This window comes from Patulibacter sp. NPDC049589 (assembly GCF_040675535.1).
In the GTDB taxonomy this organism is placed as follows: Bacteria; Actinomycetota; Thermoleophilia; order Solirubrobacterales; family Solirubrobacteraceae; genus Patulibacter.
On the sequence record NZ_JBFAPC010000004.1, the window covers coordinates 1 to 55,616 of the forward strand.

56 protein-coding genes and 1 pseudogene (1 of these 57 running past the window's edge) are annotated in these 55,616 nt (G+C 70.8%); 12 read left to right on the forward strand and 45 right to left on the reverse strand.

The window, feature by feature from the left end:
• Together AB0L40_RS01175 and AB0L40_RS01180 are read left to right on the forward strand one after the other, a co-directional pair.
• Positions 1–1,062, forward strand: a 1,062-nt coding sequence (locus tag AB0L40_RS01175; RefSeq protein ID WP_364347921.1) for an adenylate/guanylate cyclase domain-containing protein, incomplete at its 5' end; no start/stop codon positions are given.
• 12 nt (positions 1,063–1,074) lie between these two features.
• On the forward strand, positions 1,075–2,370 hold the full coding sequence (locus AB0L40_RS01180; protein ID WP_364347923.1) for a D-alanyl-D-alanine carboxypeptidase: 1,296 nt from the start codon (positions 1,075–1,077) through the stop codon (positions 2,368–2,370).
• Positions 2,371–2,740: 370 nt separating this feature from the next.
• Here AB0L40_RS01180 and ligA read toward each other — a convergent pair whose 3' ends face one another.
• On the reverse strand, positions 2,741–4,945 hold the full coding sequence (gene ligA / locus AB0L40_RS01185) for an NAD-dependent DNA ligase LigA (RefSeq protein ID WP_364347925.1): 2,205 nt from the start codon (positions 4,943–4,945) through the stop codon (positions 2,741–2,743).
• Positions 4,946–5,016: 71 nt separating this feature from the next.
• Positions 5,017–5,877, reverse strand: a complete 861-nt coding sequence (gene surE / locus AB0L40_RS01190; RefSeq protein ID WP_364347928.1) for a 5'/3'-nucleotidase SurE — start codon at positions 5,875–5,877, stop codon at positions 5,017–5,019.
• 511 nt (positions 5,878–6,388) lie between these two features.
• Between surE and AB0L40_RS01195 the strand changes: the two genes are divergently transcribed.
• Together AB0L40_RS01195 and AB0L40_RS01200 are read left to right on the forward strand one after the other, a co-directional pair.
• Positions 6,389–7,312, forward strand: a complete 924-nt coding sequence (locus AB0L40_RS01195) for a sensor histidine kinase (protein ID WP_364347931.1) — start codon at positions 6,389–6,391, stop codon at positions 7,310–7,312.
• Positions 7,309–7,967, forward strand: a pseudogene (locus AB0L40_RS01200) (response regulator transcription factor). Before AB0L40_RS01195 ends, AB0L40_RS01200 begins: the two are co-directional and overlap by 4 nt.
• Positions 7,968–8,177: 210 nt before the next feature.
• Here AB0L40_RS01200 and AB0L40_RS01205 read toward each other — a convergent pair.
• Positions 8,178–9,095: a LysR family transcriptional regulator gene (locus AB0L40_RS01205; protein ID WP_364347934.1), complete on the reverse strand. Its 918-nt coding sequence runs from the start codon at positions 9,093–9,095 to the stop codon at positions 8,178–8,180.
• A 139-nt stretch (positions 9,096–9,234) separates the two neighbouring features.
• Between AB0L40_RS01205 and AB0L40_RS01210 the strand changes: the two genes are divergently transcribed.
• From AB0L40_RS01210 to AB0L40_RS01225, 4 genes are all read left to right on the forward strand, one after another.
• Positions 9,235–9,759: an HPP family protein gene (locus AB0L40_RS01210; protein WP_364347937.1), complete on the forward strand. Its 525-nt coding sequence runs from the start codon at positions 9,235–9,237 to the stop codon at positions 9,757–9,759.
• An 11-nt stretch (positions 9,760–9,770) separates the two neighbouring features.
• Entirely contained in the window at positions 9,771–10,190 is a 420-nt protein-coding gene (locus AB0L40_RS01215) for a hypothetical protein (protein ID WP_364347940.1), read from the forward strand.
• Positions 10,191–10,367: 177 nt separating this feature from the next.
• On the forward strand, positions 10,368–12,206 hold the full coding sequence (locus AB0L40_RS01220) for a chloride channel protein (protein WP_364347943.1): 1,839 nt from the start codon (positions 10,368–10,370) through the stop codon (positions 12,204–12,206).
• A 19-nt stretch (positions 12,207–12,225) separates the two neighbouring features.
• The gene (locus AB0L40_RS01225) at positions 12,226–12,636 is read left to right on the forward strand and encodes a helix-turn-helix domain-containing protein (protein ID WP_364347946.1); all 411 of its coding nucleotides are present in this window, start codon (positions 12,226–12,228) and stop codon (positions 12,634–12,636) included.
• A gap of 94 nt (positions 12,637–12,730) precedes the next feature.
• On the opposite strand, the gene AB0L40_RS01230 is transcribed toward AB0L40_RS01225, so the two are convergent.
• The gene (locus AB0L40_RS01230; RefSeq protein ID WP_364347949.1) at positions 12,731–13,426 is read right to left on the reverse strand and encodes a helix-turn-helix domain-containing protein; all 696 of its coding nucleotides are present in this window, start codon (positions 13,424–13,426) and stop codon (positions 12,731–12,733) included.
• Between the two features lie 179 nt (positions 13,427–13,605).
• On the opposite strand from AB0L40_RS01230, the gene AB0L40_RS01235 reads away from it, so the two are divergent.
• The 3 genes from AB0L40_RS01235 to AB0L40_RS01245 all read left to right on the forward strand — a co-directional run bounded on the left by AB0L40_RS01235 (position 13,606) and on the right by AB0L40_RS01245 (position 15,931).
• Entirely contained in the window at positions 13,606–14,823 is a 1,218-nt protein-coding gene (locus tag AB0L40_RS01235; RefSeq protein WP_364347952.1) for a globin domain-containing protein, read from the forward strand.
• 162 nt (positions 14,824–14,985) lie between these two features.
• A complete protein-coding gene (locus AB0L40_RS01240) occupies positions 14,986–15,501 on the forward strand; it encodes a cupin domain-containing protein (RefSeq protein ID WP_364347955.1) in 516 nt (171 codons plus the stop codon).
• Between the two features lie 151 nt (positions 15,502–15,652).
• Positions 15,653–15,931 carry a hypothetical protein gene (locus AB0L40_RS01245; RefSeq protein WP_364347958.1) on the forward strand — a complete coding sequence of 93 codons (279 nt, stop codon included), beginning with the start codon at positions 15,653–15,655 and terminating at the stop codon, positions 15,929–15,931.
• A gap of 518 nt (positions 15,932–16,449) precedes the next feature.
• Here the strand turns inward: AB0L40_RS01245 and AB0L40_RS01250 are convergent.
• The 35 genes from AB0L40_RS01250 to rpsL form a co-directional block, all read right to left on the reverse strand.
• Complete coding sequence (locus tag AB0L40_RS01250) at positions 16,450–16,833, reverse strand: group 1 truncated hemoglobin (RefSeq protein ID WP_364347961.1); 384 nt, start codon at positions 16,831–16,833, stop codon at positions 16,450–16,452.
• 509 nt (positions 16,834–17,342) lie between these two features.
• Positions 17,343–18,179 (reverse strand): tRNA pseudouridine(38-40) synthase TruA, encoded by an 837-nt coding sequence (truA, locus tag AB0L40_RS01255; protein ID WP_364347964.1) that lies wholly within the window; start codon positions 18,177–18,179, stop codon positions 17,343–17,345.
• Positions 18,180–18,320: 141 nt separating this feature from the next.
• Positions 18,321–18,674, reverse strand: a complete 354-nt coding sequence (gene rplQ / locus AB0L40_RS01260; RefSeq protein ID WP_364347967.1) for a 50S ribosomal protein L17 — start codon at positions 18,672–18,674, stop codon at positions 18,321–18,323.
• 41 nt (positions 18,675–18,715) lie between these two features.
• Positions 18,716–19,675, reverse strand: a complete 960-nt coding sequence (locus tag AB0L40_RS01265) for a DNA-directed RNA polymerase subunit alpha (RefSeq protein WP_304785774.1) — start codon at positions 19,673–19,675, stop codon at positions 18,716–18,718.
• A 237-nt stretch (positions 19,676–19,912) separates the two neighbouring features.
• On the reverse strand, positions 19,913–20,308 hold the full coding sequence (gene rpsK, locus AB0L40_RS01270; RefSeq protein ID WP_007577092.1) for a 30S ribosomal protein S11: 396 nt from the start codon (positions 20,306–20,308) through the stop codon (positions 19,913–19,915).
• 20 nt (positions 20,309–20,328) lie between these two features.
• Complete coding sequence (rpsM, locus tag AB0L40_RS01275) at positions 20,329–20,712, reverse strand: 30S ribosomal protein S13 (protein ID WP_364347971.1); 384 nt, start codon at positions 20,710–20,712, stop codon at positions 20,329–20,331.
• Between the two features lie 2 nt (positions 20,713–20,714).
• Complete coding sequence (gene rpmJ, locus AB0L40_RS01280; RefSeq protein WP_364347974.1) at positions 20,715–20,828, reverse strand: 50S ribosomal protein L36; 114 nt, start codon at positions 20,826–20,828, stop codon at positions 20,715–20,717.
• Between the two features lie 302 nt (positions 20,829–21,130).
• Positions 21,131–21,904 (reverse strand): type I methionyl aminopeptidase, encoded by a 774-nt coding sequence (map, locus tag AB0L40_RS01285; RefSeq protein WP_364347977.1) that lies wholly within the window; start codon positions 21,902–21,904, stop codon positions 21,131–21,133.
• 31 nt (positions 21,905–21,935) lie between these two features.
• Positions 21,936–22,598 (reverse strand): adenylate kinase, encoded by a 663-nt coding sequence (locus AB0L40_RS01290; protein WP_364348133.1) that lies wholly within the window; start codon positions 22,596–22,598, stop codon positions 21,936–21,938.
• 54 nt (positions 22,599–22,652) lie between these two features.
• Positions 22,653–23,936 carry a preprotein translocase subunit SecY gene (gene secY, locus AB0L40_RS01295; protein ID WP_364347980.1) on the reverse strand — a complete coding sequence of 428 codons (1,284 nt, stop codon included), beginning with the start codon at positions 23,934–23,936 and terminating at the stop codon, positions 22,653–22,655.
• A 173-nt stretch (positions 23,937–24,109) separates the two neighbouring features.
• Positions 24,110–24,607 carry a 50S ribosomal protein L15 gene (gene rplO, locus AB0L40_RS01300; RefSeq protein WP_364347983.1) on the reverse strand — a complete coding sequence of 166 codons (498 nt, stop codon included), beginning with the start codon at positions 24,605–24,607 and terminating at the stop codon, positions 24,110–24,112.
• Positions 24,604–24,789, reverse strand: coding sequence for a 50S ribosomal protein L30 (gene rpmD / locus AB0L40_RS01305; RefSeq protein ID WP_026912962.1), 186 nt, complete (start codon positions 24,787–24,789; stop codon positions 24,604–24,606). Before rpmD ends, rplO begins: the two co-directional genes overlap by 4 nt.
• Positions 24,786–25,358: a 30S ribosomal protein S5 gene (gene rpsE / locus AB0L40_RS01310; protein WP_364347986.1), complete on the reverse strand. Its 573-nt coding sequence runs from the start codon at positions 25,356–25,358 to the stop codon at positions 24,786–24,788. The genes rpmD and rpsE overlap by 4 nt, the downstream gene beginning before the upstream one ends.
• A gap of 14 nt (positions 25,359–25,372) precedes the next feature.
• Positions 25,373–25,738, reverse strand: a complete 366-nt coding sequence (gene rplR / locus AB0L40_RS01315; RefSeq protein ID WP_364347989.1) for a 50S ribosomal protein L18 — start codon at positions 25,736–25,738, stop codon at positions 25,373–25,375.
• A complete protein-coding gene (gene rplF, locus AB0L40_RS01320) occupies positions 25,735–26,268 on the reverse strand; it encodes a 50S ribosomal protein L6 (protein WP_364347992.1) in 534 nt (177 codons plus the stop codon). Before rplF ends, rplR begins: the two co-directional genes overlap by 4 nt.
• Positions 26,269–26,272: 4 nt before the next feature.
• The gene (gene rpsH / locus AB0L40_RS01325; protein ID WP_364347995.1) at positions 26,273–26,677 is read right to left on the reverse strand and encodes a 30S ribosomal protein S8; all 405 of its coding nucleotides are present in this window, start codon (positions 26,675–26,677) and stop codon (positions 26,273–26,275) included.
• Positions 26,678–26,680: 3 nt separating this feature from the next.
• Positions 26,681–26,866 (reverse strand): type Z 30S ribosomal protein S14, encoded by a 186-nt coding sequence (locus AB0L40_RS01330; protein ID WP_364347998.1) that lies wholly within the window; start codon positions 26,864–26,866, stop codon positions 26,681–26,683.
• Positions 26,867–26,869: 3 nt separating this feature from the next.
• Positions 26,870–27,484 carry a 50S ribosomal protein L5 gene (gene rplE / locus AB0L40_RS01335; protein WP_364348001.1) on the reverse strand — a complete coding sequence of 205 codons (615 nt, stop codon included), beginning with the start codon at positions 27,482–27,484 and terminating at the stop codon, positions 26,870–26,872.
• Between the two features lie 10 nt (positions 27,485–27,494).
• Complete coding sequence (rplX, locus tag AB0L40_RS01340; RefSeq protein ID WP_364348004.1) at positions 27,495–27,830, reverse strand: 50S ribosomal protein L24; 336 nt, start codon at positions 27,828–27,830, stop codon at positions 27,495–27,497.
• 1 nt (position 27,831) lies between these two features.
• Positions 27,832–28,200, reverse strand: coding sequence for a 50S ribosomal protein L14 (gene rplN / locus AB0L40_RS01345; RefSeq protein WP_022928235.1), 369 nt, complete (start codon positions 28,198–28,200; stop codon positions 27,832–27,834).
• A complete protein-coding gene (gene rpsQ, locus AB0L40_RS01350) occupies positions 28,197–28,760 on the reverse strand; it encodes a 30S ribosomal protein S17 (protein WP_364348008.1) in 564 nt (187 codons plus the stop codon). The genes rplN and rpsQ overlap by 4 nt, the downstream gene beginning before the upstream one ends.
• Before the next feature lie 5 nt (positions 28,761–28,765).
• The gene (gene rpmC, locus AB0L40_RS01355; protein WP_364348010.1) at positions 28,766–28,969 is read right to left on the reverse strand and encodes a 50S ribosomal protein L29; all 204 of its coding nucleotides are present in this window, start codon (positions 28,967–28,969) and stop codon (positions 28,766–28,768) included.
• Positions 28,969–29,382 carry a 50S ribosomal protein L16 gene (gene rplP, locus AB0L40_RS01360; protein ID WP_364348013.1) on the reverse strand — a complete coding sequence of 138 codons (414 nt, stop codon included), beginning with the start codon at positions 29,380–29,382 and terminating at the stop codon, positions 28,969–28,971. The genes rpmC and rplP overlap by 1 nt, the downstream gene beginning before the upstream one ends.
• Positions 29,382–30,236 carry a 30S ribosomal protein S3 gene (rpsC, locus tag AB0L40_RS01365; protein WP_364348016.1) on the reverse strand — a complete coding sequence of 285 codons (855 nt, stop codon included), beginning with the start codon at positions 30,234–30,236 and terminating at the stop codon, positions 29,382–29,384. The genes rplP and rpsC overlap by 1 nt, the downstream gene beginning before the upstream one ends.
• Complete coding sequence (gene rplV / locus AB0L40_RS01370; protein WP_364348136.1) at positions 30,236–30,550, reverse strand: 50S ribosomal protein L22; 315 nt, start codon at positions 30,548–30,550, stop codon at positions 30,236–30,238. The genes rpsC and rplV overlap by 1 nt, the downstream gene beginning before the upstream one ends.
• A gap of 348 nt (positions 30,551–30,898) precedes the next feature.
• Entirely contained in the window at positions 30,899–31,171 is a 273-nt protein-coding gene (gene rpsS, locus AB0L40_RS01375) for a 30S ribosomal protein S19 (RefSeq protein ID WP_304785789.1), read from the reverse strand.
• Positions 31,172–31,173: 2 nt separating this feature from the next.
• Positions 31,174–32,019: a 50S ribosomal protein L2 gene (gene rplB, locus AB0L40_RS01380; protein WP_364348020.1), complete on the reverse strand. Its 846-nt coding sequence runs from the start codon at positions 32,017–32,019 to the stop codon at positions 31,174–31,176.
• A gap of 3 nt (positions 32,020–32,022) precedes the next feature.
• Positions 32,023–32,322 (reverse strand): 50S ribosomal protein L23, encoded by a 300-nt coding sequence (gene rplW, locus AB0L40_RS01385; RefSeq protein ID WP_364348023.1) that lies wholly within the window; start codon positions 32,320–32,322, stop codon positions 32,023–32,025.
• A 1-nt stretch (position 32,323) separates the two neighbouring features.
• Positions 32,324–32,986: a 50S ribosomal protein L4 gene (rplD, locus tag AB0L40_RS01390; protein ID WP_364348026.1), complete on the reverse strand. Its 663-nt coding sequence runs from the start codon at positions 32,984–32,986 to the stop codon at positions 32,324–32,326.
• On the reverse strand, positions 32,979–33,596 hold the full coding sequence (rplC, locus tag AB0L40_RS01395; RefSeq protein ID WP_364348029.1) for a 50S ribosomal protein L3: 618 nt from the start codon (positions 33,594–33,596) through the stop codon (positions 32,979–32,981). Before rplC ends, rplD begins: the two co-directional genes overlap by 8 nt.
• 5 nt (positions 33,597–33,601) lie before the next feature.
• Positions 33,602–33,928, reverse strand: coding sequence for a 30S ribosomal protein S10 (rpsJ, locus tag AB0L40_RS01400; protein ID WP_026912978.1), 327 nt, complete (start codon positions 33,926–33,928; stop codon positions 33,602–33,604).
• A 209-nt stretch (positions 33,929–34,137) separates the two neighbouring features.
• Entirely contained in the window at positions 34,138–35,322 is a 1,185-nt protein-coding gene (tuf, locus tag AB0L40_RS01405) for an elongation factor Tu (RefSeq protein ID WP_364348032.1), read from the reverse strand.
• A 116-nt stretch (positions 35,323–35,438) separates the two neighbouring features.
• Positions 35,439–37,526 (reverse strand): elongation factor G, encoded by a 2,088-nt coding sequence (gene fusA, locus AB0L40_RS01410; RefSeq protein WP_364348035.1) that lies wholly within the window; start codon positions 37,524–37,526, stop codon positions 35,439–35,441.
• 508 nt (positions 37,527–38,034) lie between these two features.
• Positions 38,035–38,505: a 30S ribosomal protein S7 gene (gene rpsG, locus AB0L40_RS01415; RefSeq protein WP_364348038.1), complete on the reverse strand. Its 471-nt coding sequence runs from the start codon at positions 38,503–38,505 to the stop codon at positions 38,035–38,037.
• Positions 38,506–38,508: 3 nt separating this feature from the next.
• Positions 38,509–38,910 carry a 30S ribosomal protein S12 gene (gene rpsL, locus AB0L40_RS01420; protein ID WP_304788844.1) on the reverse strand — a complete coding sequence of 134 codons (402 nt, stop codon included), beginning with the start codon at positions 38,908–38,910 and terminating at the stop codon, positions 38,509–38,511.
• Between the two features lie 153 nt (positions 38,911–39,063).
• Here rpsL and AB0L40_RS01425 point away from each other — a divergent pair, with 153 nt between their 5' ends.
• Positions 39,064–39,834 (forward strand): alpha/beta fold hydrolase, encoded by a 771-nt coding sequence (locus AB0L40_RS01425; protein ID WP_364348042.1) that lies wholly within the window; start codon positions 39,064–39,066, stop codon positions 39,832–39,834.
• A 102-nt stretch (positions 39,835–39,936) separates the two neighbouring features.
• Here AB0L40_RS01425 and AB0L40_RS01430 read toward each other — a convergent pair whose 3' ends face one another.
• The 6 genes from AB0L40_RS01430 to rplL all read right to left on the reverse strand — a co-directional run.
• A complete protein-coding gene (locus AB0L40_RS01430; RefSeq protein ID WP_364348045.1) occupies positions 39,937–40,821 on the reverse strand; it encodes a DMT family transporter in 885 nt (294 codons plus the stop codon).
• Between the two features lie 334 nt (positions 40,822–41,155).
• On the reverse strand, positions 41,156–45,427 hold the full coding sequence (gene rpoC, locus AB0L40_RS01435; protein WP_364348048.1) for a DNA-directed RNA polymerase subunit beta': 4,272 nt from the start codon (positions 45,425–45,427) through the stop codon (positions 41,156–41,158).
• A 122-nt stretch (positions 45,428–45,549) separates the two neighbouring features.
• Positions 45,550–49,164: a DNA-directed RNA polymerase subunit beta gene (locus AB0L40_RS01440; protein ID WP_364348051.1), complete on the reverse strand. Its 3,615-nt coding sequence runs from the start codon at positions 49,162–49,164 to the stop codon at positions 45,550–45,552.
• Between the two features lie 331 nt (positions 49,165–49,495).
• A complete protein-coding gene (locus AB0L40_RS01445; RefSeq protein WP_364348054.1) occupies positions 49,496–49,774 on the reverse strand; it encodes a hypothetical protein in 279 nt (92 codons plus the stop codon).
• Between the two features lie 334 nt (positions 49,775–50,108).
• The gene (locus tag AB0L40_RS01450; protein WP_364348057.1) at positions 50,109–54,920 is read right to left on the reverse strand and encodes a hypothetical protein; all 4,812 of its coding nucleotides are present in this window, start codon (positions 54,918–54,920) and stop codon (positions 50,109–50,111) included.
• Between the two features lie 331 nt (positions 54,921–55,251).
• On the reverse strand, positions 55,252–55,616 hold the 3' portion of the coding sequence (rplL, locus tag AB0L40_RS01455; protein WP_364348060.1) for a 50S ribosomal protein L7/L12. The gene runs 7 nt beyond the window's last position; 365 of the gene's 372 nt are visible here — the last part of the coding sequence; the start codon falls outside the window, past its right edge; its stop codon occupies positions 55,252–55,254.

Consider the following 55,616-nt stretch of genomic DNA (forward strand, 5'->3'; position numbering starts at 1 on the left):
GCCGCGGCCGCCGCGGCCCGGCGCGCCTTCGAGGCCGAGCTGCGCGCCGACGGCGTGCCCGACGACGCGATCGCCGCCGCCGTCGCCGCCAACCGCCTGGCGCTCGTGCCCGTCGAGCGCGTCCTGCAGGGGACGCCGACGCTGCGCACGACGGACCTCGTCGCCCGCACCGGCGTGGACCCCGAGCTGCTCGAGCGGGTGCTGCAGGCCGCGGGCGTCGCGGTCCCGTCGCACGGCGACGCCGCGTGGGAGGAGCGCGACCTCGCCCTGCCCGCGCTGGTGGCCGCCCTCGCGGGCCTCGGGATCGACGAGGAGGCCGTCGTCGAGCTGGCGCGCACCCTCGGCGAGTCGGCCGCGCGCATCGGCGCCGCGGCGATCATCGGGCTGGGCTCCGGCCTGACGCGGCCCGGCGACACGGAGCAGGAGCTCGGCGCGCGCCTGGCCGCCGCGACCCACCCGGTCAACGCGCACCTCGCCGACGCCGTCGGGCTGCTGATCCGCGCCCAGACCATCGACCAGCTGACCGCCGTGGAGCTCGACGGCGAGCAGATCGCCGACGGCCGGATCGCGGGCGCCACGCCGGTCTCGATCGCGTTCGCCGACGTCGTCGGCTTCACCCGCATGGGCGAGCAGCTCGGGGCCCAGCGCCTGCGCGACGTCGCCGCGCGGCTGGGCGAGCTCGGGGCCGAGGTCTCCACCGACGGCGTGCGCGTCGTCAAGACGATCGGCGACGCCGTGATGCTCGCCGGGCCGCGACCCGGCCCGGTGGTCGCGGCGATGCTCGCGCTGCAGGAGCGGGTCGCCGCCGAGGACTTCCCGCGGATCCGCGCCGGGGTCGCCACCGGCGACGCCGTCCCGCGCGCCGGCGACTGGTTCGGCCCGCCCGTCAACCGCGCCGCCCGCGTCTGCGCGGCCGCGCGCCCGGAGAGCGTGCTGGTCGACGACGGCACCCGCGAGCGGCTGGCCGACGAGGCCGCGCTGGAGTGGACCGGCGTCGGCCGCGTGCACCTGAAGGGCATGGGCCGGGTGCGACTGCACCGCGTCCGGCGGGCCGGGCGGTAGCCTGCGCCCGCGATGCCCGCCCGCCTCACGCGCACCACCGCCGCCGCGCTGTCCACCCTCGCCCTCACGGTCGCCGTCGCCGCCCCCGCCGGTGCCGCGATGCCGTCGACCTCCGGCATCGGCTCCCGTGCCGGCGTCGTCGTCGTCGACCTCGGGACCGGGAAGACCCTCCTCAGCCGCGCCGGCAGCAGCCGCCGGATCCCCGCGTCGGTCACGAAGCTCTTCACGTTCGGGTCGGCCCTGCGGCTGCTCGGCCCCGAGTGGACGCCGCGGACCCGCGTCGTCGCCACCGGTCGGGCGTCGGGCGACACCTGGGTCGGGGACCTCCACCTCGTCGGCGGTGGCGACCCGACGCTCTCGACCGCGGCCTTGCGCGGGCTCGCCGGCCGGACGGTGCAGGCGCTCGGTGTCGAGCGGCTCGACGGACGCCTCCGCGTCGACGCGACGACGTTCGACGACTGGCAGGGCGGGCGGCGGACGGGCCGGTCCGCCGACGGAGACATGGGCGGCCGGATCGGCGCCATCAGCGTCGACCGCGGGGCCCGTACCACCGCGCCCGCCGTCCGCGCCGGGTCGCTCTTCCGCACCGCGCTGAAGACCGCGGGCCTGACGGTCGGCGGCACCGTGGTCCAGGACCGCACCGCGGCGCCGGAGACGGCGGCCACCGTCGCCACGCAGGTCGGGCCGACCCTCGCGCAGCTCGCGGCGGCCACCCTCGGCCCGTCGGACAACTACATCGCCGAGACGATCCTCAAGGACCTGAGCTCCCGCGACGGGCTCGAGGCCGCGTGCCGGGTCCGCGCCTCGCTGCCGCCGATCGCGCCGGAGACCCTCGTCGCCGAGCCGCCCGCCGCCGCGGCCTGCCACACCGAGGCGTTCGCCGCCCCGTCGTCCACGACCGCGACGGGCAGCCGGCTCTTGCGCACGACCCTCCGGGGCCTGCTCGGCTCGACGCCGCACATCGTCGACGGCTCGGGGCTCACGCGTGACAACCGGGTGTCCCCCACCACCGTCGTCCGCCTGCTCCAGAAGCTCGACGAGGACCCGAACATCGGCCCGGTGCTGCGATCGGCGCTGCCGCAGGCCGGGCGCACGGGGACGCTCGCCGGCCGCATGCGCGGCACCGCCGCGGTCGGCCGCTGCGCCGCGAAGACCGGGACGATCAACGGCGTCTCCGGCCTGGCCGGCTACTGCACCACGAAGTCGGGCCGCGACGTCGCGTTCGCGATCCTCCAGAACGGCGGCAACGTCTCCTCGGCGCGCGCGTTCCAGGACCGCTTCGTCGCCCGGTTGGCCCAGGTCGGCTGACCACCGGAGGGGACCCGGCCCCGACCCGAGCGACGCGGAGCCCGAACGCGTCGGTGGCCGACGGGGCTCGGGCCACCCGGAGGGAACCGGGCCCCGATCCGAGCGACGCGGAGCCCGGCGCGTCGATCGTCGACGAGGCTCGGGCCGTGCCGAGGGGCCGGAGAACGACGACGGGCGAGCCTTGCGACTCGCCCGCCACCATCGACTACACCACCCCTACTTACTTACACATCCCAGGACCTCGTGTCGAGCCTGGGCAGACTGACACTCGTGGCCCTCAGGCAGTCCGCCGCAAGCGGCGCGTTACCGAGGTGGGCACCGAAGCCCTCACCACGTAGGCGGTGTGACGACCCATCCACCGTAGCACTCCTCAGGCCTCCTGCGCCTCGGCTGCGGGCTCCTCCGCGTCCTCGTCCTCGGCCGGCGCGATCACGCTGCGCCCCTCCGCCAGCAGCCGCTTCAGCCCGTCCTCGTCGAGGACCGGGACGCCCAGCCGCTCGGCCTTCTCGAGCTTGGTCCCGGCCGCGTCGCCAGCGACGACCACGCCGGTCTTCTTCGACACCGACGACGTCACGCGGGCGCCGACCGCGAGCAGCCGCTGGGTGGCGTCCTCGCGGGTCAGGGTCGGGAGCGTGCCGGTCAGGACGACGGTCAGGCCCTCGAGCAGGTCGGCGTCCTCCGGGTCGTCCTCGCCCTGGGGTACCTCGAGCTGCAGCCCGGCCTCCTGCAGCCGCCGGAAGACCGTCACGACGGCCTCGTCGGCGAGGCGCTCGGCGATGATCCGGGCCATCTTCTCGCCGACGCCGGGGGTCGCCGCCAGCTGCTCCGGCGTCGCGGCCAGCAGCGCGTCGATCGTGCGGAAGCGCGCCGCGAGGTTGCGGCCGGTGATCTCGCCGACCTCCTCGATGCCCACGCCGAAGAGGACCCGGGCGAACGGCCGCTCCTTCGACGCCGCGATCGCCCCGATCACGCGGTTGGCGGAGATCTCGCCGTAGCCCTCGAGCTCGAGCAGCTGCTCGGCGGTCAGCGCGTAGAGGTCGGCCGCGTTGGTCACCAGGCCCTTCTCCAGCAGCTGGCCGACCTGCTTCTCGCCCAGCCCCTCGATGTCCATCGCCTGCCGGCCGACGTAGTGGCGCAGCAGCTGCCACTGCTGGCCCGGGCAGCCGCCACGGTTCGGGCAGCGCGTGAAGACCGAGTCCTCCGGCTTCTCCGTCGGCGTGCCGCAGCGCGGGCACGTCGCCGGCGGCGCGGGCTTCGGCCCGCGGTCGTCGCGCTCGGCCTCGTGCGGCGCCGGGGAGATCACCTGCGGGATCACGTCGCCGGCGCGCAGGACGATCACCCGGTCGCCGGGCCGGACGTCCTTGCGCTCGAGGTCCTCCTCGTTGTGCAGCGTCGCCTGCGAGACCGTCACGCCCGAGACGTTGACGGGCTCGAGCACCGCGTAGGGGTGCAGGTCGCCGAACTTGCCGACGCTCCAGATGACGTCCTTGAGCAGCGTCGTGGCGGTCCGCGGCGGGAACTTCCACGCGATCGCCCAGCGCGGGTCCCGCCCGACGGAGCCCAGGCGGCGCTGGAGCTCGAAGTCGTCGACCTTCAGCACCACGCCGTCGATCTCGAACGCCAGGCGGTCGCGGCGCTCGCCCCACGCCAGGCAGGTCTTCACCGCGTCGTCGACGGTGCCCTGGACGGAGACCTCGTCGTTGACCGGGAACCCGCGGTCCTTGAGCCACTGGAGCGTCGCACGGTGGCCGTCGACGCCGAGGACCTCGCCGACACTGGCCGAGGTGCCGTCGGCCCCGCCGCGGCCGGCGGTCTCCGCCTCGGCCGCGTCCCCCGCCCGGGCGGCCACGACGCCGACGCCGTAGGCCCAGAACGACAACGGCCGCTGCCGCGCCTGCTTGGGATCCAGCTGGCGGATCGCGCCGGCCGCGGAGTTGCGGGGGTTCATGAACGTCGACTCGCCGGCGGCGGCGCGCTTCTCGTTGACCTTGCGGAAGTCCTCGAGCTTGATGTAGATCTCGCCGCGGACCTCGAGGACCGCCGGCGCGTCGGCGATGTGCAGCGGCACGTCGGGGATCGTCCGCACGTTGTGGGTGACGTCCTCGCCGACCTCGCCGTCGCCGCGGGTGGCCGCGCGGACGAGCACGCCGTCCTCGTAGCGGAGGCTCATCGCCAGGCCGTCGACCTTCGGCTCGACCACGTAGCGGAACGCCGGGTCCGTGATGCCCTCGCGCGCCAGGTGCGTGGTCATGCGGTCGACCCAGGCCTGGAGCTCCTCGCCGCTGCGGGCGTTGGCCAGCGACAGCATCGGCTGCTCGTGGCGGACCTTGACGAGCTTCTCCATCGGTGCCCCGCCGACCCGCTGCGTGGGAGAGTCCGGGAGCGCGAGCTCGGGGTGCTCGCGCTCGAGCGTCTCGAGCTCCGTGAACAGCGCGTCGTACTCCTCGTCCCCGATCTCGGGGTCGTCCTGCTCGTAGTAGCGGCGGCGGTGGTGCTCGACCACCTCACGGAGCTCCGCCGCACGGGCGGCGGGGTCCGGGGCGGGCTTCTCGGCGTCTGCGGGCGGGGGCACCATCTCGGGGCGAGGATACCCGCGGCAGGGGGCCCGGACCCGCGACGCACGGGACGGGGCCCGCACGATCTCCCTCAGTCGTCGAGCAGGTCCCCGATGCGGTCCAGCAGGCCCTCGAAGCCGTGGCCCGCCAGCGGGGCGATCGCGGACTCGCGCGTGAGGTCCAGGTGCAGCGGCGTGATCGACACGTGGCCCGCCGCGACCGCCGCCAGGTCGGTGCCGGGCGTGGGCTCGAAGCCGTGGTCGGTGCCGTAGAGCCAGAAGCTGCGGCTGCCGTCGGGGTGGGTCTCCACCGGCTGCAGCTCGTCGCGGTAGTGCCGCTGGCCGAGCCGGGTGACCTCGACGGCCAGGGGCGAGCAGCCGCTGTCGCTCTGCGGCACGTTGACGTTCAGGATCGTGCGGCGCGGGAGCGGCAGCTGGCCGTCGCGACGGCTGACCCGCTCGACCTCGGCGACGATCCGCGCGGCGATCTCGGCGGCCACCCCGAAGTCCCACGTGTGCTCGCGGCGCAGCGACCAGTCGCCGTGGGGCGAGGACATCGAGATCGCGACGCCCGGGATGTCGTGGACGACCGCCTCGAGCGCCGCGGCGACGGTGCCGGAGTAGGTGACGTCCTCCCCCATGTTCGCGCCGTGGTTGATCCCGGACACGACGAGGTCGGGCGTCCAGCCGTCGATCACGCCGTGCGCGGCCAGGCGCACGCAGTCCGTCGGCGTGCCGTCCGTCGCGATCCCCGTGCCGCCGTCCTCGAACGTCTCGTCGTGGACCCGGAGCGGGCGGCGGACGGTGATCGACCGCGCCATCGCCGAGCGGTTGCCGTCGGGCGCCACCACGCGCAGGTCGATGCCCTCGAGCTCCAGCAGCGACCGGCGCAGCGCCAGGAGGCCCTCCGCGTGGATGCCGTCGTCGTTGGTGAGGAGGACGCGCGTGGTCATGCTCCTCCAGCCTAGTCCCGCGGTCGCGAGACGGGACTCGGCGGCGAAGCAGACCCACCCCGCCGGTCTCAAGGATCACGAGAATTCCCCAGTTGCGATCAGGAGGGCCCGGCCGAACCAATCAGGTCGACGAGCTCCCGCGGGCGACGCGTCGGGGTCTGCGCGTTGGTGGTACCCGCCCGTGCGCGGCCGGCGAGATGGGGCAGCGAGCCTTTCAGCGTGCGCAGTGAGGCGTCACGGACGCCGAGCGTCGCGGCGATCCACGGCCTCAGGCGTGCGCATGCTCTGCGTCTCCAACGCGCGGGGAGCGATCATGAGGTCGCAGGCCGCATCGAAGACGCCGTCCACCGGCGGGTGGTGCCGGTCGTGAGTCAGCCACGTGCATACGCTCGCCATCGCCCCAGCGTCCCGCTCCCGGCCTTCAGGGGCCATGGTCGGTCCCTGCCATCTCGTCGGACGATGGGTGCAACCGGCCATGTCCCCGAGCGCCAGGGTCATCGACGCTTCAACGATGGCCCGCCCCACCGATGCGCCCCCGGACGCGCTGTTGATGACCGCCGGTGCTCGGAACGTTTCGCCGGTCGGCGCCGCACTCATCGGCCGCGCGGTCGGCGACGCGGTCGACATCGCACTGCCCGGTGGGCGGAGGCTGCGCCGGCTGCTCGCCCCGCTGCACCGCCTGGCGCACGCGATGGGAACGATCGATCCGCGCTACCCCGACCCGGACCTCCGGGCGCGTATCGCGCCGGATGACCGCGACGTCGAGCAGCTCCTCGAAGCGTTCGAGTCGATGCTCGACCGCTTTCGCGTCGAGCGGCTGGAAAGTGACCGCCGCACCGCCGCCGCCCAGGAAGCGGAACGTCGCAACGTCGCGGGCGAGATCCACGACGAGCTCGGCCAGACCCTCACCGCGCTGGCCCTCCAGCTGGATCGCGCGGAGATGCATCCCCAACACCGTGAGCTCGCGCAACGCACCGTCGCGCGAGCACTCGGCGACATGCACGGCGTCGCACGACGGCTACGCCCTGTGGGGCTGGACGACCTCGGTCTGTTGAACGCCATGATCGCGCTGTGCCTTCGCGTGGAGGAAGAGAGCGGCAACGCCATCCACCGCGACCTGCGACCGCCGATCCCGGCCCTGGACGGCGATGTGGAGCTGGCGATCTACCGGATCGCCCAAGAAGCACTGACCAACGCCATCCGCCACGCGCACGCTGACACGATCACCGTCTCCCTCGGCGTCGACGACGAACACCTCGTGCTGACCGTCGCCGACGACGGCCGAGGGTTCGTGCACCCGCCCGACCCCTACGGCGGCCTCTCCGGGATGCGCGAACGCGCGCGCCTGATCCAGGCCACGTTCACCATGACGTCCGAGACGCGCCTCGGCACGATCGTCCGCTGCTCGATCCCCTTGGAGGACCCGCCGTCATGACCACTCCCCTCTGCACCCGCATCATGCTCGCCGACGACCACGCTCTGGTCCGCAGCGGCATCCGTCTGATCCTCGACAGCGAACCCGACCTCCACGTCGTCGAAGAGGCCGGGGACGGCATCCAGGCCGTGGAGATCGCGCTGCGCGGCACCGTCGATCTCACGATCCTCGACGTCTCGATGCCCGGCCGCACCGGCCTGCAGGTCGCCCGCGAACTCACGCGCCAACGCCCGGAGATTCGATCCTGCTGCTCTCGATGCACGAGAACGAGCAGTACCACTTCGAGGCGCTGAAGGCCGGGGCCGCCGGGTACGTCCTGAAGTCCGCCGCCAACCGGGACCTCGTCGACGCCTGCCGCGGCGCGATGCTCGGTCGGCCGTTCCTCTACCCGAAGGCGCTGCAGGCCCTGACGAAGGAGCTCCTCGACGACGCCCGCGCCGGCGGATCGCTTCCCCGCGACGTCCTGACCGCTCGCGAACAGGAGGTCGCCAAGCAGATCGCTGAAGGCCTCACCACCGACGAGATCGCCATCCGCCTGGTCATCAGCCCCCACACCGTCGAACGCCATCGCTCGAACGCTCTCGAGAAGCTCGGCCTCCGCAACCGCGTCGAACTCGCGCGCTACGCCATCCGCCGAGGACTCGTCGCACCATGACCACCCCCTACAGACTGCAGAACGACTCGCGGCGCTCGCGGCGGCCCGTTCTCCGCAGGCCCCAAGCGACTCGATCACTGAACCACGATCAGTCGAGGACCCGGCCCAGCGCCTCGTTCGCATCCGTCTCAGCAGACTGAACGATGCCACGAACACGGGGAACGAACGATCGAATGGACCGTCTGACGCAGATCGTTGACGACCACCCTGTCATGCCCGGCCGGGCAGGGCCGTCTCGATCAGTGCGTCGACGTCCGTGCCGGCGAGGCTGTCGATCAGCGCACGGACGACGGGCGCCGGCGGCCCGGCGGACGCGACGATCAGCGCGATCGTCGGTTCGATCATCGGGTCCGTTATCGGCCTTGCGCTGGTCCCCGACGGCAGGTGTTCCCCGAGGAGCCACGTATGCCCGATCACCGTCGACCATCCTCGACGAACGAATCCGAGGAGCAATGCGAACGAGTCGGCCTGCACCCGCGGAGAGACAACGACGTCGGCAGCTCGAAGAGCCTCCTCGAGGATCGCGCGATGCTGCATCTCCGGGGTCAGCAGACACAGCGGCCGCGCACCGACCGATCTCCACGACACCTCGGCGGCGCCGCCCTTCTCCTGGTCGGCGGTGCTCACCAACACGAAGCGCTCGCGGTATAGCGGCTGGACGTTGAGGGCCGGATTTCGGACGTCGTCGTACACCAAGGCCGCGTCGAGCTCGTGGCGGAGCACCTCGCCGACGAGGACATCCGAGGGCGCTGTACGGATCGACACGCGAACGCCAGGATGGGCATCCAGCAGCGGGCCCACGAGCGTCGGAGCGGCGGCCACCCCGGTGGGCACCGTTCCCAGTCGCAACGTCGCGTTGAGCTGGCCTCGCAGGCGCGTGGCCTCCGCCGCGATGCCGCCGACGGAGTTGACGGTCTGGCGCGCGCGATCGACCAGGGCCTCGCCCGCATCGGTCAACCCGATCATCCCCCCTCCTCCGCGCTCGATCAGCCGGACCCCCAGCTCCGATTCGAGTTTGCGGATCGCCATCGACAGCGCCGGCTGCGACACGCTGCACGCCGCGGCAGCGCGCCCGAAGTGACGTTCGGTGGACAGCGCCACGAAGAACCTCAGATGCCGCACATTCATCGACCGATCACCTCTGTGTATCGCTTGGTCACTAGTTGATATTGGATTCTTCGCGTGCCCGTCGACAAGCTCCCTCGCCGCGATGCACTGCCTGCCTGTTGCCCCCCGCCTGCTCCCCTACGCCCGAATGGGCGTCGGGGTGTTCTGTAGCGCCATCCTCGTCGCCGCCCTCGGCAAGGCGCTCGACATGCCGTTGCTGATCGCCCCGTTCCTCGCGACCGCGGCGCTCAAGCACAGCGCTCCGCACCTGCCGGGCGTCGCCCCGCGTCGCGTCATCGGGGGGCACTTCGTCGGCGCCTCCACCGGCGTCGTGGTCGGCGCGCTGCTCGGCGGTGGCGGCCTCTCCGTCGCGATCGCCGCATCGGCGGCAGCGGTGGCGATGATGGTCCTCGACGTGCTGCACGCCCCCGCCGTCGCCACGGCCTCGGTGGCGATCCAGAACCACGGAGACCACTGGTTCCCGATCACCGTCGTACTCATCGGCGCGGCGACCCTCGTGGCGACGACCGTCGTGCTCTCGCCGCTGCTTCACGGGCATCGCTATCCCGTGCCTCGCCCCTCTCGAGCCGACGACCGGCTCGTGACCGTCAGCGACGCTGCCATGCTGGGCAGCGATCGCGCAACGCCGATGCGCCGCCTGCTGCGTCGACCGGCCGTCCGATGACGGTCTGGAACGTGGTCCAGACCGCGGGTCCGTGGCTGTGGATGGGCATGGTCTTCGCGATCTCGTTCCTCGAGGCGCCGCTGAAGTTCCAGGCTCCCGGCATCACGGTCGAGCTCGGAGTCGGCATCGGGCGCCTCGTCTTCCGCGCACTCAACCGGATGGAACTCGCGTTCGCCGTCGCGATCGGCGTGGCACTCCTGGCGGGCGGTGAGTCCTCGACGGGCGCCTGGATCGCCTGGGCGTTCGCGGCCGCCGCGCTCGCCACCAAGTGGCTGCTGCGTCGCGCGATGGACCGCCGGACCAGGGTCGTCTCGCATTCGCGTCCCTCGCCGTCCCGCGGCCTCCACGTCCTCTACGCGCTTGCGGAGGTCGTGACCGTCCTAGCCCTCGGGACCTTCGCCGTCCTGAGTCTCAACCTGCTCATTCGGTGACGTGGTTCGCCTCCCACGTCGAGGACGGCACGCTTGACGGGATCGACCACCCCGTCTGATCGACGTCCACACGAGGGTGGCCGAGCGCAGGTCGAGCGCCTGAGACCCCGCTCCGCCAACGCGACCGTGCTCGCCGACGACTTCACATATATCGGGACCCGATACAATCTTCATGGGATGAGATCGCACGATGCACTGCCGCCGGGCCACGGGCCGGACCCCGCGCGGGCCGGCGACTTCTCGATCACTCCGCGAACGATCGGCATCACCGCTCTGGCGGCCGTCGCCGGCGTCCTCGTCGCCCTGGTGGCGCTCGCGTTGGTGCACCTGATCGGCCTGATCACGCACCTCGTCTACACGGGTCACGTGGCGACCACGATCGAGCAGCCCGATACCGCTCCGCTTGGCATGTGGAGTGCACTGGTCCCGGTCGCCGGCGGCCTGGTCGTCGGCGCGATGGCCCGCTTCGGATCCGAACGAATCCGGGGGCACGGGATCCCCGAGGCGATGGAGACGGTCCTCTTGCGGGGGAGCCGCATGGAGCCGCGGATCGCGGTGCTGAAGCCCCTCTCCAGTGCGGTGTCGATCGGAACCGGCGGGCCGTTCGGGGCGGAAGGGCCGATCATCGTCACCGGCGGCGCGATCGGCAGCATCCTCGGACAGTTCCTGCACCTCACCGGCGCCGAGCGTCGCTGCCTCCTGGCGGCCGGCGCCGCGGGCGGGATGACCGCCATCTTCGGCACGCCCGTCGCGGCAGTCCTGCTCGCCGTGGAGCTGTTGCTCTTCGAATGGCGCCCGCGGTCGCTGATCCCGGTGTCGGCGGCAGCGCTGAGCGCCCTGGGACTGCGCGGGATGATGGCCGATCGCGGACTGCTGCCCGTCGCCCCGCTGTTTCCTGCGTCGCTGCACGTCGACTCGGCCACGTCGATGATCCCTGCCGCGCTCTTGGTCGGTCTGTGCTGCGGAGCTCTGGCGTGGCTGATGACCACCGCGATCTACCGAGCAGAAGACTCGTTCGCCCGGCTCCCGATCCATTGGGCGTGGTGGCCCGCGATCGGGGGCCTGGTGGTCGGCATCGGTGGCCTGATCGATCCTCGCGTCCTGGGCGTGGGATACGGAGTGATCGACGACGAGCTCACCGGGAAGCTCGCGGTGGGCGCGCTGCTCAGCGTGCTCGTCGTCAAGCTCGTCGTGTGGGCCGTCGCGCTGGGCTCCAACACCAGCGGCGGCGTCCTCGCCCCGCTGTTGATGCTCGGAGCCGCGCTGGGGGGCTTGCTGGGATCGGTGGTCCCTGGAGGCGATCCGGCGACCTGGGCGATCCTCGGCATGACCGCTGCGTTCGGCGGGGTGATGCGTGCACCGCTGACCGGCATCGTGTTCGCACTCGAGACCACCGGTGCGCTCCCCCTGCTGCCGGCGTTGCTGGCAACCACGATCACGGCATACGCGGTCAGCGTCTTCGCGCTTCCTCGCTCGATCCTCACCGAGAAGATCGCCAGGCGCGGCCACCAGGTCAGCTGTGAGTACGAGCTGGATCCGATGCTCGCCCTCTGCGTCCGGGACGTCATGACCACGAAGCCCGAGACGGTGCGGCCCGAGGTCCCCGTCGGGCGCCTGATGGCGTCGCTGGATGCCGACGCGACGGTACGACGGCAACGGCTCTTCCCGATCGTCTCCGACGATGATGTCTTCGTCGGCGTGGTCTCCGTGTCGGACCTTCGACGCGCCGCGATCGAGGACCCGGCTCTGCGCATCGGAGAACTGCGTCGAACACCGTTGGTCGCGCACCCCACGGACACGCTTCGGCGGGCCGCGGACCTGATGATCTCCACCGGGCACGGTGTCCTGCCCGTCGTCCAGGCCGACGACCCGACGCGACTCGCCGGCCTCCTCACGCAGTTCCAGCTCGTGGCCGGTCACGAACGCCAGATCGTCGAGGAACGGCGGCGCGAACGCCCGCTCCTGCCTCCCCGGCGGCGCCGGGCCGACGCGCCGCCGCAGACGACGGCACCCTAGGACGTCGATGCCGGAACCCGTGCCCGAGATCTCCGATGACGACTACCGGCGAGTGCTGGCGTTTCGTACCGAGCTTCGCCGCTTCGTACGCTGGAGCGAAGACACCGCGCGCGCGTCCGGGATGACGCCGGCAGTCCACCAGCTGCTGTTGGCCGTCCGGGGCCTCTCCGGGGACCAAGGCCCCACGATCGGTGACGTCGCAGACGTCCTGCTGACCCGCCACCACAGCACGGTCGAACTCGCAGGCCGTGCAGCGGACCAGGGCCTGATCATCCGCACTCGCGGCGACCGCGATCACCGCGAGGTTCGCCTCGAACTCACCACCCTCGGCGCCACCAACCTGGCAGACATCACCCGGCAACATCTCGCGAAGATCGCCACGGTCGCAGGCGCCCTCGAGCAGGTCGCACGACCGAGCCACGAACGCTGACCGACCACCGCCGCCGTGCACCCCGCCGTGGGTGCCCGGCTCGCTGCGCTGGATCACGAGGGCGGTTTGGCCTTCTTGAAACGCCTCCCGTGCATCAGCGCCGCTTCCCGGCGAGCCACAACCGGCACGATCCCGGTGCGGCGAACGGGAGCAGCTCGACGTCGTCCGGGTCGCCGCCGTGGCGGGCCATCGTGCCGCGCGTCAGGCCGAGATGGACTGCGCAGACGACGTCCGGGTGCCTGCTCGCCGCGTCGAGCAGAGGGCAGCGGCGAAGCTCGACCGTCGAAGCGTCCACGTCGGCGACGGGATCGAACCCCAGCTCGGCGAACAGTTCCACCACCCGGCGTCGCCGCGATTCCTCGTCGTCGCCGGGAGGCGCATCGGGGATCGACAGATCGCTGGCCCACTGCTCGCCGGCGGCGCGGCCGTCCGCGGCAGGGTCGGCACTGATGCGGGCCAGTTGCGCCGCGAGGACCGACGTCAACGCCGCGTACTCGCGCACGCGAGGGTCGGGCTCGCTGCGCGCCGCCGCTTCGTACATCGTCGGCGGCCGGCCCCGCCCCGAAGCCGCTCCACGCGTTCGCGTCGCGAGGTCGCGCCCGATCAGCGCCTCGAGATGCTCGCGAACCGTGTTTTCGTGCAGTCCCGTCGCAGACGCCAACTCCGCCGTGCTCGCCGGTCCGCCGTGACGTTGCAGGACCTCCAGGACGCGTGCGCGCGGGACCGTCAATGACGACGTGCCGGCCGCACTCCGAGCCGGCGACGGGCCCATTCGCAGATCACTCGTCACGACCGGAGCGTAGACCACGCCCCCGCCCCCACACCCGAGTTCCACGAACCGGTGCCCGGGCGTCGCCGGACGCCGAAGTCGGCCGGCAGAAGGCACCAAGAGATCTCCGACCGTATTATCACGGTGAGTTCCGTGTTTATTCAGCGTGCTCGCCCGGAGCACCGAAAGGACCAAGCCTCGTGCTCACCAAACGCTCCGCCGTCGTCGTCGCCGCCACCGCTCCTGTTGTTGCCGAGCACGCCGACGCGATCACGAAGTGCTTCTACCCCAAGCTCTTCGCGGCTGACCCCGAGTTGCTGCGCGTCTTCAACACCGCTCATCAGGCCACCGGCGAGCAGCCCAAGGCCCTGGCGGCGTCGGTCGTCGCCTACGCCGTTCACCTCCTGGACCCGGAAGCTCGAGACCTCCGGCCGATGCTCGACCGCATCGCCCACCGGCACGTGAGCCTCGGGATCCGGCCCGATCAGTACCCGATCGTCGGGCGATACCTCCTCGAGGCCGTCGCCGAAGTCCTCGGGGAGGCTGTCACTGCGGAGGTCGCCGCCGCCTGGGACGAGGTCTACTGGCTGTTTGCGCTGGAGCTCATCACCGCCGAGACCCGCCTCTACGCCCAGGCCGACGCCGACCCTGGGAGTCCCTGGATGCGGTGGGTCGTCACCGAGCGCATCGACGAGACCGACGACGTCATGACCCTGCGCCTGGTGCCCGAGGACGGCAGCGCACCGCGCCCGGTGAAGGCCGGGCAGTACCTCTCGGTGGCCGTCGATCTGCCGACTGGTGGGCGCCAGGCCCGCCAGTACTCGGTCTCCTCCGCCGACACCGACGCGTTGCAGATCACGATCAAGCGCATCGATCCCGACGGCGACGCTCCCGCCGGCTGCGTCTCCAGCCACCTGCACAGGCACACCCGCGCCGATTCGGTGCTCGAGCTTGGACCCGTCGCCGGAGACGTGACCCTGCTCCCCGGCGACGGCCCCGTAGCCCTGATCAGCGCTGGCATCGGCATCACGCCGATCCTCGCGATGCTCGAATCGCTGGCCGACGAAGCAACCGACCGACGCATCGTCGTAGCCCACGCCGACCGCAATCCCGCCACGCACGCGCTGCGCGCGGCACACGCCAAAGCCGCACGGCGCCTGTCCAACGCGACCCTGCACACGTGGTACGAGCAGGACCGCGACGACGACGCCCTACCTGGGCGCATGGACCTGGGGGACGTCGAGATCGATCCGGGGTCGATCGCCTATATCTGCGGCCCGTTGCCTTTCATGCGTGGGGTGCGACTGCAGCTCCTGCGGGCGGGAGTCCAGTCCGAGCGCATCTTCTACGAGGTCTTCGGCCCGGACGTGTGGGCCGGCGACGAAGACACGACGGTCGCCACGCACGCCGTCTCGTAGAACCGTGTGGCGGCGCATGGCCCGAAGGCCGAGCCGGGGGAACGATGGCGTGAACCGCCACGCCCTCCGGGCAGGCTCGATCGTCCCTAGGCCTGGTGATCTGCTCGGCCGGGGCGGCGTGGTGTTCTCACGGGCTCGGATGAGTCGGCGTACGTTGAGGAGATGAAGACCTGGGATATCAACGCGCTCGAAGGATTTCCCGGGCCTCCGCGCGTCCTGTCGACAACGGACGAGACCCGGGCGATCGTGCTTGGTCTCGACGAGGACCAGGTGATGGCCGAGCATCAGGTGCACGAACGGGCGTGGATCGTCGTGATCTCCGGTCACGTGCGGGTCACCGACGACGCGGGCACACGCGTCGATGCGTCCTCGGGCTTCACGTTCGAGCTCGAGCCCAACGAACGCCACTCGGTGCTCGCGACGACCGACGCACGACTGTTGCTGCTGCTGGCCCCGTGGCCCGGGGCCGGCCACCCCAGAGAAGCGACGCGGATGACGCGTTCACCGGCCCAGCGGGACGTTCCCTTGCGCGCCGGACCGCTCCCTCGAGAGTCTCGGGGACCGGTTGATGCACGTGTCTCCGGTCTCACACCCGCACAGAAGGCCGAAGACCGCTGGGCCACCGACGGGGGACGCCTCCTGCAGCGCGGCGGCGAGCATCCCCGCACCACGCCCTGAGCATCGGAGATCGCCGGCACCGGGCAGGTCGAGCGCAACGCGGGGGCCGGCGCCGCCTTTGGGCCGTGCTCGACAGGACGGCCCCTCACCTGGTGCTGCGGGACCCACTCGGACCTGCGGAGCTCCTCGACGAGCAGGTCATGCGGGCTGCGTGCTGTCGAGTGGCAGGACGGCCGAGACGCAGATCGCGAGCGCGGTCGCAGCCCTGTGCTGCATCGTCGAGGGCGCGCCGCACGACGCGCAGGACGCCGTCGATCTCGTGATCGCTCGGGATCCCCGGACCGCGGTCGGAGATGTGCTCCGGCGTCTGGCGCACGGAGGCGAGGGTGGCACCGAGCACGTCAAGCGTCGCGGCGAGGCACTCGGGCGCATCGTGGTGGCCCATCGCTCCTGCCTCGAGGCGCTTGTGCCGGCCGCCATCAGGTCGTAGGCGCTCTCGAGGAGCATGTCGGGCGGTGCGCCGCCGACTGAGCCAGGAGCGCGCGAAAGTGGCGTGCCCATCTCGCGAGTCTCGGGCAGCCACCACACGAGGGCTATGGGTGGGCCCCGCCATCTCGCATCGCGACGAGCACCTCGGCACGGTGCCCTGGAACTGACGATCGCGACGTTGGCTCCGCGGGAGCTCGTCGATGAGCGCCGGTGCACCCAGATGGGGGGAAACGGCCATGGTTTCGCTCGTCCTCACGACGACGCTGTGGTCATGAGTACTGACCACTCACGCCGGGCCTTGGGGGCGCCGTCACGCTGGGCGCGCCCCGACAAGGGGAACCCCCGAAGGCGCAAAGAGGCCCGAACGCCCACTCGCAATCCCCTGACGTCGCTCTATGGCGACGAGGAACGTGAGCCGTGCCTGTGACGTTGATCGCAAGCCGGCGGGCATCCCGCAGCGCCATCGGGCGCCAGCGAGTCCCGCCTACCGATCGGCTGCACGGACAGATACCGAGGATGTCAGGCGGCTCGTGCGGGCACTTCGACAATCGCGGACCGCAGGGGCGCGAGAGCGCTGCCGATCGCGGTGATGCTGTCTCCATCGACGCCGAGTTCTTGCAGCGTCGTGACGAGGTGCCCGACGACGGCGTCAAATGCGGCGTCCGTGATTCCGAGGCCAGCGTGGGCACGGTCCATCGCACGGCCCACGTATTCGCTTCCGCTGCCGCGCAGGGTGACGGTCAGAAATTGGCGTTGGTGCCGCTTGAGCTGCTGGCGGTCGATGTTCTCGAAGTACGGAGCGAGGGTCGGGTCTGCCCAGACGAGTTCGTAGAACCGCTCGACAGCGGCGTCGACGGCCGGCGCACCACCGATGCGGTCATACAACGTGGACTCGGAGTTCATCGTGATGTCCTGAGGGTCGGGAAGGTCTCCGATCCACGGTAGGCCCCGAGCTCACGCCCGCCGCTTGGCCTCGCGGCGCGCGTTCAGGCCAAGCGCGTGCCGTCAGGGCCTTGGACGACGGGCCCAGCGACGTAGGCCCATCTGTGATGCTCCAGGCCGGTCTCGAACCGCCCTTCGGTCTCGACGCGTGGATCTCCACGTCCTCCTCCTGCGTGGGCGTCCCGCGGCCGAACGCCACCATTCGTCCGTGTCTTCCCTCCGGCTCCCGCGCCACCGGGACCGGGGTACGACGGAAGCGAGTCATTCCGCGACCCGCATCCGCGCGAGCTCCAGCCACCGCCACACGCCGGCCCCCTCGCCGCCGACAGGCGATGACCCTGGACCGGGGCCGTGGACTGCGGCAGACCCGAAGGGCACGGTCCCCGAACCCCGTCATGTGCTCGGAAGAGCGGGCCACGCCCGACGTCGAGGGCCCTGCGCTGCGCTCCGTGGCCGGGCACCACGCCGGCTCAGGACTTCCAGCGCGACGGCTTGCCGGTGTCGGGCGTCGGACCCTCCGAATCGCCGGTCGCCCAGGGAGGCCGGCCCCACCCAGGCGGGGCCACGGCGTCGCCGCCCACCGCGTCCGGGTAGCCGATCCCGGCGAGGTGCAGGCCCTGCGGCGGCAGGGTCATCCCGGCCTCCGGCCGCTCCGCCCCCTGCAGCAGGCGAAGGAAGTCGTCGAGGCTCCGGCGACCCCCGGCGACCTCCAGCATCGTGCCGACGAGGATCCGGTTCATGTGGCGCATGAAGGCGTCCCCCTGGATCCACAGCTCGAGCCACTCGCCGCGGCGGACCCACGCCGCCTCGCGGATGCGCCGGCGGAACAGGACGTGCTGGGTCTCCGTCGGCGTGAAGGCCGTGAAGTCGTGCGTCCCGACCACGGCGTCGGCGCAGGCGTGCAGCAGCGCCTCGTCGAGCCGGTACGGCCACCACAGCGCGTGGCGGCCGCCGAACGGCGACGGCCGCCGCCGCGTGAAGAGCCGGAAGCAGTACGTCCGGCTGGTCGCCATCCGCCGGGCGTCGAACGGCACGTCGAGCACGAGCGCCGAGCGCACCGCGACGTCGTCGGGCAGGACGGCGTTCAGCCCGTAGAGGTCCGGGGCCTCGCCCTCGTAGGACGCGACCTGGGCGACCGCATGGACGCCGCGGTCCGTCCGCCCCGCGACCGTCAGGGCCGTGGGCGTCCTCAGGATCGTGCCGAGCGCCCGGGCGAGCTCCCCGTGTACCGAGCGCTTCGACGGCTGGTCGGCCCAGCCCCACAGGTCGGTCCCGTCGTACTCGATCTCCAGACGTACCGTGCTCACCGGGCGACCATCCTGCCGGACCGGGCGCGACGGCGCGGTGCGGCCCCGGGAACGACGACGGCCGCCCCGGAGGGCGGCCGTGTCGGGCGGGCGGAGCCGTGCTCCGCCGTTCGGTGCGCCGCCGGGGCGACGCGAAGAGCTCTAGACGAGCTCGATGAGGACCATCTCGGTCGCGTCGCTCTTCCGCGGCCCGAGCTTCAGGATGCGGGTGTAGCCGCCCGGACGCTCCGCGTAGCGCGGGGCGATGTCCTCGATGAGCTTGTAGGCCGAGAACTTGTCCTGGCCGAGCTTCTTGAGGACCTGACGACGCGCGTGCAGGTCGCCGCCCTTCGAGAGCGTGATGAGCTGCTCGATCTCGGGCTTCAGCGCCTTGGCCTTGGCCTCGGTCGTCTTGATCCGCTCGTGCTCGATGACCTCCTTGCAGAGGTTGCGGAGCAGGGCCTTGCGGTGCGCGCTGTCGCGGCTGAGCTTGTGGCGGTTCTTCTGGTGGCGCATCGGTTCAGATCTTTCGTACGGGCTCGCCGGCGGGGCCGGGACTACTCGTCGCGGAGGCCGTAGCCCCGCGCCGCGAGGGTCTCGACGACCTCGTCGATGGACTTCTTCCCGAAGTTCGGGATGGCGGCGAGCTCGGCCTCGGTCTTCGAGGTCAGGTCGCCAACGGTCTGGATTCCAGCCCGCTTGAGGCAGTTGTAGGAGCGGACGCCGAGCTCGAGCTCCTCGATCATCATCTCGTCCGTCGGGTCGCCGTAGCCGTGGTCGCCGACCAGGCCGTCCTCCAGCTCGCCGCCGACCGAGGCGCGGAGCTCCTCGACGCGATCCGGGTCCGTGAAGACCGCGAGCTGCTGGATGAGGATCTCGGAGGCCTCGCGCAGGGCCTCGCCCGGCTCGAGCGAGCCGTCGGTCTCGATGTCCAGCGTGAGCTGGTCGAAGTCGGTGCGCTGGCCGACGCGGGCCGGCTCGACGCGGTAGGCGACGCGCCGGATCGGCGAGAAGATCGAGTCGATCGGGATGACGCCGATCGGCTGGTCCGCCGTCTTGTTCTCGTCGGCGGAGCGGTACCCGCGGCCCTGGCCGATGGTCAGGTAGACCTCGAGCTTGGTGCCGGCCTCGAGGGTCGCGATGTGCGCCTCGGGGTTCAGGATCTCGACGCCCGCGGGCAGGTCGATGTCCTTGGCGGTGATCTCGCCGGGGCCCTCGGCCACGAGCGGGGCCTCGACCTCGGTCGCGTCGGAGTGCATCCGGCAGACGAGCGTCTTGAGGTTCAGGACGATGTCCGTGACGTCCTCGGCGACGCCCTCGAGCGTCGTGAACTCGTGCGCGACGCCCTCGATGCGGACGTTCGTGACGGCCGCGCCGGAGAGGAAGCTCAGCAGCACGCGACGGAGCGAGTTGCCGAACGTGTAGCCGAAGCCGCGCTCGAGGGGCTCGATGGTGAACGTGCCGCGGTTGTCCTCGACGGACTCGCGGGTGATTCGAGGGGTCTGGTAGTCGAGCATCAAGGTCCTTGCTTCGTCGGAAGACGCGCGGGCGGGGGGCGGGTCCGATCGCGGTGCAGCGCGCTGTTGGGGCGTCGACTCCCCCGTGTCGCGCGCTGCTGGGTGCTGCTGGTCCTGCGCCGGGGAGCGGAGCGGAAGGCTCCGCGTCCCCGTCAGCGGCGACGAGGGCGTCGCACGCGGTGCCGTCCGATGACCGGACCCCGGAGGAGGTCGGTCGGCGGGCGGCGGGAGCTGCTGCTAGACGCGGCGCCGCTTCTTGGGGCGGCAGCCGTTGTGGGCCTGGGGCGTCACGTCGCGGACGGTCGTGATCTCCAGACCTGCGGCCTGCAGGGAGCGGATCGCGGTGTCGCGACCGGAGCCGGGGCCCTTCACGAAGACCTCGACCTTCTCCAGGCCCTGCTCGATGCCCTTGCGGGCAGCCGAGTCAGCGGTGACCTGGGCGGCGAACGGCGTCGACTTGCGCGAGCCCTTGAACCCGGCGCCGCCGGCGGACTCCCACGCGATGACGTTCCCCTCCTTGTCGGTCAGGGAGACGATCGTGTTGTTGAAGCTCGTCTTGATGTGAGCCTGGCCGACCGGGATGTTCTTCTTGGGCTTGCGGCGGCCGCGCGCGGGGCGCTTGGGTGCGGGCATGAGTCTCTAAACGTCCCTTGTTACTTCTTGCCGGGCTTCTTCTTGCCGGCCGTCGGCATGCGCTTGGGGCCCTTGCGGGTCCGCGCGTTGGTCTTCGTCTTCTGTCCGCGGACGGGCAGGTTGCGGCGGTGACGGAGGCCGCGGTAGCAGCCGATCTCCATCAGGCGCTTGACGGACTGGTTCCGCTCACGACGGAGATCGCCTTCGACGACGACCTCGTTGTCGATGTGCTCGCGGAGCTTCGAGACCTGGTCCTCGGTCAGATCACGGACCTTGGTGTCGCGATCGATGCCCGTGGCGGACAGGATGTCGTTGGCGCCCGAACGGCCGATGCCGTAGATGTAGGTGAGGCCAATCTCGATCCGCTTGTTCAGCGGGATGTTGATGCCGGAGATGCGTGCCATGACTAGCCCTGCCGCTGCTTGTGGCGGGGGTTGGAACAAATCACGAGGACAGCGCCGTTGCGGCGGATGACCTTGCACTTCTCGCACATCGGCTTGACCGACGGTCGTACCTTCATGGTCCTCTTTCTCGGCTCGCTATTCAGTGGCCTGGCTCTGATGGTCGCAAGACCCTCGCTACCAGCCACTGAGGCATGTGACGCCAGGGAGGCGTGACACGCGCAGACTCGGCACGCTACCAGACATCACCCCGGGCACGTCGAACGGCACCCGAGCGGATCGCTGACAGTAGCAGTCCTCCGGGGGAAAGGCCTCTCCCCCTCCCCTCCCCTACCGTACTGCGGCGCGTCCGGCCGCGCGGTCCGCGTGGCCGGCGGGTCCCGCCCCGTGGCCGGGGTCCGGGCCGGCGGCGGGGACGCGGTCAGGGCCAGCGCCCGGACCCGCCCCACGGCGTCAGGACGCGGGGACCGTGCTCCGTGATGGCCACGGTGACCTCCGCGTGCGTCGCGCGGGCCCCGTCCACCGTGAACACCGACCACCCGTCGGGCGACAGGCGGATCGCCGGGCGGCCGAGGGTGAGCATCGGCTCCACGGCGATCACCAGGCCCGGGCGCAGGTGGATGCCCTGCCCGGGCCGCCCGACGTTGGGGACCTGCGGCTCTTCGTGCAGCCGACGGCCGACGCCGTGGCCGATCAGCGACGGGAAGACCCCCACGCCCTCCCGAGCCGCGCGTCCCTGGACCGCGGCCCCGACGTCGCCCACCATGTTGCCGGGCCGGCAGGCCGCGACCGCGTCGGCCAAGGCCGACTCGCCGACCGCCACGAGGTGGAGATCCTCCTCTGCGGCCTCCCCCACGACGAACGTGCGGGCGGCGTCGGTCACCCAGCCGTCGAGCGTGACTCCGACGTCCAGCGACACCACGTCCCCGTCGGCCAGCGGCCGCGGACCCGGGATGCCGTGCACGACGAGGTCGTTCGGCGACGCGCAGATCGAGCCGGGGAAGCCTCGGTACCCGAGGAACGACGGGACGCCGCCGCCCGCCCGGATGCGCTCGCGGGCGAACGCGTCGAGATCGTTCGTGGTGACCCCCACCGCCACGACGTCGGCGAGCGCGTCGAGCACGCCCGCCAGCACGGCGCCGGAGGCCGCCATGGCGTCGACCTCGGCGGGGTCCTTCAGGCGGGGGGTCCCCATGGCCGCAGGGACCCCGCCGCGAGGCGGGTGCCTAGATCGCGTCCTCGAGCCGGAGCGTGGAGATCGTCTTGCGCAGGTGCGCCTCGACCTCGGCCGCCGGCGCGGAGCCGTCGAAGCGGTGGAGCAGGCCCTGGGCCTCGTAGAACGCGACCAGCGGCTCGGTCTGCTCGTGGTAGACGGCGAGGCGCTTGCGGATGGTGTCCGGCTTGTCGTCGTCGCGCTGGATCAGGTCCGAGCCGTCGTCGTCGTCCTTGCCCTCCACCTTGGGCGGGTCGTGCTCGAGGTGGTAGATCCGGCCCGAGGCGGACACGCGGCGGCCGGAGAGCCGGCGGACGATGTCCTCGTCGGGCACGTCGATCAGCAGCACGCCGCTGATGTCGCGGCCGAGCTCGCCGAGCGCCTCGCCCAGGGCCTCGCCCTGGGCGACGTTGCGGGGGAAGCCGTCGAGGACGAAGCCCTCGCGGGCCTCCTCCGAGCGCACGCGCTCGAGGATCAGGCCGATGACGAGCTCGTCGGGCACCAGGTCGCCGGCGTCCATGAACGCCTTCGCCTGCTTGCCGAGGTCCGAGCCCTCCTTGACGGCGGCGCGCAGGATGTTGCCGGTGACGATGTACTCGAGCGTCTCCTTCGACGTCAGACGCTCGCCCTGCGTGCCCTTGCCGGCGCCCGGGGGGCCCAGGAGGATCAGGTTCAGCTCAGCCATCGGTTCGTCCTTCGTGGAGGTCGGTCGGGCGGGGGTGCGCGGGCATCACTTGAGGAAGCCCTCGTAGTTGCGCATCATCAGCTGGGCCTCGAGCTGCTTCACCGTGTCGAGCGCGACGCCCACGACGATCAGGATCGACGTGCCGCCGAACGCGAAGCCCTGGGTCGCGGACCCGAACGCCTTGCTGAAGAGGATCGTCGGGATCGCCGCCACGAGCGCGAGGTAGATGGCGCCCGGGAACGTCAGGCGGGCCAGCACGCGGTCCAGGAACTCGGCCGTGGGCCGGCCCGGGCGCACGCCCGGGATGAAGCCGCCGTACTTCTTCAGGTTGTCGGCCTGCTCCACCGGGTTGAACGTGACCGCGGTGTAGAAGTACGTGAACAGGAGGATGAAGACGGACTCCGCCGCGATGTAGCCCCAGGTGCCGGGCAGCAGCGCGTTCTGGATCGCGTTGTCCTGCGACCCGGAGATGACCTGGGCGATCGTCGGCGGGATCGAGAGGATCGAGGCCGCGAAGATGACCGGGATCACGTTGGCCATGTTGACCTTCAGCGGCAGGTAGGTCTGCCCGCCGCCGCTCATGCGACGGCCGATGACCCGCTTGGCGTACTGGATCGGGATCCGCCGCTGGCCCTCCTGCACGAAGACGACGGCCGAGATGACGGCGAGGATGATCACCGGCAGCAGGACCTTGAAGACCGGGTCGCCGCTGTTCCACCAGGCACTGATCCCGCCCGGGAGACCGGACACGATCGACGCGAAGATCATCAGCGACATGCCGTTGCCGACGCCGCGCTGCGTGATCAGCTCACCGAGCCACATGACGATCATGGCTCCGCCGGTCAGCGAGGCCGCGATCAGCACGAGCTTGGCGATGTTGAAGTTCTCGATGAGGTCCGGGCCGCCCGTCTCGATGCTGCGGAACAGCGTGACGTACGCGAAGGACTGGCCGAGGGCCAGGAAGACCGTCAGGTAGCGCGTGTACTGGGTGATGCGCTGCTGGCCGATCTCGCCTTCCTGCTTGAGCTTCTCGAGCGCCGGGACGACGACCTGCAGGAGCTGCAGGACGATCGACGCCGTGATGAACGGCATGATGCCGAGCGCGAAGATCGCGATCTGGCTCAGGGCGCCGCCGGAGAAGACGTTCAGCAGCTGGAGGGCGCCGGCCTGGAACTGCTCGGCGTTCTGCAGCTCCTCGACGCCCGCCCGGGACACGCCTGGGACCGGGATCTGCGCGCCGATGCGGTACAGCGCGAGAAGGAACAGCGTGATGCCGAGCTTCTTGCGGATCTCCGGAACGGTGAGCGCGCCGGTAAGGATGCGGATCATCGGGCTCGCAGTGGGAAGTGGGGCGGGGCGGAGAGCGACACGCGGTGGAACGGACGGCGCGGGCCAGAGGGCCCGCGCGGGGTGCTGCTGATCCTACGGGGCCGCGGCGCGAAACGCCTCGGCCCCGGGTTGCGGGGGGTCGCCACGACGGCGACCCCCCTGACCGGTGCGACTCAGGCGTCGACGACGACCGCGGTACCACCCGCGGCCTCGATCGCCGCACGGGCGCTCTTGCTGAAGCCGTGCGCGTGGATCGTCAGCGCGACCGAGATCTCGCCACGGGCGAGGATCTTGACCGGGACGTCCTTGCGCTGGCCGAGGCCCTTGGCCTTCAGGGCCTCGAGCGTGACCTCGTCGCCCGCGGCGAAGCGGTCGGCGATGTCGTCCAGGTTCACCGGCTGCGTCTCCGTGCGGAAGCGCTCGAACGGCATGGACGTCTTCTTGTTCGGACCGCGCAGCTTGCGCAGCCGCGACTGGATCGGCGTCTGGCCGCCCTCGAACCGCGTGCGGTCCTTGGAGCCGGAACGCGAACCGGCGCCCTTGTGGCCACGGCCGGACGTCTTGCCCATGCCGCTGCCGTGGCCGCGGCCGACGCGCTTGCGCGCCTTCCGGCTGCCCGGCGCGGGCTGCAGGTTGTGCAGCCCGACGATCTCGGTGCTCTCGGGGCTCATGCCGACTCCTCCTCGATGCGGACGAGGTGCCGGACCGCGTGCAGCGCGCCGCGCGCCTGCGGAGTGTCCTGCACCTCGACGGTGTGCCCGATGCGGCGCAGACCCAGGGTCCGCAGCGTGTCGCGCTGCGCCTGGTTGCTGCCGATCTTGGACTTGAACTGCGTGGCCTTGATGGTGCTCACGCGGTCACCTCCTCTGCGGGGGCGTCCTCGGTGACCTCGACCTCGACCGGACGGTCGGCCAGGCCGAGCACGTCCTTGATCTGCAGGCCGCGGAGCTCCGCGACCTCGCGCGGGGTGCGCAGCTGCTGCAGACCCTCGACCGTCGCCTTCACGAGGTTGATGGGGTTCTGCGAGCCGAGGCTCTTTGTCAGGACGTCCTGGAGGCCGGCGAGCTCGACCACGGCGCGGACGCCGCCGCCGGCGATGACGCCGGTACCCGGCGAGGCCGGCTTCAGGAGCACCTGGCCGGAGCCGAAGCGCCCGATCACGGGGTGCGTGATCGTGGTGTTGTGCTTGGGAACGCGGAAGAGGTCCTTCTTCGCGCGCTCCACGGCCTTCTGGATGGCCAGCGGGACCTCGTTGGCCTTGCCGTAGCCGATGCCGACGACGGAGTTCTCGTCGCCGACGACGACCAGGGCGGTGAAGGAGAAGCGGCGGCCACCCTTCACCACCTTGGCGACGCGGTTGATTTCCACGACCCGCTCCTGGAGATCCAGGCCGACGGGGCTGACAGTGCGATCGATCGTCATGGGTTCAGTGGCTCCTAGACGGTGAGCCCGCCCTCGCGGACCGCTTCAGCGAACGCCTTGACGCGCCCGTGGTACTGGTAACCGCCACGGTCGAACACGACCGTGTCGATGCCCGCGGCCTTGGTGCGCTCGGCGAGCGCCTTGCCCAGGGCAGCGGCCTGGTCGGCCTTGTTGAGACCCTGGAACTCGTCCTCGGTCCAGCTGACCGACGCCAGCGTGTGACCGCTGCCGTCGTTGGCCAGGTCGTCGATGACCTGGGCGAAGATGCCCTTGTTGCTGCGGAACACGGCGATGCGCGGCCGCTCGGCGGTGCCGGAGACCTTCGCTCGCACGCGGCGACGGCGCTTGAGCCGACGCGCTTCCTTGGTGACGACGCTCATGCGCGCTTACCGACCTTCCGGACGACGTACTCGCCCTCGTAACGGATGCCCTTGCCCTTGTAGGGCTCCGGCGGCCGCTTCTTGCGGATCTTGGCCGCGGTCTCGCCGACGAGCTGCTTGTCGGTGCCCTTGACGACGATGCGCGTGGGCTGCGGGACCTCGAACTCGATGCCCTCGGGGGCGTCGACCGAGACGGGATGGGAGAAGCCCAGCGCCAGGTCGAGCGTGGAGCCCTTGAGCGACGCGCGGTAGCCGACGCCCTGGATCTCCAGGGTCTTGCTGAAGCCGTCGGTGACGCCCTCGACCATGTTGGCGATCAGGGAGCGGCTCAGGCCGTGCAGGGCCCGGTGCGGGCCACGGTCGGTCGGGCGCGTCACGACGATCTCGGCACCCTCCTGGGTGACCGTGATGTCGCGGTGGATCTGCTCGGCGAGCTGACCCTTGGGACCCTTGACCGTGACGGTCCCGGGCTGGATGGTGATGTCGACGCCGGAGGGAACCGGGATCGGCTTGCGTCCAATGCGGCTCATGCGATTACCACACCTCGGCCCAGACCTCGCCACCGACGCCGGCCTTCTTGGCGTCGTGACCGGTCTTGATGCCGCTCGAAGTCGAAACGATCATGGTCCCGAGGCCGCCGAGCGACTTCGGGATCTGGCCGGCGCCCACGAAGTGGCGCTGGCCCGGACGAGAGATGCGACGCAGGCCGGTGATGGCCGAGCGACGATCGTTCGTGTACTTCAGCGTGATCGTCAGCAGCTCGCCCGGGTGCTCCGTGGCGGGCGCGGTGCTGAAGTCGGCGATGTAGCCCTGCTCCTTGAGGATGCGGGCGATCTCGCGCTTGCTGCCCGAGGAGGGCAGGACCACCGTGCGGTGTGCGGCGGTGATGGCGTTGCGGATCCGCGTGAGCAGGTCCGCGATGGGATCAGTCGTCGACATGCGTTACCAGCTGCTCTTCGTCATGCCGGGGATGTAGCCCTTGTGGGCGTGCTCCCGGAGGCAGATCCGGCAGATGCCGAACTTCTTGTAGACCGAGCGCGAGCGGCCGCAGCTGCGGCAGCGCGTGTACTCGCGGGACTGGTACTTCTGGGGGCGCGCCTGGCGGACGCGCTGAGAGGTCTTCGCCATGGGTCAGCTCCCCTGGGTGGTGGACGGATCGATCGCGGCGGGGGCGCCGGCGGGGCGCTTCCCCTCGCGGGAGAACGGGAAGCCCAGCTCGACGAGCAGGCCGAACGCCTCGCCGTCGGTGGGAGCCGACGTCGTGATGGTGATGTCGAGGCCGCGGATCTGGTCGATCGCGTCGTAGTCGATCTCGGGGAAGATGATCTGCTCGCGCACGCCCAGGGAGTAGTTGCCCCGGCCGTCGAAGCTCGTCGTCTTCAGGCCCCGGAAGTCACGGACGCGCGGGAGCGCGATCGCGACGAGGCGCTCGACGAACTCGTACATCCGCTCGCCGCGCAGCGTCACCGCCGCACCGACCGGCATGCCGTCGCGCAGCTTGAAGCCGGCGATCGACTTGCGGGCGCGGCGCACGTTGGGCTGCTGTCCGGCGATCGCGGCGAGCTGCTCCACAGCCGCCGCGAACTGCTTGTTGTCCTGCTTCGCCTCGCCGAGACCCATGTTCAGGGTCACCTTCTCGAGATGCGGAACCTGCATCACAGAGGTGTAGTCGCCGGCCTCGAAGAGGCGGGGACGGATCTCGTCGAGGTAGCGCGTCTTCAGTCGCGCGGTCGTGGTCGCACTCATGCGTACTACCTCAGTCGATCTGCTGGCCGGACCGCTTGGCGACGCGCACTGCGCGACCGTCCTCGGTCCGGGTGACGCCCACGCGGGTGGGCTGGTTGGTCTTGGGGTCGACGAGCATGACGTTCGAGACGTGGATCGGACCCTCCTGCTCGACGACGCCGCCCTGGGAGGCGGGGCTGCCGGGCAGCGCGGACGGGTTCGGACGCTGGTGCCGCTTGACGATGTTCACGCCCTCGACGACCACGCGCTCACGCGCGGGGTCGACGCTGAGGACGGTCCCCGTGCGGCCACGGTCCTTGCCGCTGATCACGACGACGCTGTCGTCGCGACGGATGCGGAGCGACATGCTAGAGCACCTCCGGCGCGAGGGACACGATCTTCATGAACGAGCGGTCGCGCAGCTCGCGCGCGACCGGCCCGAAGATGCGGGTGCCCCGCGGGTTGTTGTTCGCGTCGATGATGACCGCCGCGTTCTCGTCGAAGGCGATGTACGTGCCGTCCTCGCGGCCGAACTCCTTGCGGGTCCGGACGACGACGGCCTTGACGACCTCGCCCTTCTTGACGGTGCCGTTCGGCGTCGCGGCCTTCACGGTCGCCGTGATCGTGTCGCCCACCCGGGCGTAGCGCCGGCGGGAGCCGCCGTGCACGCGGATGGTGAGGATCTCGCGGGCGCCGGTGTTGTCGGCGACCTTGAGTCGGGACTCGTTCTGGATCACTTGGCACGCTCCACGATCTCGGCGAGCGTCCAACGCTTCGTGCGCGAGAGCGGGCGGGACGACTCGATGCGGACGACGTCGCCCTCACCGGCATCGTTCTGCTCGTCGTGCGCGTACAGCTTCGTCGTGTGACGCACGATCTTCTTGTACTTCGGGTGCCGCTTGGAGTGGTCGATCCGCACGGCGAGCGTCTTGTCGCCCTTCGCGGAGACGACGACGCCCTGGCGGACCTGCAGACGACCGGGCACGTGCTCGGGCGTCGGGGTGCCACGATCGGTGCCGGCCTCGGCGCCGAGCTTCGCGGCCTTCTTCTCCCGCTCCTGCAGGCGACGGCGACGACGGGCGACGGCCTTCTGCTTGCGCAGCGCCTTCCGCTCCTCGGCCTTCTCCTCGATGGACTTCGGCGCGCCTGCCGCGGTCCCCGAGCGCTGGCGGTGCCAGGCGCGCTTCTGGACGGGCGACAGCGACGGGTCGGGACCCACGGGCTCCGCGGGGGCAGCCTCGGTCTGAACGCCGTCGGTCGGCTCTTCGGTGATGTTCTCGGTGTTCTCGTCAGCCATGGGGCTCAGCCGTTCTCAACGTCGATACCGCGCTGGCGGGCGATGGTGATCGCCCGGGCCAGCTCGCGGCGCGTGCTGCGCAGCGTGGCGGTGTTCTCGAGCTCGCCGGTCGCCTGCTGGAAGCGCAGACCGAAGAGCTCCTTCCGGAAGGTGGCGATCTGGTCGACGATCTTCTGATCGTCGAGGTCACGCAGCTCCTGCGTACGCATCAGTCGTCCTCCGCCGTGACGAACTTGGTCCGCACGGGCAGCTTGTGCGCCGCCAGGCGGATGGCCTCACGGGCCAGATCCTCCGGCACGCCGGAGATCTCGAACATGACCCGGCCCGGCTTGACGACCGCGACCCAGCCCTCGGGCGAGCCCTTGCCGGAACCCATGCGGGTCTCGGCCGGCTTCTTCGTGACGGACTTGTCCGGGAAGATGTTGATCCAGACCTTGCCGCCACGCTTCATCTTGCGGTTCATGGCGATACGGGCCGCCTCGATCTGGCGGTTGGTGATCCAACCGGCCTCGAGGGTCTTCAGCCCGTACTCACCGAACTGCACGGAGTTCTGGCCACGCGACAGGCCGCGCTTGCGGCCACGGTGGACCTTGCGGTGCTTGGTGCGCTTCGGGGACAGCATCAGCGGCCTCCCTGCGGGCCACGCCCGCGCCCACCGGCGCCGCCCGGACCACCCGGGCCGCCCGGACGGCCACCACGGCCACCCGGAGCGCCGCCGCCGCGACCGCCGCGGTCGCCGCCGCCGAAGCCGCCGCGTCCGCCGCCGTCACGACCGCCACGTCCGCCGCCGCGACCGCGGTCCTGCGTCGAGGGGCCGTCGATGTCGGTGAGGTCGGAGCCGCCGTAGCCCTCCGGCATGATCTCGCCCTTGTTGACCCAGACCTTCACGCCGATGCGGCCGAACGTCGTCTTGGCCTCGTAGAAGCCGTAGTCGATGTCCGCACGCATGGTGTGCAGCGGCACACGGCCGTCCTGGTAGGACTCCGTGTTGCTCATCTCGCGACCGCCGAGGCGGCCGGAGACCTGGATCTTGCAGCCCTTGGCGCCCGAGCGCATGGCGCTCGTGAGGGCGCGCTTCATCGCGCGGCGGAACGCCACGCGGTTCTGCAGCTGCTCCGCGACGGACTGCGCGACGAGCTTGGCGTCGAGCTCCGGCCGGCGGACCTCGAGGATGTTGACCTTCACCTGCTTCTTGGTGATGCGGTGCAGATCCTTCCGCAGCGCATCGACCTCGACGCCGGACTTGCCGATGACGACGCCGGGACGAGCCGTCCGGATGGACACCTCGACCTCGTTCTTGTTCTTCTTGATCGCGATGTCGGAGAGGCCGGCGTGCGCCAGCTTGCCCTCGATGTGATCACGGATCTGCCGGTCCTCGTGGAGGAAATCGGCGGTGTTGTGCGCGCTGAACCAGTGGGACTTCCAGTCGTGGATGTACCCCACGCGCATCGACTCGGGATGGACCTTCTGTCCCATCAGCCTTGCTCCTTCGGCGTGAGCGACACGGTCAGGTGACTGGTGCGCTTGTTGATCCGGTACGCCCGGCCCTGCGCCCGCGGCTGGAACCGCTTGAGCGTCGGGCCGTCATCGGCGGTGATGCTCTTGATCACGAGGTCGTCACCGACGAGCTCGTGGTTGTTCTCCGCGTTCGCGATCGCGGACTCGAGCACCTTGCTCCAGTCCTGCGCGGCGGAGCGCGTGCTGTGCTGCAGGATCGCGCGGGCCGTGTTGACGTCCTTGCCGCGGACCAGGTCGGCGATCAGACGCGCCTTGCGGGGCGTCGTGCGCACGTACTTGGCGACCGCGCGGACGACCGGAGCCTCGCCGACGGGCTGGCTGCGCCGCGCCCGGCGGGCGTCGGCGCGAGCGCCGCCGCGGACCTGGGTGACGGGAGTCCCGCCCACCCCGTGGCTGTGCTCGTGGTCGTGATCGTCGTGGCTGTGGCCGTGGTCCTCGGACGCGTCGTCCTCGGCCTCGTCGGCATCGACGTCCGCAGCCTCCGCCGTCACGCTCTCCGGCGCGTCGGTGGCAGCTTCCTCAGCCTTCGGCGTCGTCTCCTCGACCTCGGGGGTCTCGGGCGTCACCTGGGCCTGCGGCTCGTCGTTGGTGTCGTTCTGGGGGGTCTCGTCAGCCATTGCTCATCGCCTCTTGGCGGTGTCGCCGTGACCGCGGTAGGTCCGCGTGGGCGCGAACTCGCCCAGCTTGTGACCGACCATCGACTCCGAGACGAAGACCGGAACGTGCTTCCGGCCGTCGTGCACGGCGATCGTGTGGCCGACGAACTCCGGGAAGATCGTCGAAGCCCGCGACCAGGTCTTGATCAGCTTCTTGTCGTTGGAGGCGTTCATGGTCTCGATGCGCGTCATCAGACGCTCCTCGACCCACGGCCCCTTCTTGCTCGAGCGACTCACGGCTACTTCCTCTTGCCCTTGCCACGTCGGCGCGCGCGCACGATGTAGCGGTCCGAGGGCTTGTTCTTCTTACGGGTGCGGTACCCCAGCGTGGGAACGCCCCACGGGGTGACCGGGTGACGGCCCGGGGTCGTGGAACCCTCGCCGCCGCCGTGCGGGTGGTCGACCGGGTTCATGGCCGTACCACGCGTCTGCGGGCGAACGCCCATGTGACGCTTGCGGCCGGCGTTGCCGATCTTGACGTTCTGGTGCTCGGCGTTGCCGACCGAGCCGATCGTCGCGCGGCAGGTCTCCATGACCAGGCGCATCTCGCCGGACGGCAGGCGCAGGGTCGCCATGCCCTGGTCCTTCGCCATCAGCTGGATGACCGAGCCGGCCGAGCGGCCGAGCTGGCCGCCCTTGTTCGGCTGGAGCTCCACGTTGTGGATGATCGTGCCGGCCGGGATGTCCTTCAGGGCGAGCGCGTTGCCCGTCTTGATGTCCGAACCCGGGCCGGACTGCACCAGCGTGCCGACCTCCAGGCCACGCGGGGCCAGGATGTAGGCCTTCACGCCGTCCAGGTAGTGGAGCAGCGCGATGTACGCCGTGCGGTTGGGGTCGTACTCGATCGACGCGACGCGGGCGGGGACGCCGTCCTTCGTGCGCTTGAAGTCGATCTTGCGGTACAGGCGCTTGGCGCCGCCGCCGCGGTGGCGGGACGTCTTGCGACCGTTGTTGTTGCGACCGCCGGACTTCGTCAGACCCTCCACGAGCGAGCGCTCGGGGGTGGTCTTCGTGATCTCGGCGAAGTCCGCGTACGTCGCGAACCGCTGGCCCGGGGTGGTGGGCTTGGGCTTCCGAATGGCCATGCGTTACTCCTCGATCCCCTGGAGGGACGCGAAGATCGGGATCTCCTGTCCCTCGCCGACCTGCACGATGGCCTTCTTCCACGAGCGCGTCCGGCCGGCGGTGGAACCGCGGCGCTTCGGCTTGCTCTTGACGGAGGAGGTCTTCACGGCGAGGACGTCGACGGAGAAGAGCTCCTCGACAGCGGCGCGGATCTGCGTCTTGTGGGCGTCCGGGTGGACGCGGAACGTGTACTTGCCGACGGTGGCGAGCACGTAGCTCTTCTCACTGACGACGGGACGGATGATGACCTGGGTCGCGTCCATGTCAGGCCTCCGTGGCGGTGGTGGTGTTGGCCGTGCTGCCGTCGCCCGTGGCGCGGGCCACGAGCTCGACGACGGCGGCCTCGGTCAGCAGCAGGCGACGAGCGCCCACGACGTCGGCGACGCCGATGCCGTCGGCCGGCAGGACGTTGACCTTCGGGATGTTGCGGAAGGACAGCGCGACCTGCTCCTCGCCGGCGGCGAGGACGAGCAGCGTGGTGCCCTTCTTGCCGGTGTCGGCGTCCCAGCCGGCCAGGGTCGCGACCGCGCCCTTGGTCGACGGCACGTCGTAGCCGGTGACGTTCAGGCCCGCGATCGAACCGCGCAGCGCCTGCAGCGACAGCGCGCTGCGGAGCGCGGCGCGCTTCTCCTTGCGGTTGACCTTGAACGTGAAGTGGCGCGGCTGGGGTCCGAAGACCGTGCCGCCGCCCGTCCAGATCGGGGACCGCGAGGAACCGGCACGGGCGCGGCCCGTGCCCTTCTGGCGCCACGGCTTGGCGCCGCCGCCGGAGACCAGGCCACGCGTCTTGGTGGACGACGTGCCCTGGCGACGGGCGTTCAGCTCGTGCCGGACGTTCTGGTGGACGAGCGGGCCGTTGAACTCGACGCCGAACACGGCGTCGTCGAGCTGCAGCGTGCCGCCGCCCAGGATCGGTGCATCAGCCATCGGTCCGAACCTCCACGAGGCCGTTCTTCGCGCCCGGGACGGAGCCGCGGACGATCAGCAGGTTGTCGTCGGAATCGACGCGCACGACCGTCAGGCCGCGCTGCGTCACGCGCTCCGAGCCCATGTGGCCGGGACCGCGGATGCCCTTGAACACGCGGGCGGGCCATGCGGCCGCGCCGATCGAGCCCGGGGCGCGGGTGTTGTGCGAGCCGTGGGTCACGGGACCACGGGCGAAGCCGTGGCGCTTGACCGTTCCCTGGAAGCCCTTGCCCTTCGACGTGCCGGCGACGCGGATCTTCTGACCCGGCTCGAACGACTCGACGGTGACCGACTGGCCGACCTCGACGTCGATGTCGACGTCGCGGAACTCGACCAGGTGCCGGTGCGGACCGACGCCGGCCTTCTTCAGGTGCCCGAGCTCGGGCTTCGTGAGGTGCTTCTCCTTCGTGGCACCGAAGGCGAGCTGCACGGCGTCGTAGCCGTCGCGCTCGGCCGTCCGGCGACCCGTGACGGGGCACGGGCCGGCCTCGAGCACGGTGACGCGCTCGACGGTGCCGTCCTCGAGGAACAGCTGGGTCATGCCCAGCTTCTTGGCGAGAATCGCGGCCATCTGGGTCACCCCGCCAGTCGGATCTCGATGTCGACGCCCGCGGGGAGGTGATCGAGACGCTGGAGCGAATCGACCGTCTTCGGGGTCGGCTGGTGGATGTCGATCAGGCGCTTGTGCGTACGGATCTCGAAGTGCTCACGCGAATCCTTGTCCTTGAACGGGGACCGGATCACGCAGTAGACGTTCTTCTCCGTCGGAAGCGGCACGGGACCGGAGACGCTGGCGCCAGTGCGCTGAGCGGTCTCGACGATCTCCTTGGCGGCCGACTCGATGGCCGACGTGTCGTAGGCCTTGAGGCGGATGCGGATCTTGTTTTGTGTGGCGGCTGCCATCGGGGCTCTCTGCTGTCCGTTCCGTCTGATGACTGGAGGAAGATCTGGGCTGGGTACTTACGGGGCTACGGAGCCCCTCCGCCCGCGTGCGGGAGGCGCACTACGGCCGGCCCAGCGGGGTGGCACCACCCCCGCGGACCAGGTGTCCGCGGGAGGGGCCTTGAGGATGGGGCGGCATGGACCGCCCCACCTTCGGGGTGCTGCTCGTACTAGGCGATGACCTCGGCCACGACGCCCGAACCGACCGTGCGGCCACCCTCGCGGATGGCGAAGCGCAGGCCCTGGTCCATGGCGATCGGCTGGATCAGCTCGATCTCCATCTGCACGTTGTCGCCCGGCATGACCATCTCCGTGCCCTCGGGCAGGTTGGCCACGCCCGTCACGTCCGTCGTGCGGAAGTAGAACTGCGGCCGGTAGCCGGAGAAGAACGGCGTGTGACGGCCACCCTCCTCCTTCTTGAGGATGTAGACCTCGGCCTTGAACTTCGTGTGCGGCGTGATCGAGCCCGGCTTGCACAGGACCTGACCGCGCTCGATGTCCTCGCGCTTCGTACCGCGGAGGAGCAGACCGGCGTTGTCGCCGGCCTCGCCGCGGTCGAGCTGCTTCTTGAACATCTCGACGCCCGTGACGACCGTCTTGGTCGGCTCGCGGATGCCGACGATCTCGACCTCGTCACCGATGGTGACGATGCCCTGCTCGATACGACCCGTGGCGACCGTGCCGCGACCCGTGATCGAGAAGACGTCCTCGACGGGCATCAGGAACGGCTTGTCCAGGACGCGGACCGGCTCCGGGATGTAGGTGTCGAGCTGCTCGGCGAGATCGAGGATCTTCTGCTCGTACTCGGCGTCGCCCTCGAGCGCCTTCAGCGCCGAGCCCGTGACGAACGGGATGTCGTCGCCCGGGAAGTCGTACTCGTTGAGCAGGTCGCGGACCTCGACCTCGACGAGCTCGAGGAGCTCCTCGTCGTCGACCATGTCGGCCTTGTTCAGGAACACGACGATGTACGGCACGCCGACCTGCTTGGCGAGCAGGATGTGCTCACGCGTCTGCGGCATGGGGCCGTCGGCGGCGGACACGACCAGAATCGCGCCGTCCATCTGGGCGGCGCCCGTGATCATGTTCTTCACGTAGTCGGCGTGCCCGGGGCAGTCGACGTGTGCGTAGTGGCGGTTCGCCGTCTCGTACTCGACGTGCGACGTGGAGATCGTGATGCCACGCTCCTTCTCCTCCGGAGCGTTGTCGATCTCCGCGAACGAACGCGCCGCGCCGCCGCCGGCCTTCGCCAGCACCGTCGTGATCGCCGCCGTCAGCGTCGTCTTGCCATGGTCGATGTGACCGATGGTGCCCACGTTGACGTGGGGCTTACCGCGCTCGAACTTCTCCTTCGCCACTGGGCGCTCCTAAGTCTTGTTCTTCGATGGGGTCGGTGCCGACGTTCGCCGGCTCCGGCTCTGGGCGAACCCGTGAAGGATAGCCAGAGCCGGGGTGTTCATGCGGTGCGGTGGGGCTACTTGCCCGTCCGCGTCGCGACGATCTCTTCGGCGACGTGCGAGGGCACCTCGTCGTAGCGCTCGAACTGCATCGTGTACGTCGCACGGCCCTGGGTGGCCGAGCGGAGGTCCGTCGAGTACCCGAACATCTCGCTCAGCGGGCAGTACGCGGTGACGATCTGCGCGTTGCCGCGCGGCTCCATGCCCTCGATCCGCCCACGCCGGCGGTTGAGGTCGCCGATGACGTCGCCCATGAACTCCTCGGGCGTGACGACCTCGATCTTGAAGATCGGCTCGAGGAGGATCGGCTTGGCCCGGCGGGACGCCTCGTTGAACGCCATGTTCGCGGCGATCTTGAAGGCGACCTCCGAGGAGTCGACCTCGTGGTACTTGCCGTCGGTGACCGTGACCTTCACGTCGACCATGGGGTAGCCGGCCTTCGGCCCGCTGTCCATGCCCTCGCGCAGGCCCTTCTCGACCGCGTTGTGGTAGTCGACCGGGATCGAGCCGCCCTTGATCTTGTTCTCGAAGACGAAGCCCTCGCCGGGCGCCGGCTCCATCGAGATCACGACGACGCCGAACTGGCCGGAACCACCGGTCTGGCGGACGAACTTGCCCTCGACCTTGTCGACCTGGGCCTTGACGGTCTCGCGGTAGGACACCTGCGGGGTGCCGACGTTGGCCTCGACGTTGAACTCGCGCCGCATGCGGTCGACGAGGATCTCGAGGTGGAGCTCGCCCATGCCGGAGATCTCGGTCTGGCCGGTCTCCTCGTTGGTCTCGACCTGGAAGGTCGGGTCCTCCTCGGCCAGGCGCTGCAGGGCGACGCCCATCTTCTCCTGGTCGGCCTTGGTCTTCGGCTCGACGGCCACCTTGATGACCGGCTCCGGGAAGTCCATCGCCTCGAGGACGATCGCGTGGTTCGGATCGCAGATCGTGTCGCCGGTGTAGACCTGCTTGATGCCGACGGCGGCCGCGATGTCACCGGAGTACACGCGGTCCACGTCCTCGCGGTCGTTCGCGTGCATCATCAGGATGCGGCCGATGCGGTCGGTCTTGCCGGTGTTCGTGTTGAGCACCTTCGAGCCGGCCTCGAGCTGCCCCGAGTAGACGCGGAAGAAGACGAGCTTGCCGACGTACGGGTCGGTCGCGATCTTGAACGCGAGCGCGGCGAACGGGGCGGAGTCGTCGGACGGACGCTCCTCCTCGTGCTCCTCGCCGTCCTTCGCGGTGACGATGCCCTTGATGGCGGGCACGTCGAGCGGCGACGGGAGGTAGTCGACGACGGCGTCGAGCAGGGGCTGGACGCCCTTGTTCTTGAAGGACGAGCCGCAGAGGACCGGGTTGATCGACAGCGCGAGGGTCGCGGCGCGGATCGCGGACTTCAGCCGCGGGACCGGGACCTCCTCGCCCTCGAGGACGAGCTCCATGAGCTCCTCGTCGAAGTCGGCGACGGCGTCCAGCAGGCGCTCGCGGGCGGCCGCGGAGACGTCGGCGTACTCGGCGGGGATCTCGACGACGTCGATGTCCTTGCCGATGTCGTCCTTGTAGAACGTCGCCTTCATCTCGACCAGGTCGATGATGCCCGCGAAGTCGCCCTCGGCACCGATCGGCAGCTGGATCGGCACGGCGTTGGCGCCGAGCCGGTCGATCATCGTCCGGACGGACATGTCGTAGTCCGCGCCCGTGCGGTCCATCTTGTTGACGTAGGCGATGCGGGGCACGCCGTAGTCGTTGGCCTGGCGCCAGACGGTCTCGGACTGGGGCTCGACGCCGGCGACGGAGTCGAAGACGGCGACGGAGCCGTCGAGCACGCGGAGGGACCGCTGGACCTCGACCGTGAAGTCGACGTGGCCCGGCGTGTCGATGATGTTGATCCGGTGCTGGTCCCACTCGGCGGTGGTGGCGGCGGAGGTGATCGTGATGCCACGCTCCTGCTCCTGCTCCATCCAGTCCATCGTGGCGGAGCCGTCGTGGACCTCGCCGATCTTGTACGTGCGACCGGTGTAGAAGAGGATGCGCTCGGTCGTCGTCGTCTTACCGGCGTCGACGTGCGCCATGATCCCGATGTTCCGGGTCTTCTCTAGGGAGTACTTACGCGACATGAAAGAGCTTCCGAGGTACGCAGACGACTTGGGGAGGCAAGGACCGGGGTCTCCGCGCTGAAGGCACGTGGCGGGGGGACCGGGGTCCCACAGCCGACCTGCCTGCGGAGGAACTACTCAGCCCGAACGGTGCCGGACTGGGGGTGCTGCCGATCGCCAGCGCTCGACGCGCGGGCTCCAGACGGGCAGCGACGGAGGACTATAGCAGCGTCCCCCGAGGAACGGAACCCGCCTGCGGAGCATCTCCGAGACCGGCGTTCGGCCCGTGTGGAACGGGGCTTTCGCCCACCGCCGGCGACGGCCCCGGACGTCGACCGGCGACCGGCGTGGAACGACGAAGGGCGCCTCGCGGCGCCCTTCAAGTTCTTCGACCTACATCCTGGGGTTGGATGCCAGGTGCACGTAGGCCAAGCAGGTCGTCTCGCGTGATGCGAGAGCTGTGCGCCAGCACTGCCGAGCCTCTCGCGGGGCGAGATGCGCCGGCATACGTGCGCCTGGCGCCGACCCCCTACCAGCGGTAGTGGGCGAAGGCCTTGTTGGCCTGCGCCATGCGGAAGATGTCGTCCTTCTTCTTGTAGGCGCCGCCCTGCTGCTTCTGCGCCTCGATGAGCTCGTTCGCCAGGCGCGAGGCCATGGAACGCTCACGGCGGGAGCGGGACGCCTCGACGAGCCAGCGGATGGCCAGCGTGCGGGAGCGGCGGGCGGGAACCTCGACCGGCACCTGGTACGTGGCGCCACCGACGCGGCGGGAGCGGACCTCGAGCTGCGGGGTGAGGGCCTTGATGGACTCCTCGAGCTGCTCGACGGGGTCGCCGCCGGTCTTCTCGGCGAGGATCGCGAGGGCGTCGTAGACGATCCCCTCAGCGGTCGACTTCTTGCCGTCGAGCATGACCTTGTTGACGACCTGGTGGACCAGCCGCGAGCGATGGACGGCGTCCGGCTCGAGCGTGCGGGTCACAGCACTGGAACGACGTGCCATGGGCTACTTCTTCCCCTTCTTGACGCCGTACCGCGAGCGAGACTGCTTGCGGTCGGAGACGCCGGCGGCGTCGTGCGAACCGCGCACGACCTTGTACCGCACGCCCGGGAGATCCTTCACGCGGCCACCACGGACCAGCACGACGGAGTGCTCCTGCAGGTTGTGACCCTCACCCGGGATGTAGGCCGTGACCTCGATGCCCGAGGAGATACGGACACGGGCGACCTTGCGGAGCGCCGAGTTCGGCTTCTTCGGGGTCGTCGTGTAGACGCGAGTGCAGACGCCGCGGCGCTGGGGCGCGGCGACCTTCTTCTTGCGCCCCGGACCGGACTTGAGGCCGGGAGTGGAGAGCTTCTTCGCCTTGGGCTTGCGCCCCTTGCGTACGAGCTGGCTGGTCGTGGGCATGCGACGGGGGAATATAGCAACGCCCCGTGGGAAACGGATCCCGCCCCGTGCGCGGGTCGGCCGGACCGCACCGGGGCGGCCCGGGCCCGGGCCCTTCCGCGCGTGCATGGACACCGTACCCGGAGCACCGCGGACGCGCTATAGGCTGGCGCCATGCTGGCTCACGACCGTCACGGCGACGGGCCCCCGCTCGTCCTCGTGCACTTCCTCGGCGGGCACCGCCACGTCTGGCAGCCCCTCCTCCCCCACCTCACCGGCCGGACCGTCGTGACGATCGACCTCCCGGGGTTCGGCGACAGCCGGCCGCTGGCGGGCTCCCCGACGCTCTCGCGGCTCACCGACGCGGTCGCCGGGACGATCGCGGAGCTGGGCCTGGACCGCCCGGCCGTGGCAGGGATCTCCCTCGGGGGCGGCGTGGCGGTCGAGCTCGCCCGGGCGGGCATCGTCTCCTCGGCCGTCGCGATCTCCCCCATCGGCTTCGCGACCCTCCCGGAGATGGCCTTCGCCAAGGCGAGCCTGCGGGCGACCCACGCGGCCAGCCGGGCCATCGCCGGTCAGGTCGACCGGCTCGCGCCCCAGGCGGCGATCCGTGCCGCCCTCGGCGCCCAGATGTTCGCCAAGCCGTGGGCGGTCCCGGCGGAGGAGGCAGCGGGCCTCGTCCGCAGCATGGCCCACAGCCCCGGGACGCTGCCCGTGCTGCGTGCCGCGATGGGGCAGGAGCTCTCGGCCGGGGGCACGCTCGCGCCCGTGACGGTCGCCTGGGGGCAGCGCGACGCGCTCCTGCTGCCGCGCCAGGGCCGCCGCGCCGTCGAGCGCCTGTCCTTCGCGCAGCTCGTCCCGCTCGCGGGCTGCGGCCACGTGCCGCTCTGGGACGACCCGGAGCGGGTCGCGCAGACGATCCTCGAGGGCACGGCGCGGCACTGACCGGCGGTTCCTCCCCGCATTGGACGGACCGGCGGGGCGCATCCGGCCGTCGCGCCGAGCGCGCGACGGCCCGCGGCGGGTGGGGCGTGCCCGCGGCGTCCGCTAGACGGCGGCTCCGACGGCGCCGCCACCCGGGCCGCCGCCGGTGGCCCGCGGGGCGGGGAGCAGCGCCGCGGCCAGGATGACCATCACGAAGGCGACCGACTGCACGACGATGCCGAGGGTGTCGGTGGCGATCGGATCGCCGAAGACGACGAAGCCGCCCAGGATGCCGACGACGTTGGCGCCGGTGGCCGTGATCGCGATGACCTCGACGGCGCCGCCCTGCTGCAGCGAGCGCGCGGAGATGTAGTACGCGAGGATCGACGCGCTGAGCGCGACGAAGATCCAGGGCGTGATGATGCTGCCGCCGGCGCCGAGGACGCCGGTGGTGGCCTTCACGGCGACGTTGCAGACGCCGAAGAGGACGCCGGCGGCCGCGCCCATCAGCGGGCCGCGGAGGTGCGCGCCCCGCTCGTGCTGGCCGCCCAGGATCATCAGGACGCCGAGCGTGAGCAGGACGCCCTCGAAGAGCGCGAGCCCGAGCACGCGGAAGTTGCTGTTGGCGGAGTCCACCCCGGGCATGGCGACGACGAGCATCGCCAGGCCGAGGCCGGTGAGGATCAGCCCGGCCCACTGGCGCTTGCCGACCGTCATCCCGAAGACGCGGTCGGCGAGGACCGCCACGAGGACGATGCCGCCGGCCAGGACGACCTGGACCACCGACATCGGCGCGACGGCGATCGCCGCCGTGTGGAACGCCCAGCCGACGGCGCCCACGAGCATGCCGGCGGCGAACCACCGGGACTTCCAGAGCGCGAGGCCCGTGCGGATGGGATGCCGGGCGTCGACCGCGGGAGCCTCGTTCGCACCGCGGTGCTTGTAGAGGAAGCCCAGGTTCGCGGCGAGGGCGCTGAGGAGGGCGAGGACGATTCCGAGTTGGAGCATCGAGGAAGAACGGGTGACGCGGTGTGCCGGAGCCCGGACGGGCCCCCGCTCACCTCATCGGCGGGTTCGTCGCCCAACCGTAGCGACCCCACCTAAGGATGCGACCCGGTTCGTCTGAGATGCGGCCGTGTCGGTTCGCCCTCGTGGCAGATACGCCGTCTGCTGTGACGATCCTCCACTTCCGTGCACGGGTCGCTGCGGCCCCGCCGATCGATCACCCGTCGAGTCCGGACGCTCCCGGCCCGGAACGACCGACGCCCCGGTCGGGGACCGGGGCGTCGTGTTCGGGGACCTCGCGGCCCCCGGAGGGCGGCGCGCCGGAGCGCGCCGTCGCTCAGAGGCGGTCGTCGGGGCCCGGGGCCGGGACGTCGAGCTCGATGAGCTCGTCGGCCAGGTCGCCCTGGCTGCCGCCGAGCTGCTCGAGGTCCCGCAGGTCCTGCGAGAGGTCGTCGCCGTACGGCTGGCCGCCGTCGAGACCCATGTCGCCCAGGAGCTCGTCGCCGTCCAGCAGGGCGACGTCGCCGCCGTGCGGGAGCGGGTCCGTCGGCTCGATCTCGATCCGGCGGTAGTGCCGCAGGCCGGTCGCCGCCGGGATCAGCTTGCCGATGATGACGTTCTCCTTCAGGCCGAGCAGGTCGTCCCGCTTGCCCTCCAGCGCCGCATCGGTGAGCACCTTGGTGGTCTCCTGGAAGGAGGCCGCCGACAGGAACGAGTCGGTGTTCAAGGACGCCTTGGTGATGCCGAGGATGACCTCCTCGTACGTCGCCTTCTCGCCGCCGTCCGCCGCGATCTGCTCGTTGACGCGGAAGAACTCGTTCCGGTCGACGAACTGGCCCGGGAGGAAGTCCGAGTCGCCCTTCTGCTCGACGCGCACGCGCTTGAGCATCTGACGGGCGATCAGCTCGATGTGCTTGTCGTTGATGTCCACGCCCTGCGACTTGTAGACCGACTGCACCTCCTTGACCAGGTACTGCTCGGTCGCGGTGCGGCCCTGCAGCTCGAGGAGCTCGTGCGGGTACAGGGAGCCCTCGTTGAGCTGCTCGCCGGCCTTGACCTTCTGCCCGTCCTCGACGAAGAGGCGGGTGCGGCGCGGGAACGTGTAGCGGTGCTCGTCGCCCGCCGCGTCGGTGATGACGATGGTCAGGGCCTTGTCGGTGGCCTCGACCGCGATCACGCCGTCGTGCTCGGCGATCTTCGCCAGGCCCTTGGGCTTGCGGGCCTCGAACAGCTCGACGACACGCGGCAGACCGTGCGTGATGTCGGCACCTGCCACACCACCGGTGTGGAAGGTACGCATGGTGAGCTGCGTCCCGGGCTCGCCGATCGACTGCGCCGCGACGATGCCGACCGCGTCACCGATCTCCGCCAGCTGGCCGGAGGCCATCGAGCGGCCGTAGCACGCCTGGCAGATGCCGGTGAGGGCCTCGCACTTGTGCACGGACCGGACGGCGACCGTCGGGCGCTCCTCCGGGCCGGCCATCTCCGTGATCCGCAGGACGCGGACGTTGTCGATCTCCTCGCCCTTCGGAATCAGGACGTCGCCGCCGATGAGCACGTCGGCCGCGGTGACGCGCCCGGCGAGGTTCGGGTTGAGCTCCTGGACCTCGTTGTAGACCGGCATGTCGATCCAGCCCTCGGTGCCGCAGTCGTGCTCACGGATGATCACGTCCTGCGACACGTCGACCAGGCGACGCGTCAGGTACCCGGAGTCCGCGGTACGCAGGGCGGTGTCGGCCAGACCCTTGCGCGCGCCGTGGGTGGAGATGAAGTACTCGAGGACGTCGAGGCCCTCCATGAAGTTGGCCTTGATCGGCCGCTCGATGATCTCGCCCTTCGGGTTCGACATCAGGCCACGCATGCCGGCCAGCTGGCGGATCTGCTTGAGCGACCCACGCGCACCGGAGTTGGCCATCATGTAGATGGGGTTCCGGGGCGGGAAGTTCTTCTCCATGGCGTTGGCGACTTCCTCCGTCGCCTCGTTCCACTTGTTCACGATGAGCTCGTGACGCTCGTACTCCGTGATGAGGCCGTCCTCGTACTGCTCCTCGATCCCGGCGACGATGTCCTCGTACTTCTTGATGATCTTGCCCTTGTTGGGCGGGATCACCACGTCGTTCTTGGAGATCGTCACGCCGGCGCGGGTCGCGAACTCGAAGCCCAGGTCCTTGAACGCGTCCAGGACGGTCGCGATCGTGGACGGGCCGTAGATCTGCACCAGCTGGTCGATGAAGCGGGAGGTGTCCTTCTTCCGCATCGACTGGTTGATGAAGACGTACGAGGCCGGGTCGTACTCGGCGCCCAGCGTCTCGATCAGCGCCCGCTCGATGCGGTCGTTGTAGATGACGCGGCCGAGCGTCGTGAGCACCGGCGCGCGGCCCTCGGCGCGGAACTCCACGAGGTCGTGGAGCTTCGCCCCGCCGTGCTGGTCGGCGAGGGTCGCCTCGTTGGCGGTCCGGAAGACGCGCGGCTTGCGCTCGTCCGCCGGCCACGTGCCGTCGTACAGCGCCTTGTGCTTCTCGGCCAGGACCTCGGGCTCGTCGCCCAGGGTCACGTAGTAGCCGCCGATGACCATGTCCTGCGACGGCGTCGCGAGCGGCTGCCCGTTGGACGGCGACAGGATGTTGTTGGACGACAGCATCAGCAGTCGCGCCTCGGCCTGGGCCTCGGCGGACAGCGGGACGTGCACGGCCATCTGGTCGCCGTCGAAGTCCGCGTTGAACGCGGCGCAGACCAGCGGGTGGACCCGGATGGCCTTGCCCTCGATCAGCACGGGCTCGAAGGCCTGGATGCCGAGGCGGTGGAGCGTCGGGGCGCGGTTGAGCAGCACCGGGTGCTCCTGGATGACCTGCTCCAGGACGTCCCAGACCTCCTCGCGCGACTCGTCGACGAGGCGCTTGGCGGCCTTGATGTTCTGCGCGTCCTTGCGCTCGACGAGCTGGGCCATGATGAACGGCTTGAACAGCTCGAGCGCCATCAGCTTCGGCAGACCGCACTGGTGCAGCCGCAGCGACGGACCCGACACGATGACCGACCGGCCCGAGTAGTCGACGCGCTTGCCGAGCAGGTTCTGGCGGAACCGGCCCTGCTTGCCCTTGAGCATGTCGGAGAGCGACTTCAGCGGACGGTTGCCGGGGCCCGTGACCGGGCGACCACGACGGCCGTTGTCGAAGAGCGCGTCGACGGACTCCTGAAGCATGCGCTTCTCGTTGTTCACGATGATCTCGGGCGCGCCGAGGTCGAGGAGCCGCTTGAGGCGGTTGTTGCGGTTGATGACGCGGCGGTACAGGTCGTTGAGGTCGGACGTCGCGAAACGGCCGCCGTCGAGCTGGACCATCGGGCGCAGGTCCGGGGGGATGACCGGGACCGCGTCCAGGATCATCATCTCGGGCTTGTTGACCTGCGAGTAGTACGGCGGGTTCTCGGGGTCGTAGAACGCCGAGAGGACCTTCAGGCGCTTGACGGCGCGCTGCTGCTTCTGGCCCTTGCCGTTCTTGACGAGGTCCTCGAGGTCCTCGCGCTCGTGCTTCAGGCAGAAGCCGGGCTGGTCGCGGACGTCGAGGTCCACGCCGGCCAGGCGCTCGGGGTCGACGTCGCGGCGCGGGGCCTCGCGGTCGTACTCCGGCTTGATCAGCATGAGCTCGCGGATGTACTCGGCACCCATGCCGCCGCTGAAGTACTCGCCGTAGCCGTAGACCGAGCCGAAGCGCATCTTCAGCTCGCGGAAGAACGTCTCGTCCGCGATGACCGTCTGCGGGACGAGGTCGTCCTTCTCGATCGCCTTGTCCGTGAAGGCGGACAGCGGCCACTCCTCGCCCTCGCCCGGCGGGTCGTCGCTGGGCTCGAGCTTGTTCGCGAAGAGCTTCCAGACCTCACGCAGACGCGCGCGGGACTCCTCGTAGTGCGACCGGAGATCGTCGATCTCGGCCGTCAGCTGCTTCTTGTTGTCGGCGAGGAGCTTCTTGCGCTCGTCGTCGGTCAGCTTCTCGACGACGATGTCGAGCGACTCGGCCCACAGGAAGTCGTCGTCGGAGAAGCCCTCCTGCGACCCGTCCTGCAGGTACTGGGTGCGGACGACGAGGGAGTTCTCGAGGCCGGAGAGCTCGTCCTTCTCCATCGCGGAGCTCTGGTCGAGGTCGTCCTGGACCTGCTGCTCGAGCTCGGGGAGGTCGCGCCAGCGGGCCTCCTGGTCGACCGACGTGATGATCGACGCGGCGAAGTACAGGATCTTCTCGAGCTCCTTCGGAGCCATGTCGAGGAGATAGCCGATGCGGCTCGGGACGCCCTTGAAGAACCAGATGTGCGAGACCGGCGCGGCCAGGTCGATGTGACCCATGCGCTCGCGGCGGACCTTCGAGCGGGTGACCTCGACGCCGCACTTCTCGCAGATGATGCCCTTGTAGCGGACGCGCTTGTACTTGCCGCAGTAGCACTCCCAGTCCTTGGTCGGACCGAAGATGCGCTCGCAGAAGAGCCCGTCGCGCTCGGGGCGCAGGGTGCGGTAGTTGATGGTCTCCGGCTTCAGGACCTCTCCCGAGGACCAGGAGCGGATCTGCTTCGAGGAGGCAAGGCCGATCTCGATGGCGTCGAACGTGTTGATGTCGTGCACGGTGGGTGGGTTCCCTGATCGTGTGCTTGGCGGGGCGGTGGGCGGCGTGGCCGGGCCCCTGGTCCCGGGCCCACCCGCGCGTGGCGGGTGGGTCCGGGACCGGGGCGCCGGCCGTGCCGGTCCTACGCCTCGTCCTCCGCGGCCACCGGGGCGGCCTGCTCACCGGCGGGGGGCGTGTCGCCCTCGGCGGGAGCCTCTGCGTTGTTCTCGGGCGCGGCGGGCGCCTCGTCTGCGGCGGGCTCGTCGCCCAGGTCGGCGCGGACGCCGCCCAGGTCGATGCCGAGCTCCTCGGCTGCGCGCAGCAGCTCGTCCTCGTCGTCGGCGCCGGCTCCGGCGCCTTCGTCGTGGATCTCGCGGACGTCGAGGGAGAGCGCCTGCATCTCCTTCAGGAGCACCTTGAAGGACTCCGGGACGCTCGGCTCGGCGATGTTCTCGCCCTTGACGATCGCCTCGTAGGCCTTCACGCGTCCGACGGTGTCGTCGGACTTGATCGTGAGCATCTCCTGCAGCGTGTAGGCGGCGCCGTACGCCTCGAGCGCCCAGACCTCCATCTCGCCGAAGCGCTGGCCGCCGAACTGCGCCTTGCCGCCCAGCGGCTGCTGGGTGACGAGCGAGTACGGGCCCGTCGCACGCGCGTGGATCTTGTCGTCCACGAGGTGGTGGAGCTTCAGGATGTACATGTAGCCGACGGTGATCTGCGCGTCGAACGGCTGACCGGTGCGCCCGTTGAAGAGCGTGAACTTGCCGCTCGCCTGGGTGCCGTCCGGACGCGACTTGTCGACGTCCATGTTGATCAGGCCGCCGTTGGCGGAGTGGTTGTCCTGCCACTTCACCAGGGCCTCGTCGACCTGCGCGACCGTCGCGCCGTCGAAGACCGGGGTGGAGACGTAGACGCCGCCGCCCTTGTTGCCCTCGCGCTCGTCCCAGGCCTGCGTGCCGTCCGGGTACCAGCCCTGTGCGGCGGCCCACCCGAGGTGGATCTCCAGCACCTGACCGACGTTCATGCGCGACGGCACGCCCAGCGGGTTCAGGATGACGTCGACGGGGGTGCCGTCCTCGAGGAACGGCATGTCCTCGATGTCGACGATCTTCGAGATGACGCCCTTGTTGCCGTGGCGGCCGGCGAGCTTGTCGCCCTCGGAGATCTTGCGCTTCTTCGCGACGAAGACGCGCACGAGCTCGTTGACGCCCGGGGGCAGGTCGTCGCCCTCGTCCTTGTGGAAGGTCTTGACGTCGATGACGACGCCGCCCTCGCCGTGCGGGACCTTCAGGGAGGTGTCGCGGACCTCGCGGGCCTTCTCCTTGAAGATGGCGCGGATCAGCTTCTCCTCCGCCGTCAGCTCGGTCTCGCCCTTCGGCGTGACCTTGCCGACCAGCAGGTCGCCCGAGCCGACCTCGGCGCCGACGCGAACGATGCCGCGGTCGTCGAGGTTGCGCAGGGACTCCTCCGCGCGGTTCGGGATGTCGCGGGTGATCTCCTCGTCGCCGAGCTTCGTCTGCCGCGCGTCGATCTCGTACTCCTCGATGTGCACCGAGGTGAGCTCGTCGTCGCTGACCAGGCGGCGGCTGAGGATGATCGCGTCCTCGAAGTTGTAGCCCTCCCAGGACATGAACGCGACCATCAGGTTCTTGCCCAGCGCCATCTCGCCCATCGAGGTCGAGGAGCCGTCGGCGAGCACGGAGCCCGCGCCGACCTCCTGACCGCGCTTGACCAGCGGGCGCTGGTGGATGAGCGTGCCCTGGTTGGAGCGCTCGAACTTCTCGAGGTGGTACTCGTCGCGCCCCTCGGCGTGCTCGATGACGATGCGCTTGGCGTCGACGTACTGCACGGTGCCGGCCGTCTTGGCCAGGACCACGTCGCCGGAGTCCTGGGCCGCGCGGGCCTCCATGCCGGTGCCGATGCGGGGCGCGTCCGTCTTCAGGAGCGGCACCGCCTGGCGCTGCATGTTGGAGCCCATGAGCGCGCGGTTGGCGTCGTCGTGCTCGAGGAACGGGATCATCGCCGTGGCGACGGACCAGATCTGCTGAGGAGAGACGTCCATCAGCGTGACTTCGGTCTTCGGGATGACGACGTACTTGCCGGCCTGCGTGCGGCAGAGGACCTCGTCCTCGAGCAGGTTGCCGTCGGCGTCGATCGGGGCGTCGGCCTGTGCGGCGAGCCCCTCCTCCTCCTGCGTGGCGTCCAGGTGGACGATCTCGCCGGTGACCTTGCCGTTCGCGATCACGCGGTACGGCGTCGTGATGAAGCCGTGCTCGGAGATCTGCGCGTAGCTCGACAGCGACCCGATCAGGCCGATGTTCGGGCCCTCCGGGGTCTCGATCGGGCACATGCGGCCGTAGTGCGTCGGGTGGACGTCGCGGACCTCGATGGGTGCGCGCTCGCGGGTCAGGCCACCGGCACCCAGCGCCGACAGGCGGCGGCGGTGCGTCAGGCCGGCCAGCGAGTTGTTCTGGTCCATGAACTGCGAGAGCTGCGAGGAGCCGAAGAACTCCTTCAGCGCCGCGGAGACCGGGCGGATGTTCACGATCGACTGCGGGGTGATCGTGTCCTCGTCCTCCGTCGTGAGGCGCTCGCGGACGACGCGCTCCATGCGGTAGAGGCCGACGCGGAAGGCGTCCTGGATCAGCTCGCCGACCGTGCGCAGGCGACGGTTGCCGAAGTGCTCGTACTCGTCGAGCAGGTCCGCGACGGGCTCGCGCGGCATGGCCGAGGCCTCGGCCGCGTAGTCCTTGATCTCGACGTCCTCGTCCTCCGGGATCCCGAGCTCGCGCGGGAGCTTGATGAGCTCCCCGATGAGCGCGTAGATGTCCTCGGGCGTGAGGTGGCGGGTCTCGAGGTCGATGTCGAGGTTCAGCCGCGAGTTGAGCTTGTAGCGGCCGACGCGCGTGAGGTCGTAGCGCTTGGGGTCGAAGAACAGCGTCTGCAGGAGCGCGTACGCGGCGTCGACCGTCGGCGGCTCGCCGGGGCGCTGCTTCTTGAACAGCTCGATGAGCGCGCCCTTCTTGGTGCGCGTCGCCTCGGTGTCCGTCAGCAGGGTGTTGCGGACGTAGGCGGAGCCCTCGAAGCGGTCCAGCAGGACCTGGTCGAGCGCGTCGACGTCGGCGTCGGACTCCTCGACGTCGGAGTCGAGCTCCGGGTTGTACTCCATGGCCCGCAGCAGGACCGTGACCGGCAGCTTGCGCTTGCGGTCGATCCGGACGAAGACCTTGCCCTTCTTGTCGACCTCGAGCTCGAGCCACGAGCCGCGGGCCGGCATGAGGTTGGCGACGAAGACCTGCTTCTCGCGGTCCTTCGGCTCCATGAGGTACGCGCCCGGCGAACGGACGAGCTGCGTGACGACCACGCGCTCGGTGCCGTTGACGATGAACGTGCCCCGCTCGGTCATCCACGGGAAGTCGCCCATGAAGACGGACTGCTCGCGGATCTCACCGGTCTCCCGGTTGACGAACGAGACCTCGACGGAGAGGGGGCGCGAGTACGTCTGCCCCTTCTCCTTGCACTCGGCGAGGGTGTGCGTCTCCTCGCCGAACTCCAGCTCGCCGAACTCCACGGCGAGATTGCCGGTGTAGTCCTCGATCGGGGAGATGTCGTCGATGGTCTCTCGGAGCCCACCCTTCACGCCATTCACGAGCCAGTCGAAGGACCGGCGCTGAATGTCGATGAGGTTGGGGACGTCGAGGACCTGATCCAGACGTGCGAACGTGCGTCGCGTGCGCAGGGCGTTGACCGTGGACAAGGCGGGCGACTCCTCGGGGGGTCGGTGTGTCGGGCGAGGATTCGTACCCGGGCCGCGCAGGCGTCCAGCCGGCGCGCGGATACGAACACATGAAAATTAGCACACGGAGAAATGGACCCCGTGGCGAGGGCGGTCGACGGTCACGGACCCCGTCCTGCAGACCCGCGTATGTGGCGCGGGATCCGATGGGAGGACGGCTACGACTATCGGTCGACGGGAGGGAGTCTACGCGACGCGCCCGACGCGCGCCGCCCGGCCGTCGCCGCACCCCTGTGGGCGCCCGCCGGCCGTGCCTCCCGGGCCCCGGAGGGCCGTTGCGGTGCTGCCGGCGTCAGTCCGCCTGCGAGGAGAAGCCCCCCAGCTCCTCGATGGCGACCCGTGCCTCGGCCTCGGTCGCGCCCGTCAGCTCGCGGTAGCGGCGCATCGCGCTCATCGGGCGGCCGGAGGCGATCAGCTCGTGGACCTCGGCGGCCGGGTCGTCCTGCGCGCGGGCGGCGCGGCTCGCGCCGGGCGCGTCGTCGCCGATCTCCTCGAGCTTCGCCTCGAGCGCGCGGATGCGGCGGAGGAGGCTGCTGCGGGACGGAGGGGCAGGGGACTTCTGGATCGCCATTGAGGGCTCCGGCGTGGGGTGCGAGGGTCGGGACGACGAGGGCTCGTCTCCACCGACGGTACCCGCACTCCGCCCCCGCGCGCAAGCGGGATGTGACGGTGGTCCGCAACGGCGTCGCGCGACGTGCTACCTCGTTGAGCTCCACGTGAGCCGGCCTTGAGGAACGTCGCCCCGCCCGACGCGCGGTGCGTCCGGGCGGCGCCCGGTCCAGGCAGTGCGGGGCCTGCGGCGCGGAGCCGGCGGCTCGCGGATCCGGACCTGGGACGACGGCGGGCCCCGTCGCCCGCTCGCGCTCCCGCGAGGGACGACGGGGCCCGCGGGCCGGCCGGGGTGCTCAGCGGGCCGAGACGCGCACCGTCCTGACGACCTGCGTGCCCTTGCCCGTCGTGATCACGAGCGACGCCTTGGTGACCCGGCCGAGGCGGAGCGCCTTGGCGGCCTTGCCCTTCGCGACCAGGCGCAGGGTGCCCTGCTTGCCCGCGACGAGGCGGAGGGACGTCGCGGCGAGCACGGAGCCCTTCCTCAGCGTCGTGCTGCCCTTGACCCGGGCCAGCGCGACGAGCTTCGCCGTGCCGGCGCAGGCGGAGGAGCAGCGGACCGCGACCGCGACCGTCGCCCTGCTCGTGGTGCCCGTGACCCGGAGCGCCGAGGACAGGACGACGGCCTTGGCGACCGCCGCGACCGGGGCCTGGGCGGTCGTCGCCGGGGCGACGACGGCCGGGGCGACCGGGCGGGGGCTCGGGGTCGATGTGACCGGCGCCGGGGTGACCGGGGTCGTGTCGATCCCGGTGTCGCCCGCGGCCGGCGTCGCGACGAACGTCGCCGTCGCGCTGTCGTCGGTCGTCGTCGCGTCCGCGGTGCCGGTCGTGACCGACGCCGTGTTGGCGACCGCCTGGACCCCGAGCTCACCGCTCGTGTGGGTGTCGATGCACAGCAGGCTGATGCGCGCCGTCAGCGGCTCGTCCGTCGGGTTGTAGAACCCGAAGACCCGGGAGACCGGCTGCGGGTCGTTGCCCAGGGACAGCAGCCCCGGATCCATGTCCGTCGAGGCGACGATGCCCTTGCCGTCGTTCGGGCAGGTGAGCTTCGGCGCGTTCGCCGTGCCGCCGGCCGGCACGGTGACGGTGACCGTCGACATCTCGCTGAGCAGGAGGTCGTGGACGTGGCCGTTCACGAGCCCCGTCGTCGTCGAGAGGCAGCGGATCCCGAGGATCGCGTCCGCCGACTCCGGCACGTCGACCGTGAAGCGCCACCCGGTCGTCCCCTCGCGCTGCGAGGTGCGCACGACGCCGGAGCCGTTCGAGAAGGAGAAGCTCGGCGCGACGGCGACGCGACCCGTGCCGCAGGTCAGGACGACGTCGTGACTCCCGCCGTTCCAGCTGCGCGTGGCGGTCTGCTGGTCGGAGACGAGGAGCGGGTGGTGCTGCGCGCTCGTCGTCTGCGACGACAGGCACACCACCTCGACCTTCGCGTGGACCTGCTTGGCGGTCGTGTTCTCCAGCCGACCGTCCCAGGCGTGCCCGTCCGCGGAGGCGGCGCTCTGCAGGACCTCGATCCCGGCCAGGGTGGCGCTCGCGTCGTCGATGCCGTCGATGCGGACGCTGCCGTCCGTCGCGAAGAACCCCGGCGCGCACTCGGCCGTCGCGGCGCCCGTCCGGGCGCCCTGCACGGTCAGGTCGCTCTCCACCTTCACGACGTCGATCTGGTCGATCGCGTGGGAGTCGAAGGCTCCCGCGAGCGGGTCGACCGTCACGGCGACGTTCGCCGACCGCGTCGCCCCGGCGCCGATCGTGCCGAAGTCGCACGACACGGTGCGGCTCGGTGCCGCGTACGTGCACGCCGGGTCGTCGACGGAGACGAACGTCACCCCGGCGGGCAGGGTGTCGGTGACGACCACGCCCTGGGCCGCCGCCGCGGACACGCCGGTGTTGGCCGCGCGCAGCGCGTAGGTGACGGTCTCCCCCGGCTTCGCCTGGCCGGTGGACGCCGTCTTCGTGATCGAGAGGCCGGCGACCTTGACGACCGGGACCGACAGCGTCGCCTTGTCGTTGGAGGGGTCGGTGTCGTTCGACGCCGTCTTCACCGTCGCGGTGGAGTCGATCGTGTCGGGCGGCGTCGGGCCGACCTCGACGACGATGGCCTTGGTGACCGTGCCGCCAGGGCCGAGGTCCGAGGGCGACAGCGTGCAGGTCACGGTGCCCGCGGCGAGGTTCGGCGTGCAGCCGTCCGGGGCGCTCACGAACGTGGTGCCGTTCGGGATCGAGATCGTCACCGTCGGGTCCACCGGCGTCGCCGGGCCCGCGTTCTTCACCGTCGCGGTCAGCGTCAGCGTGTCGCCCGCGCTCGTGCTGGTCGGGTTGGAGGCCAGCGTCACGCCGAGGTCGACGGCGCTCTTGACCGGCGAGTTCGTCGCGGCCGTGTTGTTGCTCGTCACGGCGTCGGGCTCGAGGCTCTTCACCGTGGCGACGGTCTGCACCGAGGCCGGCGCGCCCCCGCCCGGGGCGACGACGAGCGGGATCTGCAGCTGCGCGGCCGAGGCGCCGGGCGCGACGGTGTCCAGGGCGCAGGTGACGACGCTCGAGGCGACGCCCGTCACGACCGTGCAGCGCGGGTCGAGGCCGGTCGGCGCGACGGACGTGCCCGCCGGGACCGGGAACGTCACGACGCTGCCGGTGGCGGGCGAGCCGCCGAGGTTCTCGACGTCGACCAGCCAGGTGTAGATGCCGCCGGCGTCGAGCGTGTCGGGCGCGCCCTGGATCGTGTTCGTGACCGCGAGGTCGACGGGCTTGATCGCCACGTCGACGCTCGAGACGTCGTTGGTGGTGTTCGGGTCGCCGCCGGCCGCGACGACGCGGGCGATGTTGCGGATCGTGCTGCCGGCGGTGCCGACCACGGGCCGGGCGACCACGGTGTAGGAGACGCTCGCGCCGCTGTTCAGCGCACCGACCGTGCAGGTGACGATCGTGGAGCCGGACGGCACCGCGCAGGCGGCGTCGGGCGAGGAGACGAACGCCAGGCCGGTCGGCAGGGCGTCGGTGACCGTCGCGCCCGTGGAGCGAGACGGGCCGCCGTTGGTCACCTTCAGGGTGAAGCGGACGTCGCCGCCCACCGCGACCGGCGAGGCGTCGACCGTCTTGACGATCGAGAGGTCGCTGACGCTCGCCGGGATCGAGGTGTCCGTCGAGCTGTTGTTCGTCGTGTTCGCGTCGCCGCCGCCGGAGACCGTCGCCGAGTTGGCGACGGACGCCGGGACGTCGTCGGTGACGTTCACCCCGACGGTGATCGTCGGGTACGCGGCGGCCGGGGCCAGCGCGTCCGTCCGCGTGCAGGTGACGTCACCACCGGCGACGCCGCAGGACCAGCCGGTCCCGGCCGCCGAGACGGCGGTCAGGCCGGCGGGCAGCGGGTCCTTGACGGTCACGGTGCCCTGGGTCTTCGCGGCGCCGATGTTGCGGACGTCGATCGTGTAGGTCCCCGGGGTCCCGCGGACGAGCGTGCCGGAGGCCTTCTTGACGATCGTCAGGTCCGGTGAGCGGACGGTCGCGTTGGCCGTCGACTCGGCGGTCAGCGGGGTGCCGAGGCTGGCGGAGTTGAAGCTCGACGTTGCGGTGTTCGCGACGATCGTGCCAGAGGGGATCGCCGGCGTGGAGCCGACCTTGACCTGGAAGCGGACCGTGTAGGTGCCGCTGCCGGCGGGGATGGTGCCGCCGGCGCTCGCCGTCGCTCCGGTGCCCAGGCGGGTGACGATGCGGCCGTTGGTCGCGTCGTACTCGCCCGTGTCGTTGCCGCTGGTGTCCGAGATCGCGGTGGCCGTGCTGCCCGGGTTCGTCACCGTGATGCTGCCGGGGACGTAGGTCGTGTTGGCGGGGATCGGGTCGCGCAGGACGTCGTTCGTCGCGCCGTCCTGGCCGGTGTTCTTCGTCGTGATCGCGTACTCGAGGACGTCGCCCTGCTCGACGAGACCGCCGTTGACGTCGGTCACCGTCTTGGTCTGCTCGATCTTCGGCGCGTAGAGCTCGGTCGCGAGCGTGACGACGCCCGGGGCGTAGACGTCGCCGGACGACGTGAGGCCGATCGTGGCGCTCGTGTCGCTGTTGCCGAGGAACGGCTTGCCGACCGACAACATCGACTGCTCGATGCCGAGCTGGTTGGGGTGGTTCGGGTCCGTCGCGGTGCGGCGGACGCCGTCGCGGCTGCTGCGCGAGTTGAAGAAGTTCGTGGCGGGGTGCTGGGCGTCGCTCAGCGTGCGGCCGTTGAGCGACGCGCTGTCGCCGACGATGCCGCCGTCGCCCTCGTAGGTGACGAAGCCGATCGTCGAGTTGACGTCGCCGGCCGGCGGGGTCGTGAACCCAGACACGGCGATGGAGCCGCTCGCGCCGGAGCCGATCGACTTGATGCCGTCGAAGACCGAGAGGTTGCGGGCGGGCTGGGCCGTGTCTCGGTAGGCGATCACCAGCGACCAGCCGGCGAGCGTGTCGGCGCCGGTCGAGGCCTGGACGTCGGCGACGGTGTACTGGCCGGCGCCGGCCGCCTTGACCTGCGCGGTGACGTCGTCGAAGCCCTGGTAGATGCCGCCCGTGCCGTCGTCGAGCGTGTCGGCCGTCAAGGACGTGTAGGCCGTGGCGCCCGGGACCTTGAACTTCACCTTGTTGCGCGCGTTCACCTCCTTGGCTGCCGCGCCGCCGGAGCCGGCCGCGGTGCGTGCGCCCCAGTACAGGCCGGCGAAGAGGACGGTGCTGCCCGTGGGCAGGCTGACCGTCGCGCGGCTGGAGTCGAACGTCGAGGAGTCCCCGTCGACGTCGACGTACTGCATGTTGTACGCGTTGTTCTGCGACGTCGAGTCGGCCGTCGTCGTGACGCCGGCCTGCTGCGCGGCGGCACACCCCGACGCCGCGGCGGGGCAGGTCATCAGCGTGTTGCCGAAGATGTCGATGTCACCGGTGTCGTTGGCCACGAACCGGGCCGCGAAGTTGCGGTCGGCGGCGTCGGCAGACGGCGCCGCGGCCGCCAGCGCCACCAGCACGAACGCGGCCAGGAACGCCAGCCACGCGACGCGTGTGCGGCGCGCGGACGATGCCGCGAGGGCCGTCGCGTACGCGTCGGGTCGTGAACGGCGCAGGGGTCCGGCTGGTGACGGAGACGTCATGGAGGCCACGCTAGGTCTGCGAGGTATCGGCGCCGTATCGAACGCAGGCGCCGACGGTGTCGGAAGGGGTCGCGCGGCGGGCCGGGGACGGAGCACGCGGGGCGACGGCGGCGGACGGTACCCGGGAGGTGGACGGACGGCGACCCATCTGGCCGGACGTCCCGTCCAGGGCTGCCTCGGCGCGGCCGGCGCGCGCGAGGCGGGGTGGCGGGCGTCGGGCGGGGCGGCGCCCGGGAACGAGAACGGGCCGCTCGATGAGCGGCCCGTGGTCGTCCGGCGCGGCGGCGATGCCGCCGCGCCGATGGTGCGCAGCCTCGAGGGCTGCGCGGTGCTACTTGAGGGTGACGGTCGCGCCGGCCTCTTCGAGCTCGGCCTTCAGCTTCTCGGCCTCGTCCTTGTCCAGGCCCTCCTTGACGGCGCCCGGGGCCTCGTCGACGACGGCCTTGGCCTCCTTGAGACCCAGGCCCGTGGCGGCGCGGACGACCTTGATGACGCCGATCTTCTTGTCGCCGGCGGCCTCGAGGATGACGTCGAACGCCGTCTGCTCCTCGGCGGCCGGGGCGGCCTCGCCACCGGCGGGGGCGGCGGCGGCGACGGCCGTCGCCGAGACGCCGAACTCCTCTTCGAGCGCCTTGATGCGCTCGGCCAGCTCCAGCACCGTGATGCTCTTGAGCTCTTCGATCCAGTCCTGCGTGG

What these genes read in the sequence shown, in the direction of transcription:
- AB0L40_RS01250 (WP_364347961.1), bottom strand. Translation starts at nt 16,833, where the DNA reads ATGAACTCCGAGTCCACGTTGTATGACCGCATCGGTGGTGCGCCGGCC.
- rpsK (WP_007577092.1), bottom strand. Translation starts at nt 20,308, where the DNA reads ATGCCCGCACCCAAGCGCCCCGCGCGCGGCCGCCGCAAGCCCAAGAAG.
- rplQ (WP_364347967.1), bottom strand. Translation starts at nt 18,674, where the DNA reads ATGCGCCACCAGAAGAACCGCCACAAGCTCAGCCGCGACAGCGCGCAC.
- AB0L40_RS01195 (WP_364347931.1), top strand. Translation starts at nt 6,389, where the DNA reads ATGGCCCGCCCCACCGATGCGCCCCCGGACGCGCTGTTGATGACCGCC.
- AB0L40_RS01205 (WP_364347934.1), bottom strand. Translation starts at nt 9,095, where the DNA reads ATGAATGTGCGGCATCTGAGGTTCTTCGTGGCGCTGTCCACCGAACGT.
- rpsG (WP_364348038.1), bottom strand. Translation starts at nt 38,505, where the DNA reads ATGGCACGTCGTTCCAGTGCTGTGACCCGCACGCTCGAGCCGGACGCC.
- rpsL (WP_304788844.1), bottom strand. Translation starts at nt 38,910, where the DNA reads ATGCCCACGACCAGCCAGCTCGTACGCAAGGGGCGCAAGCCCAAGGCG.
- AB0L40_RS01240 (WP_364347955.1), top strand. Translation starts at nt 14,986, where the DNA reads ATGAAGACCTGGGATATCAACGCGCTCGAAGGATTTCCCGGGCCTCCG.
- rplE (WP_364348001.1), bottom strand. Translation starts at nt 27,484, where the DNA reads ATGAGTGCGACCACGACCGCGCGACTGAAGACGCGCTACCTCGACGAG.
- rpsC (WP_364348016.1), bottom strand. Translation starts at nt 30,236, where the DNA reads ATGGGACAGAAGGTCCATCCCGAGTCGATGCGCGTGGGGTACATCCAC.
- rplP (WP_364348013.1), bottom strand. Translation starts at nt 29,382, where the DNA reads ATGCTGTCCCCGAAGCGCACCAAGCACCGCAAGGTCCACCGTGGCCGC.
- rplR (WP_364347989.1), bottom strand. Translation starts at nt 25,738, where the DNA reads ATGAGCGTCGTCACCAAGGAAGCGCGTCGGCTCAAGCGCCGTCGCCGC.
- rpsE (WP_364347986.1), bottom strand. Translation starts at nt 25,358, where the DNA reads ATGACGATCGATCGCACTGTCAGCCCCGTCGGCCTGGATCTCCAGGAG.
- rpmJ (WP_364347974.1), bottom strand. Translation starts at nt 20,828, where the DNA reads ATGAAGGTACGACCGTCGGTCAAGCCGATGTGCGAGAAGTGCAAGGTC.
- rplF (WP_364347992.1), bottom strand. Translation starts at nt 26,268, where the DNA reads ATGAGCCGCATTGGACGCAAGCCGATCCCGGTTCCCTCCGGCGTCGAC.
- rplD (WP_364348026.1), bottom strand. Translation starts at nt 32,986, where the DNA reads ATGGCTGATGCACCGATCCTGGGCGGCGGCACGCTGCAGCTCGACGAC.
- AB0L40_RS01445 (WP_364348054.1), bottom strand. Translation starts at nt 49,774, where the DNA reads ATGGCGATCCAGAAGTCCCCTGCCCCTCCGTCCCGCAGCAGCCTCCTC.
- rpmC (WP_364348010.1), bottom strand. Translation starts at nt 28,969, where the DNA reads ATGCGTACGCAGGAGCTGCGTGACCTCGACGATCAGAAGATCGTCGAC.
- AB0L40_RS01220 (WP_364347943.1), top strand. Translation starts at nt 10,368, where the DNA reads ATGAGATCGCACGATGCACTGCCGCCGGGCCACGGGCCGGACCCCGCG.
- ligA (WP_364347925.1), bottom strand. Translation starts at nt 4,945, where the DNA reads ATGGTGCCCCCGCCCGCAGACGCCGAGAAGCCCGCCCCGGACCCCGCC.
- AB0L40_RS01330 (WP_364347998.1), bottom strand. Translation starts at nt 26,866, where the DNA reads ATGGCGAAGACCTCTCAGCGCGTCCGCCAGGCGCGCCCCCAGAAGTAC.
- AB0L40_RS01180 (WP_364347923.1), top strand. Translation starts at nt 1,075, where the DNA reads ATGCCCGCCCGCCTCACGCGCACCACCGCCGCCGCGCTGTCCACCCTC.
- rplC (WP_364348029.1), bottom strand. Translation starts at nt 33,596, where the DNA reads ATGGCCGCGATTCTCGCCAAGAAGCTGGGCATGACCCAGCTGTTCCTC.
- secY (WP_364347980.1), bottom strand. Translation starts at nt 23,936, where the DNA reads ATGATCCGCATCCTTACCGGCGCGCTCACCGTTCCGGAGATCCGCAAG.
- rpsQ (WP_364348008.1), bottom strand. Translation starts at nt 28,760, where the DNA reads ATGGCTGACGAGAACACCGAGAACATCACCGAAGAGCCGACCGACGGC.
- rplX (WP_364348004.1), bottom strand. Translation starts at nt 27,830, where the DNA reads ATGTCGCTCCGCATCCGTCGCGACGACAGCGTCGTCGTGATCAGCGGC.
- rpsM (WP_364347971.1), bottom strand. Translation starts at nt 20,712, where the DNA reads ATGGCACGCATCTCCGGCATCAACATCCCGCTGAACAAGCGGATCGAG.
- AB0L40_RS01450 (WP_364348057.1), bottom strand. Translation starts at nt 54,920, where the DNA reads ATGACGTCTCCGTCACCAGCCGGACCCCTGCGCCGTTCACGACCCGAC.
- rplO (WP_364347983.1), bottom strand. Translation starts at nt 24,607, where the DNA reads ATGAGCCCCGAGAGCACCGAGATCGTCGGGCTGCACAACCTGCAGCCC.
- AB0L40_RS01425 (WP_364348042.1), top strand. Translation starts at nt 39,064, where the DNA reads ATGCTGGCTCACGACCGTCACGGCGACGGGCCCCCGCTCGTCCTCGTG.
- rplW (WP_364348023.1), bottom strand. Translation starts at nt 32,322, where the DNA reads ATGGACGCGACCCAGGTCATCATCCGTCCCGTCGTCAGTGAGAAGAGC.
- AB0L40_RS01430 (WP_364348045.1), bottom strand. Translation starts at nt 40,821, where the DNA reads ATGCTCCAACTCGGAATCGTCCTCGCCCTCCTCAGCGCCCTCGCCGCG.
- map (WP_364347977.1), bottom strand. Translation starts at nt 21,904, where the DNA reads ATGGGGACCCCCCGCCTGAAGGACCCCGCCGAGGTCGACGCCATGGCG.
- rpsJ (WP_026912978.1), bottom strand. Translation starts at nt 33,928, where the DNA reads ATGGCAGCCGCCACACAAAACAAGATCCGCATCCGCCTCAAGGCCTAC.
- AB0L40_RS01265 (WP_304785774.1), bottom strand. Translation starts at nt 19,675, where the DNA reads ATGCTCGACTACCAGACCCCTCGAATCACCCGCGAGTCCGTCGAGGAC.
- surE (WP_364347928.1), bottom strand. Translation starts at nt 5,877, where the DNA reads ATGACCACGCGCGTCCTCCTCACCAACGACGACGGCATCCACGCGGAG.
- fusA (WP_364348035.1), bottom strand. Translation starts at nt 37,526, where the DNA reads ATGTCGCGTAAGTACTCCCTAGAGAAGACCCGGAACATCGGGATCATG.
- rpsH (WP_364347995.1), bottom strand. Translation starts at nt 26,677, where the DNA reads ATGTCGACGACTGATCCCATCGCGGACCTGCTCACGCGGATCCGCAAC.
- rplB (WP_364348020.1), bottom strand. Translation starts at nt 32,019, where the DNA reads ATGGCCATTCGGAAGCCCAAGCCCACCACCCCGGGCCAGCGGTTCGCG.